55 protein-coding genes are annotated in these 54507 nt (G+C 71.7%); 7 read left to right on the forward strand and 48 right to left on the reverse strand.

Features of this window, described 5'->3' with window-relative positions:
* Positions 1 to 235 precede the first annotated feature (235 nt).
* From tyrS to infC, 20 genes are all read right to left on the reverse strand, one after another.
* On the reverse strand, positions 236 to 1546 hold the full coding sequence (gene tyrS, locus RWM17_RS01240; RefSeq protein ID WP_314100726.1) for a tyrosine--tRNA ligase: 1311 nt from the start codon (positions 1544 to 1546) through the stop codon (positions 236 to 238).
* A 12-nt stretch (positions 1547 to 1558) separates the two neighbouring features.
* On the reverse strand, positions 1559 to 2164 hold the full coding sequence (locus RWM17_RS01245; protein ID WP_314100727.1) for a DNA-3-methyladenine glycosylase: 606 nt from the start codon (positions 2162 to 2164) through the stop codon (positions 1559 to 1561).
* 5 nt (positions 2165 to 2169) lie between these two features.
* Entirely contained in the window at positions 2170 to 2295 is a 126-nt protein-coding gene (locus RWM17_RS01250; RefSeq protein ID WP_314100728.1) for a hypothetical protein, read from the reverse strand.
* Positions 2292 to 3743, reverse strand: a complete 1452-nt coding sequence (argH, locus tag RWM17_RS01255) for an argininosuccinate lyase (protein WP_314100729.1) — start codon at positions 3741 to 3743, stop codon at positions 2292 to 2294. The genes RWM17_RS01250 and argH overlap by 4 nt, the downstream gene beginning before the upstream one ends.
* A complete protein-coding gene (locus tag RWM17_RS01260) occupies positions 3743 to 4942 on the reverse strand; it encodes an argininosuccinate synthase (RefSeq protein WP_133738692.1) in 1200 nt (399 codons plus the stop codon). Before RWM17_RS01260 ends, argH begins: the two co-directional genes overlap by 1 nt.
* A 108-nt stretch (positions 4943 to 5050) precedes the next feature.
* Positions 5051 to 5971: an ornithine carbamoyltransferase gene (gene argF / locus RWM17_RS01265; RefSeq protein WP_314100730.1), complete on the reverse strand. Its 921-nt coding sequence runs from the start codon at positions 5969 to 5971 to the stop codon at positions 5051 to 5053.
* Positions 5968 to 7185, reverse strand: a complete 1218-nt coding sequence (locus tag RWM17_RS01270) for an acetylornithine transaminase (protein WP_314100731.1) — start codon at positions 7183 to 7185, stop codon at positions 5968 to 5970. Before RWM17_RS01270 ends, argF begins: the two co-directional genes overlap by 4 nt.
* A complete protein-coding gene (gene argB / locus RWM17_RS01275; protein WP_399539871.1) occupies positions 7182 to 8180 on the reverse strand; it encodes an acetylglutamate kinase in 999 nt (332 codons plus the stop codon). Before argB ends, RWM17_RS01270 begins: the two co-directional genes overlap by 4 nt.
* Positions 8180 to 9337 carry a bifunctional glutamate N-acetyltransferase/amino-acid acetyltransferase ArgJ gene (gene argJ, locus RWM17_RS01280; protein WP_314100733.1) on the reverse strand — a complete coding sequence of 386 codons (1158 nt, stop codon included), beginning with the start codon at positions 9335 to 9337 and terminating at the stop codon, positions 8180 to 8182. The genes argB and argJ overlap by 1 nt, the downstream gene beginning before the upstream one ends.
* The gene (gene argC / locus RWM17_RS01285; protein WP_314100734.1) at positions 9334 to 10383 is read right to left on the reverse strand and encodes an N-acetyl-gamma-glutamyl-phosphate reductase; all 1050 of its coding nucleotides are present in this window, start codon (positions 10381 to 10383) and stop codon (positions 9334 to 9336) included. The genes argJ and argC overlap by 4 nt, the downstream gene beginning before the upstream one ends.
* A 57-nt stretch (positions 10384 to 10440) precedes the next feature.
* Positions 10441 to 12945: a phenylalanine--tRNA ligase subunit beta gene (pheT, locus tag RWM17_RS01290; RefSeq protein ID WP_314100735.1), complete on the reverse strand. Its 2505-nt coding sequence runs from the start codon at positions 12943 to 12945 to the stop codon at positions 10441 to 10443.
* Entirely contained in the window at positions 12945 to 13985 is a 1041-nt protein-coding gene (gene pheS, locus RWM17_RS01295; protein ID WP_314100736.1) for a phenylalanine--tRNA ligase subunit alpha, read from the reverse strand. The genes pheT and pheS overlap by 1 nt, the downstream gene beginning before the upstream one ends.
* Positions 13986 to 14075: 90 nt before the next feature.
* Positions 14076 to 15035, reverse strand: coding sequence for an amino acid ABC transporter permease (locus RWM17_RS01300; RefSeq protein ID WP_314100737.1), 960 nt, complete (start codon positions 15033 to 15035; stop codon positions 14076 to 14078).
* Positions 15032 to 15700: an amino acid ABC transporter permease gene (locus RWM17_RS01305; protein WP_314100778.1), complete on the reverse strand. Its 669-nt coding sequence runs from the start codon at positions 15698 to 15700 to the stop codon at positions 15032 to 15034. The genes RWM17_RS01300 and RWM17_RS01305 overlap by 4 nt, the downstream gene beginning before the upstream one ends.
* A 108-nt stretch (positions 15701 to 15808) precedes the next feature.
* Positions 15809 to 16681 carry a glutamate ABC transporter substrate-binding protein gene (locus RWM17_RS01310; RefSeq protein ID WP_314100738.1) on the reverse strand — a complete coding sequence of 291 codons (873 nt, stop codon included), beginning with the start codon at positions 16679 to 16681 and terminating at the stop codon, positions 15809 to 15811.
* Between the two features lie 131 nt (positions 16682 to 16812).
* Positions 16813 to 17550, reverse strand: a complete 738-nt coding sequence (locus RWM17_RS01315; protein WP_314100739.1) for an amino acid ABC transporter ATP-binding protein — start codon at positions 17548 to 17550, stop codon at positions 16813 to 16815.
* 82 nt (positions 17551 to 17632) lie between these two features.
* Positions 17633 to 18445: an RNA methyltransferase gene (locus RWM17_RS01320; RefSeq protein WP_209562019.1), complete on the reverse strand. Its 813-nt coding sequence runs from the start codon at positions 18443 to 18445 to the stop codon at positions 17633 to 17635.
* Between the two features lie 117 nt (positions 18446 to 18562).
* Positions 18563 to 18955, reverse strand: a complete 393-nt coding sequence (gene rplT / locus RWM17_RS01325; protein ID WP_209561104.1) for a 50S ribosomal protein L20 — start codon at positions 18953 to 18955, stop codon at positions 18563 to 18565.
* A 30-nt stretch (positions 18956 to 18985) separates the two neighbouring features.
* Positions 18986 to 19180, reverse strand: coding sequence for a 50S ribosomal protein L35 (rpmI, locus tag RWM17_RS01330; RefSeq protein ID WP_314100740.1), 195 nt, complete (start codon positions 19178 to 19180; stop codon positions 18986 to 18988).
* A 3-nt stretch (positions 19181 to 19183) separates the two neighbouring features.
* Positions 19184 to 19831 (reverse strand): translation initiation factor IF-3, encoded by a 648-nt coding sequence (gene infC / locus RWM17_RS01335; RefSeq protein WP_314100741.1) that lies wholly within the window; start codon positions 19829 to 19831, stop codon positions 19184 to 19186.
* A gap of 330 nt (positions 19832 to 20161) precedes the next feature.
* On the opposite strand from infC, the gene RWM17_RS01340 reads away from it, so the two are divergent.
* Positions 20162 to 20500, forward strand: a complete 339-nt coding sequence (locus RWM17_RS01340; RefSeq protein WP_123548743.1) for a DUF1844 domain-containing protein — start codon at positions 20162 to 20164, stop codon at positions 20498 to 20500.
* Between the two features lie 52 nt (positions 20501 to 20552).
* Here the strand turns inward: RWM17_RS01340 and RWM17_RS01345 are convergent, their stop codons facing one another.
* From RWM17_RS01345 to RWM17_RS01370, 6 genes are all read right to left on the reverse strand, one after another.
* On the reverse strand, positions 20553 to 21332 hold the full coding sequence (locus RWM17_RS01345; RefSeq protein WP_314100742.1) for an SseB family protein: 780 nt from the start codon (positions 21330 to 21332) through the stop codon (positions 20553 to 20555).
* Positions 21329 to 22078 (reverse strand): bifunctional 1-(5-phosphoribosyl)-5-((5-phosphoribosylamino)methylideneamino)imidazole-4-carboxamide isomerase/phosphoribosylanthranilate isomerase PriA, encoded by a 750-nt coding sequence (priA, locus tag RWM17_RS01350; RefSeq protein WP_123548713.1) that lies wholly within the window; start codon positions 22076 to 22078, stop codon positions 21329 to 21331. The genes RWM17_RS01345 and priA overlap by 4 nt, the downstream gene beginning before the upstream one ends.
* Positions 22079 to 22152: 74 nt before the next feature.
* Complete coding sequence (gene hisH / locus RWM17_RS01355; protein WP_314100743.1) at positions 22153 to 22788, reverse strand: imidazole glycerol phosphate synthase subunit HisH; 636 nt, start codon at positions 22786 to 22788, stop codon at positions 22153 to 22155.
* Entirely contained in the window at positions 22785 to 23399 is a 615-nt protein-coding gene (gene hisB, locus RWM17_RS01360) for an imidazoleglycerol-phosphate dehydratase HisB (RefSeq protein ID WP_314100744.1), read from the reverse strand. Before hisB ends, hisH begins: the two co-directional genes overlap by 4 nt.
* The gene (locus RWM17_RS01365) at positions 23396 to 24481 is read right to left on the reverse strand and encodes a histidinol-phosphate transaminase (protein ID WP_314100745.1); all 1086 of its coding nucleotides are present in this window, start codon (positions 24479 to 24481) and stop codon (positions 23396 to 23398) included. Before RWM17_RS01365 ends, hisB begins: the two co-directional genes overlap by 4 nt.
* Before the next feature lie 97 nt (positions 24482 to 24578).
* Positions 24579 to 24950: a LysM peptidoglycan-binding domain-containing protein gene (locus RWM17_RS01370; protein ID WP_314100746.1), complete on the reverse strand. Its 372-nt coding sequence runs from the start codon at positions 24948 to 24950 to the stop codon at positions 24579 to 24581.
* A gap of 251 nt (positions 24951 to 25201) precedes the next feature.
* Between RWM17_RS01370 and lexA the strand changes: the two genes are divergently transcribed.
* Complete coding sequence (gene lexA / locus RWM17_RS01375; RefSeq protein ID WP_314100747.1) at positions 25202 to 25891, forward strand: transcriptional repressor LexA; 690 nt, start codon at positions 25202 to 25204, stop codon at positions 25889 to 25891.
* Positions 25892 to 25966: 75 nt separating this feature from the next.
* On the opposite strand, the gene hflX is transcribed toward lexA, so the two are convergent.
* On the reverse strand, positions 25967 to 27538 hold the full coding sequence (gene hflX, locus RWM17_RS01380) for a GTPase HflX (protein ID WP_314100748.1): 1572 nt from the start codon (positions 27536 to 27538) through the stop codon (positions 25967 to 25969).
* 81 nt (positions 27539 to 27619) lie between these two features.
* Here hflX and RWM17_RS01385 point away from each other — a divergent pair, with 81 nt between their 5' ends.
* Positions 27620 to 28243, forward strand: coding sequence for a methyltransferase (locus RWM17_RS01385; RefSeq protein ID WP_314100749.1), 624 nt, complete (start codon positions 27620 to 27622; stop codon positions 28241 to 28243).
* A 54-nt stretch (positions 28244 to 28297) separates the two neighbouring features.
* Here RWM17_RS01385 and dapF read toward each other — a convergent pair whose 3' ends face one another.
* The 15 genes from dapF to thyX all read right to left on the reverse strand — a co-directional run bounded on the left by dapF (position 28298) and on the right by thyX (position 43975).
* Positions 28298 to 29176 carry a diaminopimelate epimerase gene (gene dapF / locus RWM17_RS01390; RefSeq protein ID WP_314100750.1) on the reverse strand — a complete coding sequence of 293 codons (879 nt, stop codon included), beginning with the start codon at positions 29174 to 29176 and terminating at the stop codon, positions 28298 to 28300.
* Complete coding sequence (gene miaA / locus RWM17_RS01395; RefSeq protein WP_314100751.1) at positions 29173 to 30114, reverse strand: tRNA (adenosine(37)-N6)-dimethylallyltransferase MiaA; 942 nt, start codon at positions 30112 to 30114, stop codon at positions 29173 to 29175. The genes dapF and miaA overlap by 4 nt, the downstream gene beginning before the upstream one ends.
* A gap of 24 nt (positions 30115 to 30138) precedes the next feature.
* Positions 30139 to 30747, reverse strand: a complete 609-nt coding sequence (locus RWM17_RS01400; protein WP_314100752.1) for a regulatory protein RecX — start codon at positions 30745 to 30747, stop codon at positions 30139 to 30141.
* 182 nt (positions 30748 to 30929) lie between these two features.
* Positions 30930 to 31991, reverse strand: coding sequence for a recombinase RecA (gene recA, locus RWM17_RS01405; RefSeq protein WP_314100753.1), 1062 nt, complete (start codon positions 31989 to 31991; stop codon positions 30930 to 30932).
* Positions 31992 to 32298: 307 nt separating this feature from the next.
* Entirely contained in the window at positions 32299 to 32523 is a 225-nt protein-coding gene (locus RWM17_RS01410) for a DUF3046 domain-containing protein (RefSeq protein ID WP_314100754.1), read from the reverse strand.
* A gap of 91 nt (positions 32524 to 32614) precedes the next feature.
* The gene (locus tag RWM17_RS01415) at positions 32615 to 32923 is read right to left on the reverse strand and encodes a helix-turn-helix domain-containing protein (RefSeq protein ID WP_123548700.1); all 309 of its coding nucleotides are present in this window, start codon (positions 32921 to 32923) and stop codon (positions 32615 to 32617) included.
* A gap of 146 nt (positions 32924 to 33069) precedes the next feature.
* Complete coding sequence (locus RWM17_RS01420; RefSeq protein ID WP_314100755.1) at positions 33070 to 33561, reverse strand: nicotinamide-nucleotide amidohydrolase family protein; 492 nt, start codon at positions 33559 to 33561, stop codon at positions 33070 to 33072.
* Entirely contained in the window at positions 33558 to 34199 is a 642-nt protein-coding gene (pgsA, locus tag RWM17_RS01425) for a CDP-diacylglycerol--glycerol-3-phosphate 3-phosphatidyltransferase (protein WP_314100756.1), read from the reverse strand. The genes RWM17_RS01420 and pgsA overlap by 4 nt, the downstream gene beginning before the upstream one ends.
* Before the next feature lies 1 nt (position 34200).
* A complete protein-coding gene (locus tag RWM17_RS01430) occupies positions 34201 to 37152 on the reverse strand; it encodes a DNA translocase FtsK (protein ID WP_314100757.1) in 2952 nt (983 codons plus the stop codon).
* 76 nt (positions 37153 to 37228) lie between these two features.
* A complete protein-coding gene (locus RWM17_RS01435; RefSeq protein WP_314100758.1) occupies positions 37229 to 38458 on the reverse strand; it encodes an ABC transporter permease in 1230 nt (409 codons plus the stop codon).
* Entirely contained in the window at positions 38455 to 39240 is a 786-nt protein-coding gene (locus RWM17_RS01440) for an ABC transporter ATP-binding protein (protein ID WP_314100759.1), read from the reverse strand. Before RWM17_RS01440 ends, RWM17_RS01435 begins: the two co-directional genes overlap by 4 nt.
* On the reverse strand, positions 39240 to 40256 hold the full coding sequence (locus RWM17_RS01445; protein WP_314100760.1) for a biotin/lipoyl-binding protein: 1017 nt from the start codon (positions 40254 to 40256) through the stop codon (positions 39240 to 39242). Before RWM17_RS01445 ends, RWM17_RS01440 begins: the two co-directional genes overlap by 1 nt.
* A 120-nt stretch (positions 40257 to 40376) precedes the next feature.
* Complete coding sequence (locus tag RWM17_RS01450) at positions 40377 to 42053, reverse strand: ribonuclease J (RefSeq protein ID WP_314100781.1); 1677 nt, start codon at positions 42051 to 42053, stop codon at positions 40377 to 40379.
* Between the two features lie 99 nt (positions 42054 to 42152).
* Entirely contained in the window at positions 42153 to 43130 is a 978-nt protein-coding gene (gene dapA, locus RWM17_RS01455) for a 4-hydroxy-tetrahydrodipicolinate synthase (protein WP_192169887.1), read from the reverse strand.
* 62 nt (positions 43131 to 43192) lie between these two features.
* Entirely contained in the window at positions 43193 to 43975 is a 783-nt protein-coding gene (thyX, locus tag RWM17_RS01460; protein ID WP_243833450.1) for an FAD-dependent thymidylate synthase, read from the reverse strand.
* A gap of 160 nt (positions 43976 to 44135) precedes the next feature.
* Between thyX and RWM17_RS01465 the strand changes: the two genes are divergently transcribed.
* Positions 44136 to 45041: a TIGR01777 family oxidoreductase gene (locus RWM17_RS01465; RefSeq protein WP_314100762.1), complete on the forward strand. Its 906-nt coding sequence runs from the start codon at positions 44136 to 44138 to the stop codon at positions 45039 to 45041.
* Here RWM17_RS01465 and RWM17_RS01470 read toward each other — a convergent pair.
* Positions 45038 to 45478, reverse strand: coding sequence for a tetratricopeptide repeat protein (locus tag RWM17_RS01470; RefSeq protein ID WP_194613449.1), 441 nt, complete (start codon positions 45476 to 45478; stop codon positions 45038 to 45040). The two genes, RWM17_RS01465 and RWM17_RS01470, sit on opposite strands and share 4 nt — an antisense overlap.
* Entirely contained in the window at positions 45478 to 46209 is a 732-nt protein-coding gene (gene dapB / locus RWM17_RS01475; RefSeq protein WP_314100765.1) for a 4-hydroxy-tetrahydrodipicolinate reductase, read from the reverse strand. Before dapB ends, RWM17_RS01470 begins: the two co-directional genes overlap by 1 nt.
* Before the next feature lie 55 nt (positions 46210 to 46264).
* Here dapB and RWM17_RS01480 point away from each other — a divergent pair, with 55 nt between their 5' ends.
* Positions 46265 to 46804: a GNAT family N-acetyltransferase gene (locus RWM17_RS01480; RefSeq protein WP_314100767.1), complete on the forward strand. Its 540-nt coding sequence runs from the start codon at positions 46265 to 46267 to the stop codon at positions 46802 to 46804.
* On the opposite strand, the gene RWM17_RS01485 is transcribed toward RWM17_RS01480, so the two are convergent.
* Both RWM17_RS01485 and RWM17_RS01490 read right to left on the reverse strand, forming a co-directional pair.
* Positions 46801 to 47403 (reverse strand): histidine phosphatase family protein, encoded by a 603-nt coding sequence (locus tag RWM17_RS01485; RefSeq protein ID WP_123548739.1) that lies wholly within the window; start codon positions 47401 to 47403, stop codon positions 46801 to 46803. The two genes, RWM17_RS01480 and RWM17_RS01485, sit on opposite strands and share 4 nt — an antisense overlap.
* 14 nt (positions 47404 to 47417) lie before the next feature.
* Entirely contained in the window at positions 47418 to 48776 is a 1359-nt protein-coding gene (locus RWM17_RS01490; RefSeq protein WP_314100770.1) for a pitrilysin family protein, read from the reverse strand.
* 240 nt (positions 48777 to 49016) lie between these two features.
* Here RWM17_RS01490 and RWM17_RS01495 point away from each other — a divergent pair, with 240 nt between their 5' ends.
* Complete coding sequence (locus tag RWM17_RS01495; protein ID WP_314100772.1) at positions 49017 to 49631, forward strand: TetR/AcrR family transcriptional regulator; 615 nt, start codon at positions 49017 to 49019, stop codon at positions 49629 to 49631.
* 120 nt (positions 49632 to 49751) lie between these two features.
* On the opposite strand, the gene RWM17_RS01500 is transcribed toward RWM17_RS01495, so the two are convergent.
* Both RWM17_RS01500 and RWM17_RS01505 read right to left on the reverse strand, forming a co-directional pair.
* Positions 49752 to 50795, reverse strand: a complete 1044-nt coding sequence (locus RWM17_RS01500; RefSeq protein ID WP_314100774.1) for an aldo/keto reductase — start codon at positions 50793 to 50795, stop codon at positions 49752 to 49754.
* Between the two features lie 308 nt (positions 50796 to 51103).
* Positions 51104 to 53377, reverse strand: a complete 2274-nt coding sequence (locus tag RWM17_RS01505; protein WP_314100776.1) for a polyribonucleotide nucleotidyltransferase — start codon at positions 53375 to 53377, stop codon at positions 51104 to 51106.
* Positions 53378 to 53714: 337 nt separating this feature from the next.
* On the opposite strand from RWM17_RS01505, the gene RWM17_RS01510 reads away from it, so the two are divergent.
* A partial coding sequence (locus RWM17_RS01510) for a coiled-coil domain-containing protein (RefSeq protein ID WP_399539885.1) occupies positions 53715 to 54507 on the forward strand: 793 nt, incomplete at its 3' end.

Here is a 54507-nt window from a genome sequence, read left to right on the forward strand (position 1 = left end):
TACAGGCACACCAGCCACATCGTCCAAACCCTGCCGCATCCCGGGCGTGTCGCAACGTCGAACCCCGGAAAATCAAGGGTCGAGACCGCGTTCGGCCGCCAGATGGCCGCACACGGCCTCCAGGGGCACGATCAGCGACGCGACTGGACTCGCGAAACGCGCCTCTCGATCACCGCATGCACGAAGGCCCGCCCCCTGAGAGGGGCGGGCCTTCGTCGTCACGGAACAGGGAAGGTCAGCGGACCGTCACGCCGGCCAGGGTCTTCTTCCCCCGACGGAGCACCACGGTGCCGCCGGCCAGGGTGGACTCCCCCACCGGAGCATCGGCGTCGACCACGCGGACGTTGTTCAGGTAGACCCCGCCTTCGCCCGTGCTCCGGCGGGCGGCACCCAGAGATGTCGACAACCCGGTGGCCACCAGTGCCTGCGCCACCGTGGTGGTCGAGTCCGCCTCCGCGGACGGGAGCTCGGCGACCGCGCTGCGGAGGGTGTCCTCGTCCAGGACACCGAGGTCGCCCTGCCCGAAGAGGGCGGCGGCCGCGTCGATCGCCGACTGCGTGGCGGCCTCGCCGTGGACCAGGCGCGTGACCTCCCACGCGAGCGTGCGCTGCGCCTCCCGCCGGAACGGCTCGTCGGCCACGGCGCGCTCGAGCGACTCGATCGCGGCGCGGTCGAGGAACGTGAAGACCCGCAGTCGCGAGACGACGTCGGAGTCGTCGGTGTTGAGCCAGAACTGGTACATCGCGTAGGGGCTCGTCAGCTCGGGATCGAGCCAGACGGCGTTGCCCTCGCTCTTGCCGAACTTGGTGCCGTCGCTGTTGGTGATCAGGGGAGTCCCGATGGCGTGCACCGCGACTCCCTCGGTGCGACGGATCAGCTCGGTGCCGCTCGTCAGGTTGCCCCACTGGTCGCTGCCCCCCGTCTGCAGCACGCACTCGTGCTGGCGGTAGAGCTCACGGAAGTCGAGGCCCTGCAGGATCTGGTAGCTGAACTCGGTGTAGCTGATTCCGGCGTCCGAGTTGAGGCGCGCGCTCACCGCGTCCTTCTTGAGCATGGTGCCCACCCGGAAGTTCTTGCCGATGTCGCGGAGGAACTCGATTGCCGACAGGGGCGCCGTCCAGTCGAGGTTGTTCACGACCCGGAGGCCGTTCTCGCCCTCGGCGGCGAGAAACTTCTCGACGTGCACGCGGATCCGCGTCACCCACTCGGCGGTCTGCTCGGGTGTCTTCAGGGTGCGCTCGGCCGTCGGACGCGGGTCGCCGATCAGACCGGTGGAACCGCCGACGAGCCCGAGCGGCCGGTGTCCGGCCAGCTGGAGCCGGCGCATCAGCAGCAGCTGCACGAGGTTGCCGAGGTGCAGGCTCGGCGCGGTCGGGTCGAAGCCGCAGTAGTACGTGATCGGCGGGCCGGCGAGCACGGACTTCAGCGCCTCGGCGTCCGTCGAGACGTGGACCAGGCCGCGCCACTGCAGCTCGTCCCAGACGTCGTCGAACGTGGGGTCGTTGTGCTGGCCGGCGAGGACGTCGGCCGTGGTTTCACTGCTCACCCGAGAACGGTATCAGCGTGCGGACGTGCCGCCGCCGCGCCTGACCGCGGGCCGCCAGGCCGAGACCGACGGCTCACCCGCGAGCGTGAACCGCCACGGGAACTCGTCGGTCCCGGCCCGGCCGGACACCCCGACGCGGGGACCGGCGACGACCTCGCCGACGGGCCCGGTCGGCAGCTCGAGGGAGAACCGCCCGGTGCCCAGGGTGCTGCCGTCGTCGTCGAGACCGATGGCGAGTGCCGACCCGAGCCTGCCCGGTCCCTTCGCCAGCTCGGCGTCGTTGCGGGCGCTCGCCCGACGCGACCGGACGACGTCGAGCCCGTCGACGACCTCGCCCGCGCGGAGCAGCAGACCGGACGCGTACCCCTCGGGACCGCAGACGATGTTGACGCAGCGGTGGATCCCGTACGACAAGTACACGTAGAGGGTCCCGCCCTCGCGGAACATGCTCGCGTTCCTGGGGGTCGGCCCGCGGTGCGCGTGCGACCCCGGGTCTTGTCCCTGGCCGTGGTAGGCCTCGACCTCGGTGAGCCTGACCGCCACCTCCCCGACCCGGAACACCGAGCCGAGGAGGAGCGGGCCCACCTCGAGGGCCGGTCGCGTGAGCAGCCGGGTCACCTCGTTCAGAAGAACCGCTGGCCCGAGGCGGTCGCGATCACGACGACCGCGACGAGGACGACGACGCACACCGCGACGACCCCGGGCAGCAGCCAGGCACGCGGGGCACGCGGTCGACGCGGCTCGGTCACGCCGAGACCGGATCGAGGTCGCGGACCAGGCGGGCGACGCGCTGGGTCAGCTCGGCCAGCTGCTCGGCGACGCGCTCGGGAGCCGTCCCGCCGACGCCCTGCCTGCTGCCGATCGAGCCGCGCACGGTCAGGACCGCACGGATCTCGGGGGTGAGGTGGGACGACACCTCGGCGTACTGCGCGTCGGTCGGCTCGCCGAGCTCCAGCCCGTGCTTCTCGCAGAACCGCACCAGCTCGCCGCTGATCTCGTGGGCGTCACGGAACGTCACTCCCTGGCGGACGAGCCACTCGGCCACGTCCGTGGCGAGCGAGAAGCCCTGCGGCGCCAGCTCGGCCATCCGCGCCTCGTCGAACTCGAGCGTGGCGATCATGCCCGTGAAGGCGGGCAGCAGCACCTCGAGCTGGGTCACTGAGTCGAAGATCGGCTCCTTGTCCTCCTGCAGGTCGCGGTTGTACGCGAGCGGGAGGCCTTTCAGCGTCGCCAGCAGGCCGGTGAGGTTGCCGATCAGTCGCCCCGACTTGCCCCGGGCGAGCTCGGCGATGTCCGGGTTCTTCTTCTGGGGCATGATCGACGACCCGGTCGAGAACGAGTCGTGCAGCTTCACGAAGCCGAACTCCCGCGTCGACCAGAGGATCACCTCTTCGGCGAGGCGCGAGAGGTCGATGCCGATCGAGGCCGCCACGAACGCGAACTCGGCCACGACGTCACGGCTGGCCGTCGCGTCGATGCTGTTCTCGGTGGTGCGGTCGAAACCGAGCTCGGTCGCGACCAGCATCGGGTCGAGGCCGAGCGAGCTGCCGGCGAGGGCACCGGCGCCGTAGGGCGACGCCGACGCACGACGCGACCAGTCGCGCAGACGCTCGAGGTCGCGGACCAGCGGCCAGGCGTGAGCGAGGAGGTGGTGCGCGAGCAGGACGGGCTGAGCGTGCTGCAGGTGCGTGCGCCCGGGCATCACGGCGTCGGGGTGCGCCGAGGCCTGAGAAGCGATCGCGTCGACGAGCCCGATCACCAGACGGCCGATCGCCGCACCGTGGTCACGCAGGTAGAGACGCACGAGCGTGGCGATCTGGTCGTTGCGGCTGCGGCCCGCGCGGAGCTTGCCGCCGAGCTCGGCGCCGGCGATGCCGATCAGGCCCCGCTCGAGTGCCGAGTGCACGTCCTCGTCGGACTCCGCCGCCACGAACGAGCCGTCGGCGACGTCGGCCTCGAGCTGGTCGAGGGCGGCGACCATGCCGTCGAGCTCAGCGCCGTCGAGGTATCCCGCCGCCGCGAGGGCACGGGCGTGCGCCCGTGACCCCGCGATGTCGTACGGCGCGAGCTGCCAGTCGAACTGCGTCGACTTGCTCAGGGCGGCGAGCTCGGGAGCGGGGCCGGAGGCGAAGCGGCCTCCCCACAGGGCGCCCGCCTCCCCCGCCCGCTGGTTCTGGCCCGGGGTCGCGTCGACCACTACTGCTGCGCCAGGTCGCGACGCGCCGAGATCTTGCTCGGCAGCGACCAGATCTCGATGAAGCCCTTGGACAGCGACTGGTCGAACGTGTCGCCCGTGTCGTAGGTCGCGAGGTCGAAGTCGTACAGGCTCTGGTCGCTCCGCTGGCCGGTGACGACCGCGCGGCCGCCCTGCAGCTTCAGGCGGATCTCGCCGGAGACGTACTTCTGCGTGTCGTCGATGAAGACGTCGAGCGAGCGCTTCAGGCCCGAGAACCACAGGCCGTCGTAGACCAGGTTCGACCACTCGGCCTCGACGCCGCGCTTGTAGCGGCCGAGGTCGCGCTCGATCGTGAGCGCCTCGAGCGCCTCGTGCGCCTGGATCAGCGCGACGGCGCCCGGAGCCTCGTAGACTTCGCGGCTCTTGATGCCGACGAGCCTGTCCTCGACGACGTCGATGCGGCCGACGCCGTGCGCGCCCGCGAGCTCGTTCATCTTCTGCACGATGCCGAGCGGCGTGTACGAGACGCCGTCGATCGCGGTGGGCACGCCGGCCTGGAAGGTGATGACGACCTCGTCGGCGTCCTTGATGACGGACGGGTCTTGCGTGTACTCGTACAGATCTTCGATCGGCGGGTTCCACGGGTCCTCGAGGAAGCCCGTCTCGACCGCGCGGCCCCAGACGTTCTTGTCGATCGAGTACGGGTTCGCCGCGCTCTGACGGATCGGCAGCGAGTGCTGCTCGGCGTAGATGATCGCCTTGTCGCGGGTGAGGGCGAGGTCGCGGACGGGCGCGATGCTGGTCAGGTCGGGCGCGAGCGCGGCCACGGCCGCCTCGAAGCGGACCTGGTCGTTGCCCTTGCCGGTGCAGCCGTGCGCGACGCTGTCGGCGCCGAGCTCCTTCGCGACACGGGCGAGGTGGCGCGCGATCAGCGGGCGGCTGAGGGCCGAGACCAGCGGGTAGGTCTTCTGGTACATCGCGTTCGCCTTGAGGGCGGGCATCAGGTAGTCGCGCCCGAACTCCTCCTTGGCGTCGACGACGACCGACTCGACGGCACCGCAGTCGAGGGCACGCTGACGGATGTCGTCCATGTCCTCGCCGCCCTGTCCGACGTCGACGGCGAGGGCGACCACCTCCTTGCCGGTCGCGTCAGCGAGCCAGCCGATGCCGACGGAGGTGTCGAGACCTCCGGAGTATGCGAGGACGACGCGTTCCGCCATGGTTCTCCTTGAGTGTGGTGTGTGGGTGATCTTATCGGGAGGCCGCCCGGCCTCGTGGCCGGGCGGCCGGTGCTCCGAGCTCGGTGCTGCTGGCTCGGTGCTGCTGCCTCAGTGCGAGAGCAGCCAGGTGAGGAGCGCCTTCTGGGCGTGGACGCGGTTCTCCGCCTCGTCCCAGATGACGCTGGTCGGGCCGTCGATGACGTCGGCGTCGACCTCGTACCCGCGGTCGGCGGGGAGGCAGTGCAGGAAGATCGCGTCGTCGGCGGCCCGTGCCATGAGCGCCTGGTCGACCTTGAAGCCGCCGAAGACGGCGACACGCTCGTCCTTCTCGTCCTCCTTGCCCATGGAGACCCAGGTGTCGGTGACGACGACGTCGACTCCCGCGACCGCAGCCGCGGCGTCGTCGACGACCTGGACGGATCCGCCGGTCGTCGCGGCGATCGCGGCCGCGTCGTCGACGACATGCTGCTCCGGCTGGAAGCCCGCCGGCGAGCCGATGCGCACGTGCATGCCGGCGGTGGCGCCGGCCAGCAGGTACGACTGGCCCATGTTGCTCCGGCCGTCGCCGACGAAGGCGACGGAGAGGCCGGCGAGCGTGCCCTTCGCCTCCCGGATGGTCTGCAGGTCGGCCAGCAGCTGGCAGGGGTGGAAGTCGTCGCTGAGGGCGTTGACGACCGGGACGGTCGTGCCGGCCGCCATCTCTTCCAGGCCGGACTGCGCGTAGGTGCGCCAGACGATGGCCGCGACCATGCGCTCGAGGACGCGTGCGGTGTCGGACGGCGTCTCCTTGCCGCCCAGCTGGCTGTTCGCGGTCGCGATGACGAGCGGGCTGCCGCCGAGGTCGGCGATGCCGACCGCGAACGAGACCCTGGTGCGGGTCGACGACTTGTCGAAGATCACGGCGACCGTCTGCGGGCCCTCGAGGGGGCGCTGCGACCAGCGGTCTCGCTTGAGGGCGTCTGCGAGGTCGAGGACCTCGAGCTGCTCAGCGCGGCTGAGATCGTCGTCGCGGAGGAAGTGGCGGGTCATTCGAGACCTTTCAGGACGCGGGAGAAGAGGGTGGAGAACTCGGCGATCTCGGCGTCGCCCACGATGAGCGGCGGGGCGAGGCGAACGCTGGAGTCGTTGGGGGCGTTCACGATCAGGCCTGCTTCGAGGCACCGGGCCGAGATCTCGGCGGCGATCGGCTGGGTCAGGCCGATGCCGATCAGCAGGCCCTGCCCGCGGGCGCCGGCGACGAGCGGCGAGTCCATCGCCTCGACGGCAGCCCGGATCTGGGCGCCCCGGACGACGGCGGCCTCGACGAGGCCGGCACGCTCGATCTCGCCGAGGACCGCGTCCGCGGCAGCCGTGGCCAGCGGGTTGCCACCGAACGTGCTGCCGTGCTGTCCGGCCTCGAACAGGTCGGAGGCGGCGCCGAAGGTGACGAGCGCGCCGATGGGGACTCCCCCGGCGATCCCCTTGGCGACCGTGATGGCGTCGGGCACGACGTCGAACTGCTGGAAGGCGAACCAGGAGCCGGTGCGGCCGATGCCCGTCTGGATCTCGTCCAGGACGAGGAGCGCTCCGTGCTCGCGGGTCAGCTCACGGGCCCGCTCGAGGAACCCGACGGGGAGGTCGAGCACGCCGGCCTCGCCCTTGATCGGCTCGACGAAGAGAGCCGCGACGTCGTCACCCATCGCGGCCTCGAGCGCCTCGAGCGTCGTGTCGATGTGCTCGACGCCCGCCACCATCGGCTCGAAGGGCCCGCGGAGGGCGGGCTTGCCGGTGAGGGCGAGTGCGCCCATGGTGCGGCCGTGGAACGAGTTCTGCAGGGCGAGGATCCGCGTGCGGCGTCCGTCGCCGCGGTTGAGCCGCGCGAGCTTGAACGCGGCCTCGTTGGCCTCGGCCCCGCTGTTCGCGAAGTAGACGCGACCCTGGTCGCCCGCGCCGCTGATGCGGAGGAGTCGCTCGGCCAGGGCCAGCTGCGGCTCGGTCGCGAAGTAGTTGGAGACGTGGACGAGCGCGCCGGCCTGCCGGGCGATCGCCTCGACGAGCACGGGGTGCGCGTGGCCGAGGGCGTTGACGGCGATGCCGGCGAGGAAGTCGAGGTAGCGCTTGCCGTCGACGTCCCACACGGCGCAGCCCTCGCCGCGCTCGAGCATCACCTTCGGGGTGGCCAGCGAGCGCATGAACGCGTCGCCGAACCGGCTCTGCCAGTCGCGGCGCTCGTCGTGTCCGGCTGGGGTCTGGGTGGTGGTCACGACTGTCCTTCCTGCGGGGTGCTGACGTCGCCGAACGGGGTGATCGGGAACGAGTCGACGACGGGTGCGCCGTAGGCGGCGGCCCTGTCGTCGGGGACGACCTCGGTGCCCGACCCGCGCTGGGTGAAGACCTCGAGGAGGATGGAGTGCGGGATGCGGCCGTCGATGATGGTCGCTCCCCCGACGCCGCCGACGACCGCGTCGAGGCAGGCCGTCATCTTGGGGATCATGCCCGACTCGAGCGTCGGGAGCATGTCGGTGAGCGCCGACACGGTGATGGCGGCGACCAGCGAGTCGCGGTTCGGCCAGTCGGAGTAGAGGCCCGAGACGTCGGTGAGCACGACGAGCTTGGTCGCCCGGAGCGCCACGGCGAGCGCGGCGGCCGCGGCGTCGGCGTTCACGTTCAGCAGCGACCCCTCGTCGCCCTCGTCGACGGCGAGCGACGACACGACCGGGATGCGTCCTGCCTCGATCTCGGCGAGCACCGACGACGGGTCGACGTCGACGACGTCACCCACGTGCCCGAGGTCGACGGCCTCGCCGTCGACGACGGTGCCGCGGCGACGACCGCGGAACAGCGTCGAGCCCTCGCCGGACACGCTGCGGGCGAGGTCGCCGTGCTCGTTGACGAGCCCGACGATCTGCTGCGCGACGTCCCCGGCGAGGACGTCGCGGACCACGGCGATGGCCTCGGTGCTCGTGTAGCGGTACCCGCCGCGGAAGTCGCTCGGGATGCCCGCGGTCGCGAGGGCCGCGGAGATCTGCGGACCGCCTCCGTGGACGACCACCGGGTACAGGCCGGCCAGCCGCAGGTAGACCATGTCCTCGGCGAAGGCACGGCCGAGGGCCTCGTCGACCATCGCGTTGCCGCCGAACTTCACGACCACGACCTTGCCGGAGAAGCGCTTGAGCCAGGGCAGCGACTCGATCAGGGTCGCGGCCTTGACGGCTGCCAGTTCTTGCTCGGCGCTGTGGGTCACCTCGTGTGCGCCCATCAGCTGGAGTACGCGCTGTTCTCGTGCACGTAGTCGTGCGTGAGGTCGTTCGTGAGGATCGTCGCCTCGGCGTCGCCGGCGCGCAGGTCGACCAGCACGTGGACGGCCCGCGGGGTGAGGTCGACGGTCTCGCTCGGGACGTCGGGCGCCCCCGCGTGGCAGACCCGGACGCCGTTCATCGACACGTCGACGTCGTAGGGGTCGAAGGCGGCCGACGTGGTGCCGATGGCGGCGAGCACGCGGCCCCAGTTGGGGTCGTTGCCGAACACGGCGGCCTTGAAGAGGCTGTTCCGGGCGACGGAGCGGCCCACCTCGACCGCGTCGTCCTCGTCGACGGCACCGACCACCTCGATGCGGATGTCGTGGGAGGCGCCCTCGGCGTCCGCCTGCAGCTGGCGAGCCAGGTCGGCGCAGAGCTCCGTGACCGCCGTCGTGAAGTCGTCGGCCGACGGGGCGACACCGGACTCGGCGCTCGAGAGGAGCACGACCGTGTCGTTGGTCGACATGCAGCCGTCGGAGTCGAGGCGGTCGAAGGTGACCCTCGTGGCAGCGCGCAGCGCGGCGTCGAGCGTCTCGGCCGGGAGGTCGGCGTCGGTCGTCAGGACGACGAGCATGGTCGCCAGGCCCGGCGCGAGCATGCCCGCGCCCTTGGCCATGCCGCCGACCACCCAGCCGTCACCGGCGACGACGGCCTGCTTGGGCACGCTGTCGGTCGTCATGATCGCGAGGGCGGCGTCCTCGCCGCCCTCGGCGCTCAGCTGGGTCGCCGCAGCGCGGGACCCGGAGAGCACCTTGTCGCGGAAGACCTGGTCGCCGACGCCGATCAGGCCGGTGGAGCACACGACGACGTCGCCCGCCGAGACGCCGAGCGACTCGGCGACGGCCTCGGCCGTGGCGTGGGTGGTCTGGAAGCCGAACGGGCCGGTAAAGCAGTTGGCGCCTCCCGAGTTCAGGACGACCGCCTCCGCGACGCCGTCGCCCAGCACCTGCTGGGACCACAGGACGGGGTGCGCCTTGGCGCGGTTGCTCGTGAAGACGGCCGCGGCGGCCTTGCTGCGACCGGTGTTGACGACCAGGGCGACGTCGCGCGCGCCGGTGCTCTTGAGGCCGGCGACGACGCCGGCGGCGGTGAAGCCCTGTGCTGCGGTGACGCTCACGGTGCCACTCCGTCCGTGCTGAGGCCCGCGGTCTCGGAGAGGCCGAGGGCGATGTTGGCGGACTGGACGGCCGCGCCGGCCGTGCCCTTGACGAGGTTGTCGATGGCGCTGACGACGACGACGCGCTCGGCGGCCTCGTCGACGGCGAGGCCGATGAGGGCCGTGTTCGCCCCGACCGTGTCGGCCGTCCGGGGGAACACGCCCTCGGGCAGGACGTGGACGAAGGGCTCGTCGGCGTAGGCCTGCTCCCAGGCGGTGCGCACGTCGTGGGCGCCGACACCGGGGGCGAGCGTCGCCGACGTGGTCGCGAGGATGCCCCGCGACATCGGGACCAGCACGGGGGTGAACGAGATCCGCACGTCTCGTGCGCCGGCGAGCCGGAGGTTCTGCTGGATCTCGGGCACGTGGCGGTGCGTGCCGCCGACCCCGTAGGCCGAGGCGGACCCCATCAGCTCGCTGGCGAGGAGGTGCGGTGCCAGCGCCTTGCCGGCTCCCGACGGGCCGACCGCCAGGACCGACACGATGTCGGTCGCCTCCACCAGCCCGGCACGGACGCCCGGGGCGAGGCCGAGGGTCACCGCCGTCACGTTGCAGCCGGGCACCGCGATGCGGCGTGCGCCGCGCAGGGCGTCGCGCTGACGCCCGCCGGACGCACCGAGCAGGAGCTCGGGCAGCCCGTACGCCCACGCGCCGTGGTACTCGGTGCCGTAGAACTGGGCCCAGGCGGCTTCGTCGGTGAGACGGTGGTCGGCACCACAGTCGACGACGAGGACGTCGTCGGGCAGCTGCGCCGCGATCGCACCCGACTTGCCGTGCGGGAGGGCGAGGAAGACGACGTCGTGCCCGGCGAGGGTCTCGGCGGTCGTCTCGACGAGCGTGAGGTGCGCGAGGGAGCGCAGGTGGGGCTGCAGGGCGACGAGGGGCTGACCGGCGTTCTGGAACGCCGTGACGGTCGTGACCTCGAAGTCGGGGTGCGCGGCGAGGAGCCGGAGGAGCTCACCGCCGGCGTACCCGCTGGCGCCCGCTACTGCTACGGAGTGAGGCATGTGTCCATCCTGATGGTCGAGTCGGTCGAGGATCGAGGGCGGCGGCGCCTCGCGAGGTCACTCGCGGAGCGTCGCCCCTGATCGCTCGCCGGCGAGGCGGACGGCCCCCTGCTTGGCCTCGGTCGCCTCGGCGGCCGTCAGCGTGCGGTCGTCGGCACGGAACCGCAGCGCGAAGGTCAACGACTTGCTCGCCCCCGGCAGTCCGGTGCCCCGGTAGTCGTCGACGAGCCGCACGGACTCGAGCAGGTCGCCGGCGCCCTCGCGGACGGTCTCGAGCAGGTCGCCCGCGGCGACGTCGACGCCGACGACGAGCGACAGATCCTGCGTCGCGGCCGGGTAGGACGAGATCGCCGTCGGCTGGACGGGGAGGTCGGACAGGGCCAGGACGCGGTCGAGGTCGATCTCGCCGACCGCGACGACGCGCGGCAGGTCGAGCTCGGCCGACACCGTGGGCAGCAGCTCGCCGGCCACGCCGACGAGCTCTCCCGCGACCAGCACCTCGGCCGTGCGGCCGGGGTGCAGGGAAAGGTGCTGACCCGTGCGGAACTCGACCTCGGCCCCGGCGGCGCGGACGGCGACCCTGAGGTCGTCGAGCACGTCAGCCAGGCCTGCGGCGACGGCAGGCTGCCCCGGCTGACGATCGACGGCGTCGCCCACGACGGCCACGGCGAGGTGCCGGGGCTGCGCAGGGAGGCTCGCGGCCAGGGAGGCGAGGAGCTCGTCACCGGGGCGCTCGGCACCGGCGGGCACCTCGGCGGTGCCGTAGGTCGTGCCCTCGACCGGCAGGAAGACCGTGCCGCTCTCGAAGACCGAGACGTCGACGAGACCGCGGGAGGTGTTCCGGCGGACGACGTCGAGCAGGCCGGGCAGCAGCGAGCGACGCAGCTGGGGGGCCGCGGAGTCGAGCGGATTCGCGAGCGTGACGGCAGGGACCGTCGAACGGGTGTCCGAGCCGTCGATCGAGCCGAAGGCGGCGTTCTGGTCGGGACGGACGAAGGGGTAGGCCTGGACCTCGACCGATCCTGCGGCGGCCAGCGACGCCGCGACCCGGCGGCGGAGCTTCTGCTCACGGGACAGGCCACGCCCGGGAGGCGCCACGGGCAGCACCGACGGGATGCGGTCGTACCCGGTGATGCGGGCCACTTCTTCGACGAGGTCGGCCGACGTGCGGAGGTCGCTCCGCCAGGTCGGCGGGGTCACCTGCCAGCCCTCGCCCGACTGGACGACGACGGAGCCGACGGCGCGCAGGGCGCCCACGACCTCGTCGGTCGTGTAGTCGACGCCCATGAGGCGGGCGGCGCGGTCGCGCGGCAGCTCGATCGAGCCGGGCGCGACGGACTGGTCGAGGGAGGAGCCGAGCGGGTCGGCCGTGCCGCCCGCGAGCTCGACGAGCAGGTCGACGACCCGCTGTGCCGCAGGGGCGGACACGGCAGGGTCGACGCCGCGCTCGAAGCGACGGGACGCCTCGCTCGGCAGCTTGTGCCGACGAGCGGTCCGTGCGACCGAGACGGGGTCGAACGTGGCGGCCTCGACGAGAACGTCTGTGGTGCCTGCGCCCATCTCGGTGCGCGAACCGCCCATGACGCCGGCCAGGCCCACGGCACCCTGCTCGTCCGCGATGACCAGGTCCTCGACGTGGAGGGCACGCACGGTGCCGTCGAGGGTCTCGAGCTTCTCGCCCGCGGCGGCGCGGCGGACCGTCAGCCCGCCCTGGACGGCGGCGAGGTCGTAGCCGTGGATCGGCTGGCCGAGCTCGAGCATCACGTAGTTCGTGACGTCGACCGGCAGCGAGATCGAGCGGACGCCGGCGAGGCGCAGCCGCGACGACATCCAGGTCGGCGTGGGCCGCGAGGAGTCGATGCCGCGGACGACCCGGGTGACGAAGGTAGCCACGGCGTGGCGGCCGCGCACCGGGGCGTCGTCGACGACGCTCACGGCGAAGCCGTCCGCCGCCGCGGGCTCGACCGTTCCGGCCGGGTCGGTGAAGGAGGCTCCAGTCGCGTGGGAGTACTCGCGAGCCACGCCGCGCATGCTGAGGGCGTAGCCGCGGTCGGGCGTGACGTTGATCTCGACGGCGGCCTCGTCGAGGCCGAGGAGCGCGATCGCGTCCGTGCCGACCTCGGGGTCGAGGCCGAGCGAGCTGAGCAGGAGGATGCCGTCGTGCTCGTCGCCGAGGCCGAGCTCACGGGTCGACGCGATCATGCCGTCGGACACGTGGCCGTAGGTCTTGCGCGCGGCGATCGGGAACGGGCCGGGCAGCACGGCGCCCGGCAGCGACACGACGACCTTGTCGCCGACGACGAAGTTGTGGGCACCGCAGACGATGCCACGGACGTCGTCGGGACCGACGGCGACCTGGCACCAGTTGATGGTCTTGCCGTTCTTCTGCGGCTCGGGCTGCAGCTCGAGCACCTGGCCCACGACGAGGGGGCCCGTCACGTCGCCGACGTGGACGTCTTCTTCTTCGAAGCCGACCGACACCAGCGCGGCGTGCACGTGCTCGAGGGAGACGTCGACCGGGAGGTCGACGTGCTCGCCGAGCCAACTCAGCGGAACCCGCATCAGACCACCATCCCGAACTGCTCGCTGAACCTGACGTCGCCCTCGACCATGTCGCGCATGTCGTTGAGGTCGTTGCGGAACTGGAGGGTCCGCTCGATGCCCATGCCGAAGGCGAAGCCCTGGTGCACCTCGGGGTCGATGCCCGCCGCCCGGAGGACGTTCGGGTTGACCATGCCGCAGCCGCCCCACTCGACCCAGCGCGCCCCGCCCTTGGCGTTCGGCTGCCAGACGTCCATCTCGGCACTCGGCTCGGTGAAGGGGAAGTAGTTGGGCCGGAGCCGGATCTGTGCGCCCTGCCCGAACATCGAGCGCGCGAGGTGCTCGAGCGTGCCGCGCAGGTGCGCCATCGTGAGGCCGCGGTCGATGGCGATGCCCTCGATCTGCGTGAAGACCGGGGTGTGCGTCGCGTCGAGCTCGTCGGTGCGGAAGACGCGACCGGTCGCGACGTTGTAGACGGGCAGCTCTTTCGCGAGGAGCGTGCGGATCTGCACCGGGGACGTGTGGGTGCGCAGCACGAGGTGCGCGTCGACCGGATCGACGAAGAACGTGTCTTGCATGGCGCGCGCCGGGTGGTCGGCGTCGAAGTTCAGTGCGTCGAAGTTGAACCACTCGTGCTCGAGCTCGGGACCCTCGCTGACCTCCCAGCCCATGCCCACGAACAGGTCGAGCATCTCTTCCTGCAGGAGGGCGAGCGGGTGCCGCGCACCGACCCGGTGCCGCGTGGGCAAGGCCGTGACGTCGACGGCCTCGTCGACGAGGCGCTGTGATTCTTCGAGCTCGGCGAGCTGGCCCTCACGGGCGGCCACCGCCTGGCCGACACGGCCGCGGGCGCCGCCGACGAGCTTGCCTGCCGCGGCCTTCTGGTCGTTCGGCAGGTCGCGCAGACCGGCGTTCATGCGTGCCAGGACCGACGACTCGCCGGCGTGCTGGGCACGTGCCGCCTTGAGCTCGGCGACGGAGGCGGCGGTCGCGACGGCGGCGAGGGCCGCGTCGACCGCGGCCGAGACGGCCTCTTCGGAGATGGGGACGGAGTCTGACACGAGAACCAAGCTTAGCGATCGTTGGGGAGACGACCCGCGCCTCCTCGTGCCCTGGGGACGAGGAGGCGCAGATCACGGACCTGGGAGGGCTCAGTGGTCGCCGGCGGCCCCGCCGGCACCGGCTCCGACGCCCGCTCCCCCGGCCTCGCCGGTCGTCACGGGGACGTTCGGTCGCCCGGCGCGGGCCAGGAGGCCCGTGCCGCCGAGCCCGCCCTTGGTGCGAACGACGCCCCGACGGCCCGTGCGGCGGTCGACGACACGCACGACGTAGGAGAGCACGAGGTTGGTCGCGAGGTACACGACGAGCACCACGGCGAAGAGCGTGAACGTGTAGCGGCTGCCGTAGTAGGTGCCGAGACGGTTCAGGCCCTCGCGGGTCAGCTCGACGTAGCCGACGATGTAGCCGAGCGAGGTGTCCTTCAGGAGGACGACGAGCTGCGCCAGGATGATCGGCAGCATCTGTCGGAACGCCTGCGGGAACTCGATCAGGAAGCGCGTGCTCGTCGGCGTCAGCCCGATCGCCAGGCCGGCCTCGCGCTGGCCCTTCGGGAGCGACGCGATCCCGGCGCGGAGGGCCTCGCCGATGAGGGCGCCGTTGTACACGGCGAGGGCCGCCACGACGGCCCAGAAGGCCCCGGTCGAGAAGACGAGCAGGATGAACAGCATCATCAGCAGGACGGGCATGCCGCGGAAGAACTCGAGGACGACCGTCGTCGGCACGCGCACCCACCTCGACCTCGCGGTGCGGAGGAACGAGAAGAGGACACCGATGACCACGGCGAGGACGGACGCGATGGCCGCGGCCTGGAGGGTCGCGACCCAACCTCGACCGATGGCACGCCAGAGGGCGAGGTCGCCGAGGATGTCCCACCGGGAGCCGTCGAGGACGCCCGGCGTGACGGCGCCGTTCGCGCTGACGCGCGGACGGCCGAGCAGGTAGGCGACGTAGCCCAGCAGGGCGAGGACGAGGACGACGCCGACCACCGAGATGATCCGCGACCTGCGGCGCGCGACGGGCCCTGGGGCGTCGTAGAGGACGTTGGTGCTCATCGGAGGGCTGCGACTCTCTGCTCGACGACGGCGGCGACCCGGCCGAGCGTGACGGTGACGACGAGGTAGAAGACGGCCACGGCGAGCAGCGTCGTGATGACCGCGTCGCCCCGGTCGTTGGCGATGTAGCGACCGGCGGCGAACAGCTCCGCCACGAAGAAGGCTCCCGCCACGGAGGTGTTCTTCGTGAGGGCGATGAAGACGTTGATGAGCGGCGGCACGACCATGCGGACCGCCTGCGGCAGGATCACGTGCCCGAGGGTCTGGCCGAACCCGAGGCCGATGCTGCGTGCGGCCTCGGCCTGGCCGACCGGCACGCCGTTGATGCCCGACCGGATGGCCTCGGCGACGAACGGCGACGTGTAGGCCGTCAGGCCGATCACCGCGAGCGGGAAGTAGCTGCCGAAGTCGACCCCGAGGTAGGGCAGCACGAAGGCGCAGAAGAAGAGGACCAAGGTGAGCGGCGTGTTGCGGAGCGCCTCCGTGTAGACGGTCGCGAAGGCGCGGAAGGAGGCGACGGGCGAGATGCGCATCGCCGCGACCACGAAGCCGATCACGAGGGCGCCGACGCCCGACAACAGCATCAGCTGCAGCGTCGTGACGAAGCCGCCCCAGAATCGGGGCCAGTTGTCGGTCACGGCGTCGAGGCCGGGGATGACGTCCAGGGGGTTCACGGATTGGTCCTCAGGTCGGGGCGGCGGGCCCGCCGAGCGGGGCCGGCGGGGAGGCGACGGACACCGTGCGCAGGCCGCGCACGGTGTCCGTCGATGTCGCTAGTAGCGGTCGATCGCCGGGGGCTCGGGGGTCTCGAGGACCTTGCCGGCCGTCTTCTCCCACAGCTCGTCCCAGGTGCCGTCGTCCTCGGCGTCCTGCAGCGTGTCGTTGACGAACATGCGGAAGTCGGTGTCGTCCAGCGCGAGGCCGATGCCGTAGGGCTCTGCCGTGAAGGGCTCGCCGACGACCTCGAACTCGCCCTCGTTCTGGTCGGCGAGGCCGGCCAGGATGACGTTGTCGGTCGTCACGGCCTGGACCGCGCCCGTGCGCAGCGGCTCGAGGCAGTTCGAGTACGTGTCGGTCGCGATGATGTCGGTCGGCGCGCTGACGTACTCGGCGATGTTGGCCTCGCTGGTCGAGCCGCTGACCGTGCAGACCTGCTTGCCCGCGAGGTCGTCGACGCTCTCGATGCCCTCGGGGTTGCCCTCGAGCACGAGGAGGTCCTGACCGGCCTCGTAGTACGGGCCGGCGAACGAGACCACCTCTTTGCGGGCGTCGTTGATCGTGTACGTCGCGATGACGAGGTCGACCTGGCCGTTCTGGATGAACGGCTCGCGGTTGGCCGACACGGTCTCGACCCAGTTGATGGAGTCGGGCTCGATGCCGAGCTTCGCGGCGATCAGCTTGCCGATCTCGGCGTCGAAGCCCTCCGGCACGCCGTCCGGGTTCGCCAGGCCGAAGAGCGGCTGGTCGAACTTGGTTCCGATCGTGATCTCGCCCGCGTCGGCGAGCTCGGCCATCGTGCTGCCGGCCGCGAAGTCGGCGGGCGTCTCGACGTCGACGGCGGGTGCCGACGAGTCGGTGCAGGCCGTCAGGCCGAGCACCGTCACGGCGGCTGCGGCTGCGGCGACGAATCCCTTGCTGAGTCGCATGTCGTTCTCCTTGCTGGGTGACCCGGTCGACGGTCGACGTCCGGGAGTCTGGTGGGGCGCCTCCTCGACGCCGGGGGCGCAGGAGGTGCGGAGGGGTGGCCGAGGACGCCCCGTGACGGGGCGTGCCGGGCTCAGTGCGTGAGGATCTTCGAGAGGAAGTCGCGGGCCCGGTCCGACTTCGGGGCAGTGAAGAACTCCTCGGGCGTCGCTTCTTCGACGATCTCGCCCTCGGCCATGAACACGACACGGTCGGCCGCCTTGCGGGCGAAGCCCATCTCGTGGGTGACGACGATCATCGTCATGCCGTCCTTCGCGAGCTGCACCATGACGTCGAGGACCTCGGTGATCATCTCGGGGTCGAGCGCGCTGGTCGGCTCGTCGAGGAGCATCACCTTGGGGTCCATCGCCAGGGCGCGGGCGATGGCCACGCGCTGCTGCTGCCCACCGGAGAGCTGAGCAGGCATCTTGGACGCCTGGTTGCCCACCCCGACGCGGTCCAGCAGCTCCATCGCGCGCTTCTCGGCCTCAGCCTTGGACCGGCCGCGCACCTTGATCTGCCCGAGCGTGACGTTCTCGAGGACCGTCTTGTGGGCGAAGAGGTTGAAGCTCTGGAACACCATGCCCACGTCGGCACGGAGCTTCGCGAGGGCCGAGCCCTCTTCGGGCAGACGCGTGCCGTCGATCGTGATGACGCCGTCGTCGATCGTCTCGAGGCGGTTGATCGCCCGGCAGAGCGTCGACTTGCCCGAGCCGCTCGGACCGATCACCACGACGACCTCGCCCCGCCCGACGGTGGTCGTGACGTCTTTCAGGACGTGCAGCTGACCGAAGTGCTTGTTGACGTGGTCGACCACGACGAGGGGTTCCATGGGTCCACACAAACAGACGCCCGGTAGGGGGTCAAACTCACAGCTGATTCGTAACGCAACCGAAACGAGCCGTCCGGTCCGCCTAGGAGCGCTGGGCGAACGCGCTCTCGTAGAGGCAGACGGAGGCGGCGGTCGCCAGGTTCATCGACTCGGCGTGCCCGTAGATGGGCACCACGACCGCTCGGTCGGCCCGCGCGAGGTCGTCGTCGGTGAGCCCGCGCGCCTCGTTGCCGAAGAGCCAGGCGGTCGGGGCGTCGAGGACGCCGTCCTGCCGCGCCTGCAGCAGGTCGTCGCCCTTGACGTCGGCGGCGATGACCTGGATGCCCGCCTCGGCGCACCGCGCCACGACGCTGGCCAGGTCGATGCCGACCGCGACGGGGACGTGGAAGAGTGAGCCGGTCGTCGCGCGGACGACCTTCGGGTTGTAGAGGTCGACGCTTCGACCGGTCATCACGACGGCGTCGGCACCGGCGGCGTCGGCGGCGCGGATGATCGTCCCGGCGTTGCCCGGGTCACGCACCTCCTCGAGGATGGCGATGAGCTTCGGGCCGCCGTCGTCGCCCTCGGCGAAGATGTCCTTGACCGACGTGGGGAACTGACGGCAGACGGCCACCACGCCCTGCGGGGTCACGGTGTCGGCCATGGCGTCGAGCACGGCCTCGGTGACGAACTCCGCCTCGAGGCCCGCCTCGCCGGCCGCGTCCGCCAGCCCCGGGTGCCGCTCGAGGGCGGTGGGAGTGACGTAGAGCTCGAGCACCAGCTCGGGACGGAACGCGAGCGCCTCGGACACCGCCTGCGGCCCCTCCAGCAGGAACAGCCCCGTCTCGGTGCGGGCGTCCCGCTTGGAGAGCTTCGCCACCGCCCGGACTCGCGGCGAACGGGGGTTGTCGATCAGAGGGGTGCGCACGCGACAACTATGCCGCACCCGACCCCGGGAACGACGGAGGGCCCGGACAGCAAGTGCTGTCCGGGCCCTCCGGAGGTGGTGCTGGTGATGCTGACGCAGTGCGTGCTACGCGGCGACCGTGGCCTTGGGGGCCGAGGTGTCGGCGGGCAGCGCAGCCTTGGCCGTCGCGACGATCGACGCGAAGGTGGCGGGCTCGTGCACGGCCAGCTCGGCCAGGATGCGACGGTCGACCTCGATGCCGGCCAGGGACAGGCCCTGGATGAGGCGGTTGTAGGTCAGGCCGTTCTGACGCGACGCGGCGTTGATGCGCTGGATCCACAGGCGGCGGAACTCGCCCTTGCGCGCACGGCGGTCACGGTACGAGTAGACGAGCGAGTGGGTGACCTGCTCCTTGGCCTTGCGGTACAGGCGCGAACGCTGACCGCGGTAGCCCTCGGCGCGCTCGAGGATGACGCGACGCTTCTTGGCGGCGTTGACCGCTCTCTTGACTCTTGCCATTTTCTTGTTCCTCTACGTTCGTGTCAGCGGTCAGTGACCGAGAAGCTTCCGGGCGACCTTGGCGTCGGCCGGGGCCAACAGCTGGTCCTGGTTGAGGCGCGCCTTGCGGCTGGCGCTCTTCACCTCGAGGTTGTGTCGCATGCCGGCCTGCTGCTTCATGATCTTGCCGGAACCGGTGACCTTGAAACGCTTCTTGGCACCGGAGTGGGTCTTCTGCTTGGGCATGTGCTACTTGCTCTCTTCTGTCGGCTCGGCCGGTGCATCGGCCGCCGCCTTGTCGGACGTGGGGTGCTTCGGGGGCTTGTTCGCCGCCTTGCGAGCTTCGGCCTCGGCCTTCGCCTCGGACTTGTTCTTGTGGGGCCCGATCACCATGACCATGTTGCGGCCGTCGATGGTGGGGGTGGACTCGACACTGCCCAGCTCGGACACGTCCTCAGCGAAGCGCTGGAGCAGACGCACGCCCTGGTCGGGACGCGACTGCTCGCGACCGCGGAACAGGATCATGGCCTTGACCTTGTCGCCGCCCTCGAGGAAGCCCTCGGCGCGCTTGCGCTTGGTCTCGTAGTCGTGCTTGTCGATCTTCAGACGGAACCGGACCTCTTTGAGGATGGTGTTCGCCTGGTTGCGTCGGGCCTCTTTCGCCTTCTGCGCAGCCTCGTACTTGAACTTCCCGTGATCCATGATCTTGGCCACGGGAGGCTTCGAGTTGGGGGCCACCTCGACCAGGTCGAGTTCGGCCTCTGCGGCGAGACGCAGCGCCATGGCGATGGGAACGACGCCGATCTGCTCACCTGCAGGCCCCACGAGGCGGACCTCGGGGACGCGGATACGGTCGTTCGTACGGGGATCGCTGATGCGGAACTCCTCTGTCGTCACTTCGTCACCTGCCGACCCGGAGGGGCGGAAGGGAAAGAGGAGGTTCGCGCACCGGTCGCTCTCGCGGCCCGTGCCGTCTCTCGACGGCCGTGCACTGCACCCTGGCTGCCCGGCCCGCTCCGCCTCGAGGATCGCTCTTCGGGGTGGTGCAGATCGAACGGGGTGCCAACAACCCGGTAACCTCGTGTGACGGTCAAGCGCGGGTGGGAGAATCTCCACTTTCGCACGCAGCAGACGCTGCGAGCCTGGAGAAGCCTAGCAGAGGATCAGCACGTGAGCCACACCCCGCACACCCACCCCGCCGACGGCCACGACGACGCTCCCGTCGGCATCCCGGTCGAGCACCCGTCCGACGCCGTCCGCGACATCGCCGACGTCAACGCGGTCGAGGTCATCAACACCGTCGCGGTGCACCTGATGAGCGCGGCGGCCGTCAAGGTCGGCCTGGCCGACGATCCCGCGGCGCAGACCGACCTCGACGAGGCACGCAAGCTCATCTCTTCGCTCGCCGGCCTCGTCGTGGCCAGCGCGCCCGAGATCGGCGACCAGCACGCCCGCGCCCTGCGCGACGGCCTCCGTTCGCTGCAGCTCGCCTTCCGCGAGGCCAGCTCGATCCCCGACGCCGTCGGCAAGGGCCCCGGCGAGAAGCTCACCGGCCCGGTCACCTGACTCGCGACCAGGTGGGCTGACCCGATCATCCGACGCGTCGATCTGACCCGCCTCAGGCGGGGACGACGCTGACGGACATGCTGTCGACGCGGTCCACGATCACCGGGTCGGCCTGCCACGACGCCTGGAGGCGCTGCAGCAGCTCCCCCAGCTGCACCTGGTCGAGCCCGGCACGCACCGCGAGCCGGACGACGATCTCGGGCGTGCCCAGACGGGCGCCTCGGTAGCCGGGCGAGATCGCCAGCCCGACCAGCGCCTCCTCGTCGCTCGACGCGGCGAGGAACGCCTGCAGGACCGCCTCGTCCGTGTGGGCGGGCACCCAGGGCAGGTCCTGAGCGACGGCCCAGAGCGCCGGTCGCCGGACCCCGAACTCGGTGGGCGAACCCGGGTCGAGCACGAGGTGCTCGGTCGACTCGGCGACGGCCGCCAGGGCGACCCGTCGCGCGTCGACCGGGACCGGACGCGCCACGGCGTCCCAGCGGCTGAGGGCCTCGACACTGGTGAACGCCGGCAGCACGGCGCGGCCGTCCGGGCCGGCCACCGTCACGATGGACAACTCCTGCGTCTTGTCGACGCGGCGACCGTGGTCGTCGAGCCCCTCCTCCCCCGCGACCGCGACCAGCGGGATCAGCAGACGCGCGGGACGCAGGGCGTCGACGACCTCGTGCTCGGGCAGCCCGCCCGCGCCGAAACGGACCAGGGCCTCGAGGAGGCGCGGGTCGGCCGAGCCGTCGTCACCCGCGTGGGCCGTGTCGTGGTGGTCGAAGGTGCGGCCCGCGAAGGGCCGCCCGGCGCTGTCGGCCGCGGGCGTGGGCTCGTGGCCGCGGCTCACGACACCGATGCGACGTCGAGCGCGGCGGCGAGGGTGAAGGCACCCGAGTAGAGGGCCTTGCCGACGATGGCCCCTTCGAGGCCGAGGGGGACGAGCTCGCGGAGAGCCGCGATGTCGTCGAGGCTCGAGATGCCCCCCGAGGCGATGACCGGACGGTCGGTGCGCTCCATGACCTGCCGGAGGAGATCCGTGTTCGGTCCGGTCAGGGTGCCGTCCTTCGTCACGTCGGTCACGACGTAGCGCGCGCACCCTGCGTCCTCGAGCCGGGCGAGGACCGTCCAGAGGTCGCCGCCGTCCTCCGTCCAGCCGCGCGCGGCGAGCGTCGTGCCCCGCACGTCGAGCCCGACCGCGACGGCCTCGCCGTACTCGGCGATGACGTGGGCGGCCCACTCGGGGTTCTCGAGCGCGGCGGTGCCCAGGTTGATGCGCTTGACGCCCGTGCTCAGGGCGTCGTCGAGCGAGCGGTCGTCGCGGATGCCGCCGCTGAGCTCGACGTCGATGCCCTTGACCTGCTTGATGACCTTCTTGATGATCGACCGGTTGTCACCCCGCCCGAACGCCGCGTCGAGGTCGACGAGGTGCAGCCACTCGGCGCCCTGCGACTTCCAGTCGTCGGCCGCCGCCACGGGGTCGCCGTAGCCGGTCTCGGTGCCGGCCTCGCCCTGCGTCAGGCGGACGGCCTGCCCGCCGGCGACGTCGACGGCGGGGAACAGGGTGAGGCCGGGGGTCGTGCAGAAGTCGCTCATGGTGTCTCTCTCGCGGACGTGCCGCGTGCTGTCGCCGACGGGAGCCGGGATCGCGGTCGGGTCAGGGGTGCGGGTCAGAGGGTGCGGAGCCAGTTCGAGAGCAGCGTGATGCCCGGCTGCCCCGACTTCTCGGGGTGGAACTGCGTCGCCCAGAGCGGTCCGTTCTCGACGGCCGCGACGAAGCGCCCGCCGTGGTCGGCCCACGTGACGTGGGGCTCGGGGAACGGACGGATCACGTCGAGGGTCCAGGCCTGCGCCGCGAACGAGTGCACGAAGTAGAAGCGCTCGTCGCGCACGCCCTCGAAGAGGACGCTGCCCTCGGGGGCGTCGACGAGGTTCCAGCCCATGTGCGGCAGCACCTCAGCCTTCAGTTCGTCGACGACGCCGGGCCACTCGCCGAGGCCGCCGGTCGTCGCACCGCGCTCGACCCCGCCCTCGAAGAAGACCTGCATGCCGACGCAGATGCCCATGACGGGACGGCCGCCCGCGAGTCGCCGGTCGATCATCTCGCCGCCGCGGACCGACTGCAGCTGGCTCATCACGGCGCCGAAAGCACCGACGCCCGGGACGAACAGCCCGTCAGCCGCCTGCACCCTGGCGCGGTCGCGCGTGAGCTCGACGTCGGCGCCCGCGAGCTCGAGGGCCTTGACCGCCGAGTGCACGTTGCCGCTGCCGTAGTCGAGGACGGCCACGGTGGGACGGACCGTCACAGGGCGCCCTTCGTGGACGGCACCCCGGTCACCCGGGCGTCGGGCTGGACGGCCTGGCGCAGGGCCCGCGCGAAGGCCTTGAACTCCGCCTCGGCGATGTGGTGCGGGTCACGGCCGCCGAGCACGCGCACGTGGACGGTGATGCCGGCGTGGAACGTGATCGCCTCGAAGACGTGGCGCACCATCGAGCCGGTGAAGTGGCCGCCGATGAGGTGGTACTCGAAGCCCTCGGGCTCGCCGGTGTGCACGAGGTACGGGCGGCCCGAGACGTCGACGACGGCCTGGACCAACGCCTCGTCGAGGGGCACGAGCGCGTCGCCGTAGCGGGAGATGCCGGCCTTGTCGCCCAGCGCCTCCCTGATCGCGCCGCCGAGCACGATGCCCACGTCCTCCACCGTGTGGTGGACGTCGATGTGGGTGTCGCCCGCCGCCGACACGTCGAGGTCGATGAGCGAGTGCTTCGACAGGGCCGTCAGGAGGTGGTCGAAGAACGGCACGGACGTGTCGATCGACGAGCGCCCCGTCCCGTCGAGGTCGAGGGACAGCTGGATGCGCGACTCGCTCGTCTCGCGGGACGAGGAGGCGGTGCGGGCGCGAGGCTGATCGGTCACGAGGAGAGCCTAATGTCGCGCAGCGCGTCGAGGAACGCGGTCGTCTCGGCCTCGGTGCCCGCGCTCACCCGGAGGTGCCCCTCGATGCCGAGGTCGCGGACGATCACGCCACGGGCGAGGAGGCGACGGAAGACGTCGGCCGGGTCGTCGACGCCCCCGAAGAGGACGAAGTTCGACCAGGTCGGCCACGGGCTGTAGCCGAGCTCGGTCAGGACACGCACGATGCGGTCGCGCTGGGCCTTGATGTCGTCGACCATCGCGAGCATCTCGTCGGCGTGCGCGAGGGCTGCGACGGCCGCCGCCTGCGTGAGGGACGAGAGGTGGTACGGCAGCCGCACCAGGCGGAGTGCGTCGACGACGGCAGGGTGTGCCGCCATGTAGCCGACCCGGGCACCGGCGAAGGCGAAGGCCTTGCTCATGGTGCGCGAGACGATGAGGCGCTCCCGGCCCTCGAGAAGGGTGAGCGCCGTGGGCTGGCCGGCCGGCATGAACTCGGCGTAGGCCTCGTCGACGAAGACCATGCCGTCGGTCGCGTCGTACGCGGCCCGGACCGTGTCGAGGTCGAGCGGGGTGCCCGTCGGGTTGTTCGGCCCGCAGAAGAAGACGACGTCGGGCCGGAGACGCTCGATCTCGGCGACCGCCGTCTCGGGCGTGATCGTGAAGCCCTCGTCGCGGGCGCCCTCGAGCCAGGTGCTGCCGGTGCCCGCCGCGATGATCGAGTGCATCGAGTACGTGGGCGGGAACCCCAGCACGGAGCGGCCCGGGCCGCCGAAGGCCTGCAGGATCTGCTGGATGACCTCGTTGGAGCCGTTCGCCGCCCAGATGTGCTCACGGCTGAGTCCGTGTCCGAGGTAGCCCGCCAGCGAATCGCGGAGGGTCGAGAACTCGCGATCGGGGTAGCGGTTCACGTCGACGAGTGCCGCGCCGACGGCCTCGAGGATGTCGGCGGCGACGTCGGCAGGAACGGGGTGCGTGTTCTCGTTGACGTTGAGGGCGACGGGCACGCGTTCTTGGGGAGCGCCGTACGGCGTCAGCCCCTTGAGGTCGTCTCGGATGGGCAGGTCGGCGAGGCTGAAGGACACGAGTCCATGGTAGGCGGCAGGCGGAGTGCCGACCTCACCGTGACCGGACCGGACCGGAACGGAACGGAACGGACCAGTCAACCCCGGCCACACCAGATCAGCGGCTGTACTTCTCGGGGACCGCCAGCGTCTGGCCCGCTGCCACCTCGGCGCTCGGCAGGTTGTTCAGGCGGACGAGGTCGCTGACGACGTCGCGCGGGTCTTTGGTGGGGGCGATCTCGCTCGCGACCTGCCAGAGCGACTCGCCGCCCTCGACCGTGACCTGGGCGAAGGACACGTCTGCGGCCTGGTCGGAGGCGACGGCACCGGGGCCGAGCAGCAAGCCCGCGGCCACGATGCCGGTGGCGCCGAGCGCGACCGCGGCGCCGACCACTCGCCTGCCCCGACGCGTGATGCGCAGGCGGGTGCGAGGGACGACCGAGCCGCCGGTGATGCCGACGATGTCGTTGCTGATGCTGGTGGCGCTCATGAGGTGGTTCCTTTCACCGCGAGAGTTGTCGTACGAGTTCGTGCCCGGCACTCGGCCGGGAATGCCGGACACGAAGACGTGTACCGAACATATCTTCGACTGAGCCCGACCGCAACCATTTCTCTCGAACATCGCCCGCAGACAAGCGCGACACACTCGAACATGTGTTTCGCCAAGTGGCCGTGATCCGATAGGTTCCAGTCGGTGGGACGAGTACACCAGCGACCACCGACATCGACGGCAGGAGAGAGATGACCGACCGGCACAGCGCGACGGCGACCGCCCCGGCGACGCCCCCGCGCAAGGCGCTCACCGCCAAGCAGGAGTCGATCCTGGCCGCGATCCAGGCGAGCATCGCCCAGAGCGGCTACCCGCCGAGCATGCGCGAGATCGGCGACGCCGTCGGCCTCAAGTCGCTGTCGAGCGTGACCCACCAGCTCAACCAGCTCGAGCTCGCCGGCCGGATCCGCCGCGATCCCAACCGCCCGCGCGCCCTCGAGGTGCTGGGCGACCCGACGCCAGCCGCCGCCCCCGTGACGAGCATCCTCTCGACGAGCGACGACGGCGACACCGCCCACGTCCCGATGGTCGGCCGCATCGCGGCCGGCATCCCCATCACCGCCGAGCAGCAGGTCGAGGACGTCATGCCGCTCCCCCGGCAGCTCGTCGGCAAGGGCGAGCTGTTCATGCTCCGCGTCGTCGGCGAGTCCATGATCGACGCCGCCATCTGCGACGGCGACTGGGTGGTCGTCCGGCAACAGCAGAACGCCGAGAACGGCGACATCGTCGCGGCCATGCTCGACGACGAGGCCACGGTCAAGGTCTTCCGGCAGCGAGACGGCCACACCTGGCTGCTGCCCCGCAACAGCGCCTTCGAGCCGATCGTGGGCGACCACGCGCAGATCCTCGGCAAGGTCGTGGCGGTGCTCCGCTCGGTCTGACGCGTCCCGAGAACGACGAAGCGCCTCCTGCCCTGGCCGGGTCGGAGGCGCTTCCTCGTGCAGGGAGCGAACAACTCAGGAGGCGGCTGCCTCCGTGGTCTCGACGGCGTCGGCAGTCTCCGTGCGCACGAACGGCGAGAGCGCCGCGACGTCGCTCGGGTAGACGCGGGCGTGCACCCGGGTGCCCTGCTCGTCGTAGTCGGTCGTCAGGACCCGGCCGGAGTCGTGCAGGTGCGACACCACGTCGCCGCGGTCGTAGGGCACGAGGAGGTCGAGCTCGACCTCGGGCTCGGGCAGCAGCCCGGCGAGCTTCGCCAGCAGCTCGTCGATGCCCTCGCCCGTGCGCGCCGACACGAAGACGGCCGTCGGCTCGAGCCCCTGCAGCACCAGCCGCTGGTCGTCGTCGACGAGGTCGCTCTTGTTGAAGACCACGACCTCGGGGATGTCCCGGCCGTCGACCTCGCCGATGACCTCGCGCACCGTCGCCAGCTGCGCGGCCGGGTCGGGGTGCGATCCGTCGACGACGTGCACGATGACGTCGGAGCCGGCGACCTCCTCGAGCGTCGAGCGGAAGGCCTCGACGAGCTGGTGCGGCAGGTTTCGCACGAAGCCCACCGTGTCGGCGTAGGTGAAGGGTCGACCGTCGGTGGTGGCGCTCTTGCGCACCGTCGCGTCGAGGGTGGCGAAGAGGGCGTTCTCGACCAGGACGCCAGCGCTCGTGAGCCGGTTCAGCAGGCTCGACTTTCCTGCGTTCGTGTAGCCGGCGATCGCCACGGAGGGCACCTCGTTGCGGTCGCGGTTCGCTCGCTTGGCGTCGCGAGCCGGCTTCATCTCCTTGATCTGGCGCCGGAGGCGGGCCATGCGCGTGTGGATCCGGCGACGGTCGAGCTCGATCTTCGTCTCACCGGGGCCCCTGCTGCCCATGCCGGCACCGGCACCGCCGACCTGGCCACCGGCCTGGCGGGACATCGAGTCTCCCCAGCCACGGAGTCGCGGGAGCAGGTACTCGAGCTGGGCGAGCTCGACCTGCGCCTTGCCCTCGCGGCTCTTCGCGTGCTGGCTGAAGATGTCGAGGATGACGGCCGTGCGGTCGATGACCTTGACCTTGACGACGTCCTCCAGCGCACGCCGCTGGCTCGGTGCGAGCTCGGTGTCGGCGATGACCGTGTCCGCGCCGAGGGCGGCGACGGTCTGTCGCAGTTCTTCTGCCTTGCCCTTGCCGAGGTAGGTGCTGGGGTCCGGGTTCGGCCGACGCTGCAGGAGGCCGTCGAGCACCGACGCGCCCGCGGTCTCGGCCAGCGCGGCGAGCTCGCGGAGCGAGTTCTCGGCGTCCGAGAGCGAACCCTGCGACCACACGCCGATCAGGACGACGTTCTCGAGGCGGAGCTGGCGGTACTCGACCTCGGTGACGTCCTCCAGCTCGGTCGAGAGGCCGGCCACGCGACGGAGCGCGGCCCGGTCCTCGCGGTCGTACTGGTCGCCGTCGCCCGAGCCGTCGAGCGAGCGGGTCTGGATCGCCTGGGCAGGCGAGAAGATCGTGTAGGCGGACGCCCGCGACGCCGCACGCTCGAGGACCCGCGACACGACGTCGTCGCCGGGCTGTCCGTCACGCTCGTCGTCGAGCGGGGTCGTGGGGGTGTCTGTCATCGAAGTGATACTAGCCCTCCGGAGGGGGTCGAGCCTGGGCCGTCACGGGCCAGGCAGCTGATGTTCGGTAAGTTGTCCCGCGTGACCAACGACCACTACTTCTCCCCGAAGCCGGAGAGCGAGCTGCGTCGGCGGACGATCACGGCGACCCTCGCAGGGCGAGAGCTGACGCTCACGACGGCGTCGGGCGTCTTCAGCCCCGAGCGGGTCGACCCGGGCACGGCCGTCCTGCTGGCCGGTGCACCGCAGCCGCCCGCGACGGGCGACCTGCTGGACGTCGGGTGCGGATGGGGCCCCATCACACTGAGCCTCGCGTTGTCGTCACCCGACGCGACGGTGTGGGCCGTCGACGTGAACGAGAGGGTCCTCGACCTCGTCCGTGAGAACGCACGGGCCGCGGGCCTCCACAACGTCAACGCCGTGACGCCCGACGGTGTTCCCGACGACGTCGTGTTCGCGTCGATCTGGTCGAATCCGCCCATCCGGGTCGGCAAGGAGGTGCTGCACGGCCTCCTGGAGACCTGGCTGCCACGCCTCGAGCCCGGCTCCGACGCCTGGCTCGTCGTGCAGAAGAACCTCGGCGCCGACTCGTTGCAGGCATGGATGAACACGACCATGGCGGACGTGGTGCAGGTGGAGCGGGCCTCGACGAGCAAGGGGTACCGGGTGCTGCGGGCCCGACGCGCCTCCTCGCCGCTCGCCTAGGCGAGCCGGTACGACAGGGTCGTCGCCCGAGGGCCCACGCCCGGGGAGGGACGGCTAGAGGGTCAGCGCGCCGCTGAACACGAGCTCGGCCGGGCCGCTGAGCGACACGTGCTCACCATCGGCTCCGGCCGCGACGTGGACCCCGAGGATGCCACCCGGCACCTCGACGGACCAGTCGTCGGGCGCGCCCGCGCCGGCCCAGTGCCGCACGGCGAGTGCCGCAGCCGCCGCGCCCGTGCCGCACGAGAGCGTCTCGCCGCTGCCGCGCTCGTGCACGCGCATGCGGATGTGGCCGATGCCGTCGACCACGAGCGGATCGGACGGGACCACGAACTCGACGTTGGCGCCCTCGGCAGGCGCGGGATCGAGCACCGGGACCCAGGAGAGGTCGAGCCCGTCGAGCTCGTCGTCGGAGGCGAGGGCGACGACCACGTGCGGGTTGCCGACCGAGAGGGACAGGCCCGGCCTCGCCGCGTGGAGTTCTCGGGCGCGGACCGTCGGCTCGTCGTCCCCGAGGGCCCAGACGCCGAGGTCGACCCGGAAGCCCGAGCCGTCTCGCCGCACCGTCCGCACGCCTGCACGCGTGCCGATCGTGAGGGCCTCGCCGACGGGCAGGTCGACCAGGCCGCGCTCTACCAGGTAGCGCACGAAGACGCGGACGCCGTTGCCGCACATCTCGGCGAGGCTGCCGTCGGCGTTGTGGTAGTCCATGAACCACTCGGCGGAGGGATCGCTCGCCAGCGCCGCGGCGCCGGCCGGGAACGCGGACGAGCGGACGGCACGGATGACCCCGTCGGCCCCCACGCCGAAACGACGGTCGGTCAGGGCGCGGATGGCGACCCCGTCGAGGTCGGTCTCGCCGTCGGCGTCGGTGAACAACACGAAGTCGTTCCCGGTGCCCTGTCCCTTGGTGAACTGGAGCGTCGTGGTCACCCGAGGAGTCTAGCGAGGGCCCGCTCGACGGCCGCCGGGTCGCCCGTGGTCGACCAGTCGACGTCCGGGTACCGCTTGAACCAGCTGACCTGGCGGCGGGCGTAGCGACGCGTGAGCGCCTGCGTCTCGCTGATCGCCGCCTCCTCGTCGGTGTCGCCTCGCAGCTGCGCCGCTGCCTGCGCGTAGCCGATCGCCCGGGAGGCGGTGATCCCGTCGGCGAGGCCGAGCGGCAACAGGCCTCGCACCTCGTCGACCAGGCCGTCGGCCCACATGCCGCGCACGCGTGCATCGAGACGCTCGACGAGCACCGGTCTCTCCTCGGCGATGCCGACGATCGAGGAGGGGCGCCACCGCTGCGCCTCGTCGGGCAGGGCCGCCGAGAAGGGCTCACCGGTGATCTCGCCGACCTCGAGGGCCCGGACGAGCCGCCGGGCGTTGTGCGGTCCGATCCGCTCGGCGGCGACCGGATCGGTCTGGATGAGCAGCTCGTGCAGCGCGCCGGGGCCGCCGCTCGCAGCCACCCGCTCGAAGCGCTGTCGCACGGCGGCGTCGGTGCCCGGGAACCGGAAGTCGAAGAGCACGCTCGAGACGTAGAGCCCGGACCCACCCACCAGGAGGGGCACGGCGCCGCGCGCGAGGACGTCGTCGATCACGGTCCGAGCACGGGACTGGTACCACTCGACGCTGGCCTCGGCCGTCACCTCGAGCTCGTCGAAGAGGTGGTGCGGCACACCTCGCCGCTCGGCCTCGGGCAGCTTGGCCGTGCCGATGTCCATCCCCCGGTAGAGCTGCATCGCGTCCGCGTTGACGATCTCGGCTGGACGCCCCGCATCGCGGAGCCGCTCGGCCAGGTCGAGCGAGAACGCCGACTTGCCGGTGCCGGTCGATCCGACGACGGCGACCAGGCCGCCGCCCACACCTTCACCGACCGTCGACATGGTGCCCCAGTGTAGGGCGGGGCGTCACTCGAAGCGGACGCCGCCCCGGCTGCTGCCACCGCGCGGCAGGGCCTTCTCCACGGCACGACGTACGGTGTCGGAGCGGTAGCCGCGGCGCATGAGATAGCCGTTGAGACGCCGCTCGGCAGTGGCCCTGTCCAGCCCGCGCAGCGAGCCTGCGCGCTTCTCGGCCCACTCGTCGGCCCTGGCCTGCTCGTCGGCGTCGTCGGTCTCGGCGAGGACCTCCTCGATCACGGACGCGTCGATGCCACGCGAGCGCAGCTCGGACGTCACGGCGCCCCGACCGAGGCCCTTGCGGCCCTGCTTCGTCTCGAGGAGGTTCTCGGCGAGTTCCCGGTCGTTGAGGAGGCCCACCCCTTCGAGGCGCGACACCTCGTCGGCCACGACCTCGGGATCGAGGTCGCGCGCCTCGAGCAGCGACGCCATCTCGGCCGACGAGACTCCCCGTCGACTGAGGGCGTGCAGGCTGACGTTCTCGGCCCTGGTCCGCTGTGCGTCCAGGTCCTCGCGCGGCTCCTCGGCTTCTGCCTCGTCGCCGTGCACAGGCGCCGCGGCGGACCCGTCCGACCAGTGCTCGGTCACGGCGGCCAGGGCGGCTGCCGCGTCACGCACCGGATCCCGCCTCGCGCCGTCGCCCGACGGCTCGACAGGCTCGTCGTCGCCCACGACAGTCGCCGGCCCCCTCGAGGGGTGACTCGACGCGTCAGCGCCTGCACGGCCGGACCTGGCTCCGCGGACCCCGAAGAGGGGGGTCACGGGAGCCAGGTCGTCGGCCGACTCGTCGTCGTGCGAGGTCATGCGCCCTTCCGGGCGGCGATCTTCGCCTCGATCGACTCGACGGGCGCCTCGACCGGCTTCGCCCCGCCGACGCCGAGCTTCGCGAGGATCTTCTGCTCGATCTCCTGTGCGACGGAGGCGTTCTTGAGGAGGAAGTTGCGCGAGTTCTCCTTGCCCTGGCCGAGCTGGTCGCCCTCGTAGGTGTACCAGGCACCGGACTTGCGGACGATGCCGTGCTCGACGCCGAAGTCGATCAGGCTGCCCTCACGGGAGATGCCGACGCCGTAGAGGATGTCGAACTCGGCCTGCTTGAAGGGCGGTGCCATCTTGTTCTTGACGACCTTGACGCGGGTGCGGTTGCCCACTGCGTCCGTTCCGTCTTTCAGGGTCTCGATGCGGCGGATGTCGAGTCGCACCGAGGCGTAGAACTTGAGCGCCTTGCCGCCGGCTGTGGTCTCGGGGCTGCCGAAGAACACGCCGATCTTCTCGCGCAGCTGGTTGATGAAGATCATGGTGGTGCCGGTCTGGTTGAGACCACCCGTCAGCTTGCGGAGGGCCTGCGACATGAGCCGCGCCTGGAGGCCGACGTGGGAGTCGCCCATCTCGCCCTCGATCTCGGCACGCGGCACGAGCGCCGCCACGGAGTCGATGACGACGAGGTCGATGGAGCCGGAGCGGACGAGCATGTCCGCGATCTCGAGCGCCTGCTCGCCCGTGTCGGGCTGCGAGACCAGGAGTGCGTCGATGTCGACGCCCAGCTTCTTCGCGTACTCGGGGTCGAGGGCGTGCTCGGCGTCGATGAAGGCCGCGATGCCGCCGTTGCGCTGTGCGTTGGCGATGGCGTGCAGCGTGAGCGTCGTCTTTCCCGACGACTCGGGGCCGTAGATCTCGACGATGCGGCCACGAGGAAGGCCCCCGATGCCCAGCGCGACGTCGAGGGCGATCGAGCCGGTGGGGATGACGGCGACCGGCGCGCGGTCGTCACTGCCCAGGCGCATGACGGCGCCCTTGCCGAACTGCCGGTCGATCTGGGCGAGCGCCGTCTCGAGGGCCTTCTCGCGGTTCTCTGCTGAGGGCATGGTGACTCCTTCAAGGTTGATGTCCGTGCGCCTGTAGGCTGTCGCGTCGCGCTCGGCCCGGAGGCGGCGGTCTCGACGACAAGGCTGGTGCCCCCGCGGATGCGAGAGCGGTGGAACGTCGATGAGGGAACGCTACGACCGGCCACCGACATCGCGGACGCGATCTCGGCTGGAAGTGGAGCACTCGGACATCGGCGCCCTTGTGGAGGAAGCTACCACTGCGCCGAACGCATGTTCGATCCAACGTGTCGGCGTGTCGAACACCTGATCGTCGCACGGCCCTGGCGACACGGCTCGGCGACGAAGGTCAGCGACGCGGCTCGGGCAGCCCGGCGCCGTGCCTGCGGGCCACGGGGACGCCCTCGGCCTCACACAGGGCCAGCCACACCTCGCGCGGCGGCACGCCTCCGCGGAGCGCCTCGTCGGCGGTCTCGTCGCCCAGCGACGAGAGGACGAGATCACGGGTGACGACTCGTCCGTACGCCTCGCCGAACTCGTCGTCGACCGCCCTGCGGAACTCGCTCTTGCGCATCAGTCGAGGGTACCCGGACGTCGAGACGCCCCCGACCTGGATCGGGGGCGTCTCGGCGCGAACTGCACGACGGACCGTGAGGTCAGGGACGTCAGCGCACGACCAGATCGGTGTCGAACTCGGCGACCATGTCGTCGGGCAGGGTGTCCGGGATCGGGTTGAGGCCCTCGATGACGGCCATCCGGTCGCCCACCTCGCGCATGATGACGGAGATCGGGGTCTCGAGCGCGTCGGCGACCGACGCGAGGATCTCGGAGCTCGCCTCTTTCTGCCCACGCTCGACCTCGCTGAGGTAGCCGAGTGCGACGCTCGCCTTGGAGGCGACCTGTCGCAGCGTGCGGCCCTTCTGGAGACGGAAGTCGCGGAGGACGTCGCCGATCTCTTGACGGACCAGAACCATGGGACCCCTCCTTGCGACATAGGACCCACCGTGACGGGATTCAGGGGTGGGTGAGGAACACTGCTGTCGAACTGGGTGCCACTGTAGCCAGCCAGCTCTGTGTGACGCTTGTGAACTCACGAGATGTAACGAGACCGAAACCCCGGCTATTCCCGAGGCCCCGTGAGCCAGTCGTGCAGCATCGAGAGTGATTCGGAGACGGTCGCCGATCGGATGGCCGCACGGTCGCCCTCGAGGGCGAGCCTCGTGACGCGAGCCTCGCCTCCTGCGCTCAGGGCGACGTACACCGTGCCGGGCGCCTGGCCGTCCTGGGGGTCAGGGCCAGCGACCCCCGTGGTCGCGATGCCGACGTCGGCGGCCTGGCCCTCGACGGCCAACGCTCGACGTGCCCCCGCCGCCATGGCGACGGCGACGTCGGGATCGACGGCGCCCCGGGCCGCGAGCAGCGCAGCCGGCACACCGAGCAGCGAGGCCTTGAGCGGCGTCTGGTAGGCCACGACTCCCCCGACGACGACCGTGGACGCACCGGGGACGGAGATCAACTCTGCGGCGAGCAGACCCCCCGTCAACGACTCGGCGACCGCGACGGTCAGCCCCTGGCGGTCGAGCTCGTGCACGACCTCCGCCGCGGTGGTCACGACGTGCGGGAGTGCTTCAGGGCGACCCGGACGTAGTCGGCACCCGACACGAGCGTGGCCACCACGGCGGCCGTCATCACGACGGTGTTGAGGCCGTGCACCCAGTCGCCCAGCGGCACCCACAGCGGGAAGAGCGCCAGCGTCACCGCGACGGCCTGCAGCACGGTCTTGAGCTTGCCGCCTCGTGACGCAGGGATGACGCGGTCGCGGATGACGACGAAGCGGTACACGGTGATCCCGATCTCGCGCACGAGGATGAGCGCGGTGACCCACCAGGGCAGCTCGCCGAGGATCGAGAGCCCGACCAGCGCGCCGCCGACCAGGACCTTGTCGGCGATCGGGTCGACGATCTTGCCGAAGTCGGTGACGAGGTCGAGGCCCCTCGCCAGCATGCCGTCGAGGCTGTCCGTGAGGATGGCGACGACGAACAGCACGGCGGCCGCGATGCGCAGCGGGCCGTCGGCGCCGTCGTCGATCAGCAGCCAGGCGATGAACAGCGGCGCCATCAGGATGCGGATGACCGTGATCACGTTGGCGATGTTCGCCGTGCTGGCCGGCCCCGCGCCGCGGCTCGCGAAGCGTCCCCGCCAGGGGAACGTCGCGGCCCGGGGTGCATCGGGGGTTCTCTCGTCGGTCACGTCAGTCCCTGCCGGTCAGGCCCCAGGCGTCTTCCGACTCCTCGTCGCCGTCGACCTCGTCGTAGCCTCGTGTCATCTCGGCGACGGGGTCGTCGCCGTAGTCGCCCGCGCCGACCGCCACGGGAGCCGAGGAGGCGGGGCCCGACCCCCGGAGCCCGTCGTCGCCCTGCCCGCGCAACTTGGCCAGCACGCCCGGCAGCTGCTCGTTGGTGACGAGCACGTCGCGCGCCTTCGAGCCCTCGGAGGGACCCACGATGTCGCGCGACTCCATGAGGTCCATCAGTCGCCCGGCCTTGGCGAAGCCGACGCGCAGCTTGCGCTGGAGCATCGACGTCGACCCGAACTGCGTGCTGACGACCAGTTCCGCCGCCGCGAGGAGCAGCTCGAGGTCGTCGCCGATGTCGCCGTCGATCTCTTTCTTCTCGACCACGGCCGCCACGTCGGGCCGGTAGTCGGGACGCGCCTGCCGCGTCACGTGCGCCACGACCTCGGCGATCTCCGCCTCCTGCACCCACGCACCCTGGACGCGCATGGCCTTCGAGGCGCCCATGGGCAGGAAGAGCCCGTCGCCCTGGCCGATCAGCTTGTCGGCGCCGGGCTGGTCGAGGATGACCCGCGAGTCGGTGACGCTCGACACGGCGAACGCGAACCGGGACGGCACGTTCGCCTTGATGAGGCCCGTCACCACGTCGACCGACGGACGCTGCGTCGCGAGCACCAGGTGGATGCCCGAGGCACGCGCCAGCTGGGTGATGCGGACGATGCTGTCCTCGACGTCGCGCGGGGCGACCATCATGAGGTCGGCCAGCTCGTCGACGACGACGAGCAGGTACGGGTAGGGCTTGAGCGACCGGGCGCTGCCGGCCGGCAGCACGATCTCGTTCGCGACGACGGCGCGGTTGAAGTCGTCGATGTGGCGGAACCCGAAGCTGGCGAGGTCGTCGTACCTCATGTCCATCTCCTTCACCACCCACTGCAGCGCCTCGGCCGCCTTCTTCGGGTTGGTGATGATGGGCGTGATCAGGTGCGGGACGCCGGCGTAGATGGAGAGCTCGACCCGCTTCGGGTCGATCAGGACCATGCGCACGTCGGTCGGCTTGGCCCGCATGAGGAGCGACGTGATCATCGAGTTGACGAAGCTCGACTTGCCGGAGCCGGTGGCGCCGGCGACCAGGAGGTGCGGCATCTTCGCGAGGTTCGCCACGACGTAGCCGCCCTCGACGTCCTTGCCGACGCCGATGGTCATCGGGTGCACGCTCTTGGCGGCGGCCCCGGAGCGCAGGACGTCGCCGAGCGACACGATCTCGCGGTCGGTGTTCGGGATCTCGACGCCGATGGCGCTCTTGCCCGGGATGGGCGAGAGGATCCGCACCTCGTTCGAGGCCACGGCGTAGGACAGGTTCTTGCTGAGGGCCGTCACCTTCTCTACCTTGACGCCCGGGCCCAGCTCGATCTCGTAGCGGGTGACGGTCGGGCCGCGGCTGAAGCCGACGACGCGGGCGTCGACGGAGAACTGGCGGAGCACCTCGGTGATCGAGCGCACGATCTCGTCGTTGGCCTCGCTGCGCGCCTTGGCGGGCGGGCCGACGCTCAGCGTGGAGGCGGCCGGCAGGCGGTAGGGCGCCACGGGCGAGTCGTCCTCGACGTCGAGCGACGGCGGGGCGGGCTCGTCGTCGTCGACGGCCAGGAAGTCGGCGGCGACGTCGCTCTCGCCGGGCGCGGCCGCGGACGTGGGGGCCGGCACGGCGGTGACGGGCAGGGACGGGAGGACGGTCGTGGCGGCCGTCGCCCCGGCAGGACCGCTGCCGGCGGCGCCCGCGGCGGACGTCGTGGGCGCCGGCTCGTCGTCGTGCAGCGGGACGTCGATGCCGAAGGACCGCACGGCGTCCTCCGCCGCGTCGAGGTCGTGCAGCAGGTCGGCCTGGTAGACGTCGGTCGGGGCGTCAGCTGCCGCGGCCCCTGCTGCCGGGGACCCTGTGGCGGGGACGTCGCCGCCGATGGTCGCGCCGTGGTCGACGAAGACCGGGCCGGCGGCGCCACGACGACGAGAGCCCCGCCCTCGGCGGTCCGCCGCGTCGTCGGCGCTGCTCTGGGTGACCACGGGCGTGTCGTAGGCCGGGTCTTCTTCGCGCCCGCTCTTGTTGCGTCGCCACCAGGGCAACGTGTCGGGCTCGCCCGCCTCGCCCTCGGCGGTGCCGTCGGCGCTGGCAGCGCTCGCGTCCGCCGTCGTCTCGCCGAAGAGCCAGCGGTACAGGTCGCCGAGACGGTGGCCGATGCGGTTCGGCGGCGTCTTGGTCATGATCAACAGGGACAGGGCGAGCAGGACGACGACGACCGGCACCGCGACCCACTCGGTCGCGAGCATGACCAGCCAGGAGGCGACGAGCCACCCGAGCACTCCCCCGCCCGTCGCCAGGGCGCGCATGCCCTCGACGGCCTGGGGCTGGCCGCCGTAGATGTGGCAGAGGGCGCTGATGGACACGATCATGAGGCCGAGCCCGATGCCGATGCGCGTGTTGTCGTGGACGGAGGCCGGGTGCCGGAACAGCCAGCCGGCGAAGAGCACCATGATGACCGGCAGCGCGTAGGCGACCCGCCCGAAGAACCCGCCGAACGTGTACGCGTCGAACGCGACGGCCAAGGGGCTGGTGGGGTTGAGCCACTCGACCACGGCCCCGGCGATCGCCAGCAGCACGAGGAGGAAGGGGACGCCGTCGCGGCGCTCGGACTTGTCGAGCGACTCGCTGCCGAAGAGCCGGAAGGCGCCTCCGGTCAGGTGGGCCAGGCCCATCCAGGCGGAGGCGACGACGCCGGGCCCCTCGTCGACGGGAGCGGGAGCCTTCGCGGCGGGGAGCTTCTTGGTGGCCGCGGTCGCGCCGCGGGCCGTCGAGGTGCCGGCGGACGCGCCGCGCCCCGAGCGCGAGCGCGCGGTCGACTTGATGGGCGTGGCCATGCCGTCGAGGTTACCGCCCGCCGCCGACGCCGACCGGAGGTGGTCGGCGCGCCGGGCCCCGCGCGGCCCGCCCGCCTCAGTAGCGGATGGCGTCGATGACCTTGACCCGGACGGCGACGAGAGCGGGCAGCACTCCCGCCACGGCGCCGATCAGCGTCGCGGACCCCAGGCCGATCAGGGCGGCGGTGATCGGGAACGGCGGCAGGTCGTCGACCGACCCCTGGGCGATGAAGCCCTGCACGGTCGGGTTCTGCACGACGAGCACGGCGACCATGACGCCGACGGCCCCCGCGACCACCGTGCCGGCGACGCTCTCGAGCATCACCGAGAAGAACACCCGGGGCGCCGTGGCGCCGAACGACCGCCGGACCCCGATCTCGCGGATGCGCTGCCGCACCGTGACCAGCGCGATGTTGACCAGTCCGAGCCCGCCGAGCAGCAGCACGAGCACGCCGACCCCCGTGATGATCAGCTTGATCGGCTTGAAGGGGTCGGAGTCGCCCGCGTACGCCGCGTAGTCGGACCGGTTCACGTCGACCTGCACGTCGTCGCCGAGGGCCGCCGCGAGGTTGCCCTGCACCATCGTGCTCAACTGGTCGCCGGACGACGTCGGCAGCCACATCTCGTACTGCGGCGTCTCTGCGTACCCGCCCTGCGAGAGCGGCACCAGGTCGTGCTCGTCCGAGGGCAGGAGGAACAGCCCGGGCGCCTCCTCGGCGTACTGCGCCGCCGTGACGCCCACGACGACGCCGGTCACCGAGTCCGTGCCGCTCAGCAGGAGGGTGGGGTGCGAGTCGACCGGAGGGCGGCCGAGCGTGTCCCAGAGCGCCTCGTTCACGACGACCGCCGGGGCCATCCGCTGGTCGTCGCCCTCGACGAACCAGGATCCCTCGGCCATCGACACCCGGTGCATCTCGCCGTACTCGGGGTCGACGACCTGTGCCGAGACGTCGGTGAGGCCGCCGGGCAGCTGGACGGACCTCGTCGTCCAGAGGTTCTCGGACGCCCACGAGATCTTGTAGCGCGACATCGTCGAGCGGAACTCGTCGTCGAGGAGGGCGGGGTCGAGCAGGGTCGCCCCCTGGCTGTAGGCCGAGACCGTGTAGGTGGCAGGTCGCCCGCCGGACTTCTCGGACGACTCGCGCGTGGACTGCTCGGCGAGGCTGCCGAGCCCGACGACGGCGGTCAGCGCGGCGACGGCCACCGCGACCCCGATGAGGCTGAGCAGCACCCGCAGCTTGTTGACCCTCAGCTCGGACCAGGCCTCGACGAACGCTCCCACGACCCCCGACAACAGACCGCTCACGACACGACCTCGACGGGTGCCGGGAAGGAGGAGGCGGGAGCCCCCGACGCGGAGGCGCCCGCCGGCACGAGGGCCGACGCCCCGGCCAGCCCGCTGCCCAGTCGGGCGGCCGAGAGCACGCCCGCGTCGAGCGAGTAGTGCCGCGCGGCGAGGCCCGCCACGGCCAGGTCGTGCGTGATGGTGACGAGGGCGGCGCCGGTGTCGGACGAGATGTCGTCGAGGAGGCGCATGACCGTCGCCCCCGTCTCGATGTCGAGCGCTCCCGTCGGCTCGTCGGCCAGGATGACGCGCGGGTCGCGCACCAGCGAGCGCGCGATCGCCACCCGCTGCTGCTCGCCGCCCGAGAGGCGGTGCGGCATCGAGTCGACGCGGTGCCCGAGCCCGACCTTCTCGAGCATCTCGGCCGCGATCGCCCGCCGGCGCCAGAAGCGCCGACCGCGGGCGTAGAGCAACGGCGTCATGACGTTCTCGAGCGCCGTGCGCCCCTGCAGCAGGTTGAACTGCTGGAAGATGAAGCCCACCTGCTCGCCGCGGAGCCGGTCGCGGGCCCCCGAGCGCATGCCGCTGACGTCGACGTCGTCGAACCAGTGCGCGCCCGTCGTCGGCGCGTCGATGAGCCCCAGGATGTTGAGCAGGGTCGACTTGCCCGAGCCGGAACGGCCGACGATGCTCACGTGCTCGCCCGCCTCGACCACGAGGTCGACGCCGCGGAGGATGTCGAGCGTCGCGTCGTCGGCGAGGGGGACCGTCTTCGTGACTCCCTCGAGCCGGATCAACGACATCAGCAGTAGACCTCTCCGGTCGTCGGGTCGACGCAGCCCTCCTGCGGGGCGACGGCGCCGGGCACGAACTCGAGGACCATGTCGCCCTCGACGAGGCCCCCGGTCACCTCGACGGTCGTGCCGTCGTTGATGCCGAGCGTGATCTCCCGCTCCTCCTCGGTGCCGTCGGCGCCGACCACGGTCACGACGCCCTTGCCCGCGGCGCCCTCGACCGCGGTGAGCGGCACCGTGAGGACGTCGGTCGCGACGCCGGCGGGGATCGTCAGCTTCGTGGCGAGGCCCGCGAAGACCGTGACGTCGCCGGGGACGGCGCACGTCACCGACTGCCCCGAGACGCCCGTGCCCGACGAGTCGCCGGTGTCGCCGGCGGTCGTGGTGCCCGCGCCGGCGCCGGCACCGCCGACCGAGAGACCGGTGCAGACGAACGGCGCCGGGCCGCCCTGGATGGACGCGGTGCCCTCGGCCGGCCGGCTGACCAGGCGGTAGAGCTGGTCGGCGGCCAGCGCCCCCGTGACGTGGAACGTCGGAGGCGCCACCTTCGCGACCGCGTCGCCCACGGCCACCTCCTGGTCCTTGATGACGGAGAGCTCGGTCACGGTGCCCGCGACGGGCGACGTCACCACCGCGGTCTTGACGATCGGGGCACGCTCGGTGACGGTGCCGTCGGCCGAGACCAGCGCCTCCTGCGGGGTCTCGGAGCGCAGCGTCGCGATCTTGTCGCCCGCGGCGACGGCCTGGCCCTTCTCGACGACGACGGTCACGACGGTGCCGGCCAGGGTCGCGGGCACGGTCGAGGCGACGTCGGCCTCGACCGTGGCGTCGACCGTCACGTCGTTCGTGACGGTGCCGACGGCCACGGCGACCTGGGGCTCGACGGCCTCGCCGGTCGGGACCGCCACGGAGCCGGTCGCCGCGTCGGGCGCCGCGAAGAACGCGAGCTTGACGAGGGCCACCGCGATCGCGACGAAGATCAGGATGCGGAGGATCGGGAAGATCCAGGTCTTGGCGACGCGCACGGGCGACTCCCCCTTCGGAGCAACGGACGGAACGTGCTCACCATAGGAGGAGGGGGACGACGGAGGCCTCAGCCGTCGGGATGACTTCCCGAGCGAGCTGAGGCCTCGTGCCGAGCCGGGTCAGGCGCTGATGACCACCGGCACGATCATGGGACGACGACGGTGCTGCGTGTTCACCCAGCGGCCCACCGTGCGGCGGACGACCTGGCTGAACTGGTGCGTGTCACGGGTGCCGTTCTCGGCTGCCTCGGCGAGCGCGGCGAGGATCTTGGGCATGACGTCGTCGAAGACCCGCTCGTCCTCGGCGAAGCCGCGCGACTGGATCTCGGGGCCGACGACGACACGGCCCGTCGTGGCGTCGATCGCGAGGAAGACGGAGATGAAGCCCTCCTCGCTGAGGATCCGCCGGTCTTTGAGGTCGGCGTCGGTGATCTCGCCGACGGTCGAGCCGTCGACGTACACGTAGCCGAGGTCGAGCTGGCCGACCACCTCGGCGACGCCGTCGCGGAGGTCGACGACGACGCCGTCCTCGCCGAGGATCGTGTTCTCGCGCGGCACGCCGGTGCGCTGGGCCAGGGCGGCGTTCGCGTAGAGGTGCCGGTGCTCGCCGTGGACCGGCATGACGTTCTTCGGGCGGAGCACGTTGTAGCAGTAGAGGAGCTCGCCGGCCGAGGCGTGGCCCGACACGTGCACCTTCGCGTTGCCCTTGTGCACCACCGTCGCGCCGAGCTTGGTGAGCCCGTCTATGACCCGGTAGACGGCGTTCTCGTTGCCGGGGATGAGGCTCGAGGCGAGGATGACCGTGTCGTCCTGCCCGATCTCGATCTGGTGCTCGAGGTTCGCCATCCGGGCGAGGACGGCCATCGGCTCGCCCTGCGAGCCCGTGCTCATGTAGACGATGCGGTCGTCGGGGAGGTCCTTGGCCTTCTTCGCGTCGATGAGGACGCCCTCGGGCACGACGAGGTAGCCCAGGTCGGCGGCGATGCCCATGTTGCGGATCATCGACCTGCCCATGAACGCGACCCGGCGCCCGTTGGCGTGGGCGGCGTCGAGCACCTGCTGCACGCGGTGCACGTGGCTCGAGAAGCTCGCCACGACGACCCGGCGCGGCGCCCGGCGGATGACGTCGTCGAGGACCGGTCCGATGTCGCGCTCGAGGGCGGTGAAGCCCGGCACGTCGGCGTTCGTCGAGTCGGGGAGGAACAGGTCGACCCCCTCCTCGCCGAGGCGGGCGAAGGCACGCAGGTCGGTGATGCGGTCGTCGAGCGGCAGCTGGTCCATCTTGAAGTCGCCGGTGTGCAGGACGAGGCCGGCGGAGGTGCGGATCGCGACGGCGAGGGCGTCCGGGATCGAGTGGTTCACCGCGACGAACTCGAGGTCGAACGGGCCGAGCGTCTCGCGCCCGCCCTCCTTGACCGTCAGCGTGTAGGGCTTGATGCGGTGCTCCTTGAGCTTCGCCTCGATCAGGGCGAGCGTCAGCTGCGAGCCGATCAGCGGGATGTCCGCGCGGAGGCGGAGGAGATAGGGCACCGCGCCGATGTGGTCCTCGTGGCCGTGGGTCAGCACGACCGCGAGGACGTCGTCCAGCCGGTCGCGGAGGGGCGAGAAGTCCGGGAGGATCAGGTCGACGCCCGGCTGGTGCTCCTCGGGGAACAGCACCCCGCAGTCGACGACGAGCAGCTTGCCGTCGATCTCGTAGACGGTCATGTTGCGCCCGATCTCGCCGAGGCCGCCGACCGGGATGACCCGGAGCGTGCCGTCCTCGAGCTTGCGCGGGGTCTTGACGGTCGTGGGCATCATGTCCTTCGGGTCGAGGTCGGGGCTCGTGCCCCGGGGATCGAGGTCTCAGTCGGCCCGCGCGCCGCACCGTCACGCGGCCGGCGGCGTGCCGCGTGGTCAGCGCGTGGTGCCGTGCACCTTGGGCAGGGCGCCGCCGGCCGCGGCGTTGCGGTCGGGGCGGAAGCGGCTGAGGTCGAGCCCGGGGATGTCGCCCACGTGCGAGAGCTCGTCCTCGATGAGCGCCGCCTCGCTGTCCTCCGGGCCGACGAGCGGCAGGCGGACGCGGGGGCTGGAGATGCGGCCGAGGCCGTGCAGGATGTACTTCGCCGCGACCGTGCCGGGCACGTGCGTCATGACGGCGCGCACCAGCGGCTCGAGCATCTTGTGGGCTGCCGTGGCCGTGTGCAGGTCGCCTGCGTTCACGGCGTCGATCATGGTGCGGTACGGCGCCGAGACGATGTTCGCCGTCACGCCGATGAGGCCGGAGGCGCCGATCGCCAGGTGCGGGAGCACGTTCGCGTCGTCGCCCGAGAAGTAGAGCAGGTCGGTCTGGTTGATGACGCGGCTGACCTCGGCGAAGTCGCCCTTCGCGTCCTTGACCGCCACGATGTTCGGGTGCTTCGCGGCACGCAGCAGCGTCTCGTACTTGATCGGGATGCCGGTGCGGCCGGGGATGTCGTAGAGGATGACCGGCAGGTCGGTCGCGTCGGCGATCATGCGGAAGTGCGTGAGGACGCCGGCCTGCGTGGGCTTGTTGTAGTACGGCGTGACGATCATGACGCCGTCGGCGCCGGCCTTCTCGCTGGCCTTGTACAGCTGGATGGCGTGCGCGGTCTCGTTCGAGCCGCCGCCCGTGATGATCTTGGCGCGCCCCGCCGCGACCGACTTGCCGACCTCGACGAGCTTGAGCTTCTCGGGGTCGGTCAGGGTGCTGGTCTCGCCCGTCGTGCCGGTGACGACGATGCCGTCGGCACCCGCCGAGACGCAGTCGTCGATGTGCTTCTCGACCGCCGGCCAGTCGACCTCGCCGTCGGCGGTGAAGGGGGTGACGAGAGCGACGAGGACCTGCCCGAAGGGGTTGCTGATGTTCGACACGTCGACCAGCGTACTGTCTCGCCCCGCGCGGATCGCCCCTCGGACGGCCAGGATCGGCCCGGTCAGGGGGCGACGCGGCCGTTCGTGCCGAAGGCGGCGTAGGTGAGCGGCATGAGCTCGGCCCAGATGTCCTCCATCTTCTCGGCGCACATCTCGATCTCGCGCTGCGGGAACGACGGGAAGTGCGTGCCCTCGCGCTTCGTGCGGAGGCTGAGGAAGTTCATCAGCGACCGCGCGTTCACGGTGACGTACATGGACGAGTAGATGTTCAGCGGCAGGACGATGCGGGCGACCTCGCGGGCGATGCCCTCGTCGAGCATGCGCTTGTAGGCCGCGTAGGCCTCGCGCGAGGTGCGCTCGGTCTCGGACCGGACGAGCTCGCTCTGCTCGGGCGTGCCGGGCAGGAAGTCGTAGGCGCCGGGCTTGCCCACCTGCTGCAGGTTGCGGGTCGCGGCGGGGACGTAGAAGACGGGGTTGAGCTCGCGGTAGCGACCGCTCTCTTCGTTGTAGCTCGCCATGCGGTGCCTCATGAACTCGCGGAACACGAAGATCGGCGCCTGCACGTAGAAGGTCATCGAGTTGTGCTCGAACGGCGAGCCGTGGCGGTCGCGCATGAGGTAGTTGATCAGGCCGGCGCCCTTGGTCGCCTGGGCCCCGTCGGCCGAGGCCTGGGCGCCCTCGAGCGTCTGCTCGCCCATCGTCGAGACACGCGCCGCGAAGAGGACGTCGGAGTCGTGCGCGCTCGAGCGGACCAGCTCGACCGTGACGTCGCTGCGGAACTCGACGGGGTCGGCGGCGGTCTCGGGAGACGAGGAGGCGGGGGTCACGGCGTCGGCATCAGTCACGGCCACGACTCTACCTCCGACCACCGACGAGCCTCGATCGGCGGCAGGCTCGGCCCACCGGCCCTCGGGCCGGTGCCCGGGCGACCGGCAGGAGGCGCGGCTACGCTCCCGGGGAGGCGCAGCTCCCCTGCGCCGCACCTCCTCGAGAAAGACCGGGCCCATGACCGCCGACTCCCTCACCGTCCTCGTCTCCGGCGCCTCCGGCCTCGTCGGCACCGAGCTCCGACGCCAGCTGGTGGCCGCCGGCCACACGGTCGTCGCGCTCGTCCGGCGCGAGGCCCGCGACGAGGGCGAGGCGACGTGGGTGCCCGCGGCCGGCATCGTCGACCGCACCCTGCTCGACCGGGCGGACGCCGTCGTGAACCTGAGCGGCGCCTCCCTCGGTCGGCTGCCCTGGACCGCCGGCTACAAGCGCGAGATCCGTGACTCCCGCGTGACGGCCACCGCCACGCTCGCGCACGGCATGGCCGGCGCCGAGCGACCGCCCGCCGTGTTCCTGAGCGGCTCGGCCGTGGGCATCTACGGCGACCGCCCGGGCGAGCGCCTGACCGAGCAGAGCCCCCGCGGCAGCGGCTTCCTCAGCGACGTCGTCGCCGACTGGGAGGCCGCGACCGCCCCGACGCCCGATGCCACCCGTGTCGTCCACCTGCGCACCGGCGTCGTCGTGGGCCCCGGCGGCGCCATGGCCCCGCTGCTGCCCCTCACGAAGCTCGGCCTCGGCTCGCGCCTCGGCACGGGCGACCAGTTCTGGCCCTGGATCAGCCTGCACGACGAGGCCGCGGCCATCGTGCACCTGCTGACGTCGAGCCTCAGGGGCCCCGTCAACCTCGCCGGCCCCACGCCCGCGACCAGCGACGCCCTGACGAGACGGCTCGCCAAGGACCTGGGACGCCCCTACGCGCTCACGGTGCCCGAGGTCGTCATCAGCACGGCGATGCAGGAGGCAGGTCGCGAGATGCTGTTGCCCAGCCAGCAGGTCGTGCCGGAGGCGCTGCTCGCGGACGGCTTCGCCTTCCGTCACCGCACGGTCGACCAGGCGGTCGACGCGCTGGTCGGCGGCCGCTAGGCCGCGGACCGCATCCGCGAGGCCTTGCGGACTGCCTGTCGGGCTCGCCTGCGGTCACCGCACGCGTCGTAGGCCAGGCCGAGCCGGAACCAGGCCCGCCAGTCGTCGGGGGCGTCCTCGACCGCCTGCGCCCAGCGCGGGAAGGCGGCGTCGGCCGCGGCGCGTTCGTACCGACCCGAGGCACGGCGCGGGACCTCGTCCACCGGCAGCTCGCCAGCCTCCTCGAGCTCGCGCACCATCTGCTGCGTGTGCACCCCGAAGCGCAGCTCGGCGACCAGGGCGAAGATCCCGAGGACCGGCAGGACGAGCAGGGCCACGCCGAGCACGACGGCCACGGGCTCGCCGGTCATGACGAAGAGGTACGCGCGCTGGGCGACGAGGACGACGTACAGGAGGAGGAACAGCGCCATGACGAGCGCCGCGGTGCGGCCCTTCATCAGTCGAGCGGCAGCACGCTGTCGAGCCCCACGACGACACCCACGACCCGCGGAGCCTCGGCCATGGCGACGAGCAGCCCCTGCTCGTAGGCGCGCTGCGAGATCGTGTCGTGCGTCAGGGTGAGCGTCTCGCCCTCGCCGCCGAAGACGACCTCCTGCTTCGCGACGACGCCGCGGAGGCGCATGCTGTGCACCGGGACGCTGGCGACCTGCTGGCCGCGGGCGCGCTGGTCGGAGAAGGGCGCGGAGACCGGGCCGAGCTCGCGACGCGCCTCGGCGATCAGCTCCGCCGTGCGGACGGCCGTGCCGGAGGGCGAGTCGACCTTGCCCTGGTGGTGCGCCTCCACGATCTCGACGCTCTCGTAGAAGCGCGCCGCCATCGTGGCGAACCGCGTCGCGAGGACGGACCCGAGGGAGAAGTTCGGGACGACCAGGACGCCGGGGCCGCCGACGTCCGCGACGACCGTCCGGAGCTTCGCCACCCGCTCGGCGTTCCAGCCCGAGGTGCCCACGAGGACGGGGAGGCCCGCCCGGACGACGTGCTCGACGATGCCGGGGCTGACGGCCGGGTGGGTCACGTCGACCACGAGGTCGGCGCCGCGCACGTCGTCGAGGTCGTCACGGGACGAGAGGCCGGCGTGCAGCTCGAGGCCGGGCGTGCGCCGGACGAGGTCGACGACGAACGAGCCGAGGGTGCCCGTGGCTCCGACGACGGCGATCTGGGAGGTCATGGGCTCCAACCTACCCGGCAGCGCCCGGGGGCCCGCCCGACCTAGCATGGTGCGCATGCCCCGGTTCCGTGCCGTCCCCGTGTCGTCCCCCGCCGCCGCCGAGCTGCTCGAGGCGTACTTCGCCGAGCGCCGGGAGACCTTCCCGTCGGGGAAGGGCAGCTACCGCACCGCGTCGCCGTCGGACGCGACCTTCACTCCCCCGGCCGGGTCGTTCCTCGTCGTCGAGAGCGAGGACGTCGATGCCGGATCCGTCGCGACCGGCGCCGTGCCCGGCGTCGTGCCTGCCCTGGCCTGCGGCGGGGTCCGCCGCATCGACCCGACCGAGGAGGGCCTGGTGCGGTACGAGGTCAAGCACGTCTACGTGCGCCCGGAGGCCCGCGGGCGAGGTCTCGGTCGCCTGCTGATGGCCGAGCTCGAGGAGGTGGCCGCCGGCCTGGGCGCCGACCTGGTCGTCCTCGACACGAACGAGAGCCTCCTGGCGGCCGGGGCCCTCTACCGGGCCACCGGCTACCGCGAGGTCGAGCCGTACAACGACAACCCGAACGCGACGACCTGGTTCGCCAAGCCGGTGGCGCCCCGGGAGCCCGTCAGCTAGATCGGCTGCTCGACCGGGAGGCCGGTCCGGAGCTCGACGGGGAGATGGCCCAGGTCGTTGTGCGTCACGAGCTCCGGCGGCTTCGCCGAGCGGACGCGGATGATGGTCAGGCCCGCGTTGGCCTGGTTCACGCCCATCCAGCGCCAGTCGGGAGCCCCGAAGACCTCGCGCACGAACCATCCGATGACGAAGTTGTGCGTGATGAGCAGGTCGTGGCGATCCTCGCGGGAGGGCGTCAGCCACTCGGACACCGCGTCGGCCATCTGTGCCTGGCCCGCCTCGATCTCGTCCTCGGTGACGCCGCCGAAGAACGGCTTGTAGGCGGACGGCATGTCGGCCGTCGGGCCCGAGGGCACGCAGTCGAAGAGCAGCGTCGACGGCTGCGACTCGAGGGCGGGCAGCCGCTCGGTCATGATGCGCGCCGTCTCGGCCGCCCGCTCGAGCGGGGAGTGCCAGGCTGCGGAGAACGGGACTCCCCCGAGCCGTTCGGCGAGGAGCCGCGCCTGTCGCTTGCCGCGCTCGGACAGCGGGCCGTCGGGGAGCCCGTGCTCGGCGTCCTGTTGCTCGCCGTGCCGGACCAGGTAGAGGTAGTGGGACACCGTCGTCTCCTGACTCATGGGGTGACCGCCGCCGACGTCGTCGTCGGGGGCGTGAAGGAGGATCCGTCGACGTCGCCCACGACCACGGTCGAGAGGGGGCCGGACCGGAGCTCGCGGGCGAGGTCGCGCACGTCGTCGAGGCCGACGCGCCCGAGCCGGGTGAGCGAGGCGTCGAGGTCGACGAACTCGCCGGTCGACAGCTCGGCCCGGCCGAGGCGGTTCATCCGGGTGTCGCTGTCCTCGAGCGCGAGGGCGGCGGCGCCGCCGAGCTGGCCGAGCGCCCGCTCCCGCTCGAGCTCGGTGATGCCCGACTCGGCGACGCGGTCGAGCTCGTCGAGCATGAGCTGCCCGACCATCTCGACGTTGCCCGGCGTGCAGCCGGCGTAGAGCCCGAACAGCCCGGCGTCGGAGTAGCTCGGGGCGAACGAGTAGACCGAGTAGGCCAGGCCGCGCCGTTCTCGGACCTCCTGGAACAGGCGGGACGACATGCCGCCCCCCAGGACCGAGTTGAGGACGGCGAGGGCGGGGCGACGGTCGTCGGAGGCGGAGATGCCCGGCATGCCCAGCAGGACCGTGGCCTGCTCGAGGGGGCGGCGCACGACGAGGGTCGGCTCGCTGGGCGTCGGCACGACGAGCTCGGTCGAGCGTCGGGGCACGGGAGCGGCTGCCTCGGTCGACCAGGACGACCTCGCGAGTGCCTGCTCGAGCCGCTCGACGACGTGGTCGTGGTCGACGGCTCCGGCGATCGTGACCACGAGGTCGCGGGGCCGGTAGTTCGCGAGGTAGTGCGCGTGCACGTCGTCGCGCCGCGCCTCCTTGATGCTCTCGGACGATCCCCCGATCGGGCGCCCCAGCGGGTGCTCGCCGAAGACGGACTCGAACAGGCGCTCGCCGGCCACGTCCGCGGGGTCGTCGTCGGCCATCGCGAGCTCCTCGAGGATCACGCCCCGCTCGGTCTCGAACTCGCCGGGCTCGAGGGCCGAGGACGTCAGCATGTCGGCGAGGACGTCGACGGCGTCGTCCAGGTCGACGTCGCGCACCCGGGCGTAGTAGCAGGTGTACTCCTTCGCGGTGGCGGCGTTGTGCTCGCCGCCGACCGATTCGAAGGCGACCGCGATGTCGAGCGCCGAACGCGTCGCCGTCCCCTTGAAGAGGAGGTGCTCGAGGAAGTGCGTGGAGCCGCGCTCTCCGGGCTGCTCGTCGCGGGAGCCCACGGCGACCCAGAAGCCGACGGTGGCGCTGCGGGCCCCGGGCATCTGCTCGGTGAGGACGCGGACGCCCGTCGGGAGGAGGGTGCGCCGCACGAGTGCGTCGCCCGTCGCGCGGAAGGAGAGCTCGACCGAGTCGAGTGGGAGGGAGACCGGGCCGTTCATCGCGTCGAGCCTACGGGACCGCACCTCGGCACGACCCGACCGTCGGGGCTGGCACCCGAACTGGGGACGGCCCTGCGGACAAACAGACGGTTCAGTCTGTCCTCCGCGGTGATAGAGTCGGGGAACCGTCGACGGGACACCCCCTGCCTCGTCGTCGGCGGCTGGTCGGAGGTCATCCGGCGGTCCGGAGCAGACGTCCCCCGCGCTGCTCCAAGCCGATATGCCTCGAGGAGCCACGCTGTGACGGTCGATTCCCCCCCTCCGGCCGTCCAGCGTCTCCCGGGGCGGCCCCGTGCCGACCAGGTGACGCCCGGCGCCCGGGACCGCGTGCTGACGACGGCCGACCGGCTCTTCTACGACGAGGGCGTCCGCGTCGTCGGCGTCGACCGCCTCATCGCCGAGGCGTCCGTGACGAAGGCCACGTTCTACAAGCACTTCGGCGCGAAGGACACCCTCGTGCTCGAGTACCTGCGCGTGAGGCACGAGCGTGCCGTCGCCGGGCTCGAGGCCGTCGTCGCCGCGTCCCCGGGCGGGGCCGCGACCGTCCTCGCCGTCGTCGACGAGGTCGTCGCCTCGCTGCAGTCGCCCCGATTCCGTGGCTCGGCCTTCGCGAACGCCGCCGCCGAGTTCAGCGACCCGACCCACCCCGTCCGCGCCGCCGTGGCCGAGCACCAGGAATGGCTCACCGACGCTCTCGTCGAGCTGTTCAAGGAAGCCGACCACCCGATGCCCGGGGACGCGGCCGACGACTTCCTGCTGGCGCTCGACGGTGCGCTCGTGGGCGCGTACTGCGGCGACGCCATCGCAGCGTCCGCGGCGCTCCGCCGGACGGCCGAGCGCCTCCTGCCGGCCTAGCCCGCCGACGGCACCGGGCCCGCCCCCGCGATCGGGCCCGTCGTGCCGATCAGGCCCGTCGGGCTGACGAGACCGATCAGGCCGGTCCGGCCCGTGACAGAGGGCGGACTGGGCGTTCCGCTACGCGGAGACGCGGTCGAGCTCGAGCACCTGGGTGCGCGTGAGCTTGACCGTGGCCGCCTGCGCGAGCTCGACGACCTGCTTGGCGTTCGTGGCGCTCGCCACGGGCGCCACGACGTGCGGCTTGGCCAGGAGCCAGGCCAGGGCCACGGCCGCTGTCGAGACCTCGTGCGCCGACGCGACGCTGTCGAGCTCGTGCAGCACCCGCAGCCCCTTCTTCGTCAGGTAACCGGAGACGCCGCGGCCGCGCTTCGTGCCGGCGAAGTCGGAGCGCGAGCGGTACTTGCCGGTGAGGAACCCGCCGGCCAGGGCGAACCGGGGCATGACCCCGAGGCGCAGCTGCGCGGCGACGCGCGCCAGGCCCTTCTCGTACTCGGTGCGGTGCATGAGGCTGTACTGGTTCTGCAGGGCCACCATCGGGGCCACACCGAGCATGCCGGCGGCGATGCGCGCCTCGTAGAGCCGGTTGCCCGAGTGGTGCGACCCGCCGAACCAGCGGACCTTGCCCGCGCGGATGAGGTGGTCGACCGCGAGCAGGGTGCGCTCGAAGGCGACCTCGGTGTCGTCGACGTGCAGGTACAACAAGTCGATGTGGTCGGTGCCCAGGCGCTCGAGGGACGCCTCCACGGCGCGCTCGATCGAGCGCGGCGAGAGCCCGGGAGCGTCCGCGCCCTTGCCGACCTTGGTCGAGACGACCATGTCGTCGCGCGATCGGCGCGAGCGCATCCACGAGCCGATCATGACCTCGCTGCGGCCGCCGGCGTAGCTGTCCGCCGTGTCGACGAAGTTGCCGCCGTGGTCGTAGTAGGCGTCGAGGACGGACATGGTGTCGGTCTGGTCGGCGGTCCAGCCGAAGACGTTGCCGCCGAGCGCGACGGGGAAGACCCGGAGGTCGGAGACCCCGAGTCGACGTCGAGGTTGGATGATGCCGAGGTCGACGGGCACGGTGGCGTCGCCGACGGTCTCGGGGAGGCGCGCAGGGAGGTCGACGGGAGGCGCGGAAGGCGTGGTGGGACCGGGGATGCCCGCCGACGTGTTCGTCACTCCGTGCCCTTCGTGGTCGTGGCGTCGTGCGGTCGAGGTGCCGGCCCCGCGGGACGCTGCCCCGAGGGGCAGCCAGGCGGGTACGCCGGACGACCACCTCGATGTGCCGCCTGAGATGGCCCGGGAGCACCGTGCTCGCTCCTGCGACAAGCGTACGTGCTGAGGCCGCCGTCCGCCTGACGCCGCACCCGATCGTTACGAGATCCGGCACCCCGAGTTCGGGGGCGGCCACGGGGGGCTGCACCGACGACGCAGCGCCCGCCCCGACGTGGTCGGGACGGGCGCTGCGGTCTACTGCTCGTCGGGGACTAGACCTCGACGGACTCGTCGTTCGACTGCTCGGCGGCACCGCTCGAGTCGGTGTCGGCCTCGTCGGCGACGACGGGCGCGAGCGACAGCTTGCCGCGGTCGTCGATCTTGGTGATCTCGACCAGGATCTTCTGTCCGACGCCGAGGACGTCCTCGACGGCCTCGACGCGCTTGCCGCCGGCCAGCTTGCGGACCTCGCTGATGTGCAGCAGGCCGTCCTTGCCGGGGAGGAGCGAGACGAAGGCCCCGAACGACGCGATCTTGACGACCGTTCCGAGGAACTGCTCGCCGATCTCGGGGTTCGTCGGGTTCGCGATCGCGTTCACCTGGGCGCGAGCTGCCTCGGCCGAGGGACCGTCGACGGCGCCGATGTAGACCGTGCCGTCCTCCTCGATCGAGATGTCGGCACCCGTGGTGTCCTGGATCGAGTTGATCGTCTTGCCCTTCGGGCCGATCAGCTCGCCGATCTTGTCCTGCGGGATCTGGACCGAGATCACGCGGGGCGCGGTCGGGGCCATCTCGTCGGGTGCGTCGATGGCCGAGTTGAGCACGCTCAGGATGGCGGTGCGCGCCTCCTTGGCCTGCTTCAGGGCGGCGTCGAGGACGGCGGTCGGCAGACCGTCGAGCTTCGTGTCGAGCTGGATGGCCGTGACGAACTCGGACGTGCCGGCGACCTTGAAGTCCATGTCGCCGAGGGCGTCCTCCGCACCGAGGATGTCGGTCAGCGCGGCGTAGCGCGTCTGGCCGTCGACCTCGTCGGACACGAGGCCCATCGCGATGCCCGCGACCGGGGCGCGCAGGGGCACACCGGCGTTGAGCAGCGACAGGGTCGAGGCGCAGACGGAGCCCATCGACGTCGAGCCGTTGGAGCCGAGGGCCTCGGACACCTGACGGATGGCGTACGGGAACTCCTCGCGCGACGGCAGCACCGGCACGAGGGCGCGCTCGGCGAGGAAGCCGTGCCCGATCTCGCGACGCTTCGGCGAACCGACGCGACCGGTCTCGCCGGTCGAGTAGGGCGGGAAGTTGTAGTGGTGCAGGTAGCGCTTCTTGGTGACCGGGCTCAGCGAGTCGATCTGCTGCTCCATCTTGAGCATGTTCAGCGTGGTGACGCCCATGATCTGGGTCTCGCCGCGCTGGAAGATGGCGGAGCCGTGCACGCGCGGGATGACCTGGACCTCGGCGTCGAGCGGACGGATGTCGGCGAGGCCGCGACCGTCCATGCGGACCTGCTCGGTGAGGATGCGGTCGCGGACGACCTTCTTCGTCGCCGACTTGTAGGCGGCGGAGACCTGGCCGTTGGCCTCGGCGGGCAGCTCGCCCGCGTCGACCTTGGCCGAGATCGCGTCCTTGACCTTGCCCTTGAGCACGTCGTCGGCGTCCTGGCGCTCGGTCTTGCCCGCGATCTTGTAGACCTCGGCGAGCTCGGTGCCGGCGGCCTCGGTGACGGCCGCGAGGACCTCGTCCGTGTAGGGCAGGAAGACCGGGTAGTCGGCGATCTCCTTGAACGCCTGCGCGGCCATGGCCGACTGCGCGTCGACGAGCTGCTTGAGGAAGGGCTTGGCCGCCTCGAGTCCCTGGGCCACGACGGCCTCGTCGGGCTTGGTGGCGCCGCCCTGGATGAGGCCCCAGGCGTGCTCGGTGGCCTCGGCCTCGACCATCATGATGGCGACGTCCTCGTTGCCCGCGGCGTCGGTGACGACACGGCCGGCGACGGTGAGGTCGAAGACGGCCTCCTCGAGCTGCGAGGCCTTGGGGAACGCGACCCACTGGTCGCCGATGAGCGCGAGGCGCACGCCGGCGATCGGGCCCGAGAAGGGCAGGCCGGAGATCTGGGTCGAGGCGCTGGCGGCGTTGATGGCCAGGGCGTCGTAGAACTCGTCGGGCGCGATGCTCAGGACGGTGATGACGACCTGCACCTCGTTGCGGAGGCCCTCGACGAACGAGGGACGCAGGGGCCGGTCGATGAGACGGCAGACGAGGATGGCCTCGGTGGAGGGACGACCCTCACGACGGAAGAACGAGCCGGGGATCTTGCCCGCGGCGTACGAGCGCTCCTCGACGTCGATGGTGAGCGGGAAGAAGTCGAAGTTGTCCTTCGGCTTCTTGCTCGCGCTCGTGGCCGAGAGGAGCATCGTGTCCTCGTCGAGGTACGCAGCGACGGCTCCCTGAGCCTGCTGTGCGAGACGGCCGGTCTCGAATCGGATGGTGCGCTTGCCGAACTTGCCGTTGTCGAGGACGGCTTCGCCGAACTTGATCTCTGGACCCTCCATGTGGGGGCTACTCCTCTTTGTTTTGCATCGAGGCCCCGTGTGGGCATCGATGTGCAGCGGGAGCGGGCGGCGGGGACGGCGTGAGGACACGCACGTACAGCAACGCGACGGAGGCGGCGGCACGTCTGGTCAGCGGAAGAAACGGTCGGACCCACCTCGCGACCCCGTGCGATCTGCTTCGTGCACGTGTCGGGGCGTTCCGCCTGTCACCACCGGCGACCAGCAGCCAGACCGGCCTGCTCCGAGGGCGATGGTAGCACCCGGCCCCTCGGGGACCAGGGAGGCGACCCCCTCTCGGGGCGGCGCGAGCGTGGCGGCTCCCGGATAGCATCGGTCCATGCTCGCCGCCCGCCGCCCCCGTCGTGCCGCGAGACCCGGACTGCGCGCGACCTGCGTCGGCACGGTCGCCCTCGCCGCCTCCCTGGCTCTGGTCCTCGGCGCCGGCGTCCCGGCCTCGGCCGTGGGCGTCGACTCCGGGACGGCGGCGACCCAGCAGCAGATCGACGCCGTGCTGGCGTCCCTGGACGCGCTCGAGGCGACGGCAGCCGAGCGGAGCGACCAGGCGGTGTCCGCCTCGGCGGCACGTGCCGACGCCGACTCGGCCCTCGTCGAGGCCGACGCGCTCGCCGACCAGCTGTCGGGTCGTGCCGCGGAGGCCGAGCTCGCCGAGGAGGCGGCCCATCAGCAGGCAGGCCAGCTCGCGGCACACCTCGCCCGGGCCGGGCGGGGCGCCTCCACGACGAGCGTCCTGCTGGGCTCCGACCACCCGGACGACGTGCTCCAGCAGCTGGGCACGCTCACGCAGCTCGGCGAGCGCTGGCAGGGGGTCATGTCCGACGCGACGCTCGCCAGCAACACGCTCGTCTCGCTCCGTGACCAGAGGGAGGCGGCCCGCCAGGAGCGCGAGCGACTGGCGGACGAGGCGGCCGCGCGAGCGGCCGACGCGAGGTCCGCGCAGGCGACAGCCGACGACGAGGTCGCCGCGGCCACGACCCGCGCCGCCGAGCTGTACGCGCAGCTCGCCGCACTGCGGCAGACGACCCCCGACGTCGAGCGCGAGACACGTCGCGCCGCTGCGGTGACCAAGAGCGTCGAGGCGGCCGGGGCCGCTGCCGCGAACGATCGAGGTC

This window comes from uncultured Frigoribacterium sp. (assembly GCF_963515265.1).
GTDB lineage: Bacteria > Actinomycetota > Actinomycetes > Actinomycetales > Microbacteriaceae > Frigoribacterium.

What these genes read in the sequence shown, in the direction of transcription:
- priA (WP_123548713.1), bottom strand. Translation starts at nt 22,078, where the DNA reads ATGAGCGACTTCTGCACGACCCCCGGCCTCACCCTGTTCCCCGCCGTC.
- RWM17_RS01415 (WP_123548700.1), bottom strand. Translation starts at nt 32,923, where the DNA reads ATGGTTCTGGTCCGTCAAGAGATCGGCGACGTCCTCCGCGACTTCCGT.
- argC (WP_314100734.1), bottom strand. Translation starts at nt 10,383, where the DNA reads ATGCCTCACTCCGTAGCAGTAGCGGGCGCCAGCGGGTACGCCGGCGGT.
- dapB (WP_314100765.1), bottom strand. Translation starts at nt 46,209, where the DNA reads ATGACCTCCCAGATCGCCGTCGTCGGAGCCACGGGCACCCTCGGCTCG.
- RWM17_RS01450 (WP_314100781.1), bottom strand. Translation starts at nt 42,053, where the DNA reads ATGCCCACGACCGTCAAGACCCCGCGCAAGCTCGAGGACGGCACGCTC.
- rpmI (WP_314100740.1), bottom strand. Translation starts at nt 19,180, where the DNA reads ATGCCCAAGCAGAAGACCCACTCCGGTGCCAAGAAGCGTTTCAAGGTC.
- lexA (WP_314100747.1), top strand. Translation starts at nt 25,202, where the DNA reads ATGACCGACCGGCACAGCGCGACGGCGACCGCCCCGGCGACGCCCCCG.
- RWM17_RS01430 (WP_314100757.1), bottom strand. Translation starts at nt 37,152, where the DNA reads ATGGCCACGCCCATCAAGTCGACCGCGCGCTCGCGCTCGGGGCGCGGC.
- RWM17_RS01470 (WP_194613449.1), bottom strand. Translation starts at nt 45,478, where the DNA reads ATGAAGGGCCGCACCGCGGCGCTCGTCATGGCGCTGTTCCTCCTCCTG.
- rplT (WP_209561104.1), bottom strand. Translation starts at nt 18,955, where the DNA reads ATGGCAAGAGTCAAGAGAGCGGTCAACGCCGCCAAGAAGCGTCGCGTC.
- RWM17_RS01410 (WP_314100754.1), bottom strand. Translation starts at nt 32,523, where the DNA reads ATGCGCAAGAGCGAGTTCCGCAGGGCGGTCGACGACGAGTTCGGCGAG.
- RWM17_RS01310 (WP_314100738.1), bottom strand. Translation starts at nt 16,681, where the DNA reads ATGCGACTCAGCAAGGGATTCGTCGCCGCAGCCGCAGCCGCCGTGACG.
- RWM17_RS01300 (WP_314100737.1), bottom strand. Translation starts at nt 15,035, where the DNA reads ATGAGCACCAACGTCCTCTACGACGCCCCAGGGCCCGTCGCGCGCCGC.
- miaA (WP_314100751.1), bottom strand. Translation starts at nt 30,114, where the DNA reads ATGTCGACGGTCGGTGAAGGTGTGGGCGGCGGCCTGGTCGCCGTCGTC.
- RWM17_RS01260 (WP_133738692.1), bottom strand. Translation starts at nt 4,942, where the DNA reads ATGGCGGAACGCGTCGTCCTCGCATACTCCGGAGGTCTCGACACCTCC.
- RWM17_RS01370 (WP_314100746.1), bottom strand. Translation starts at nt 24,950, where the DNA reads ATGAGCGCCACCAGCATCAGCAACGACATCGTCGGCATCACCGGCGGC.
- RWM17_RS01440 (WP_314100759.1), bottom strand. Translation starts at nt 39,240, where the DNA reads ATGTCGTTGATCCGGCTCGAGGGAGTCACGAAGACGGTCCCCCTCGCC.
- RWM17_RS01505 (WP_314100776.1), bottom strand. Translation starts at nt 53,377, where the DNA reads ATGGAGGGTCCAGAGATCAAGTTCGGCGAAGCCGTCCTCGACAACGGC.
- RWM17_RS01315 (WP_314100739.1), bottom strand. Translation starts at nt 17,550, where the DNA reads ATGGAACCCCTCGTCGTGGTCGACCACGTCAACAAGCACTTCGGTCAG.
- RWM17_RS01490 (WP_314100770.1), bottom strand. Translation starts at nt 48,776, where the DNA reads ATGAACGGCCCGGTCTCCCTCCCACTCGACTCGGTCGAGCTCTCCTTC.
- argF (WP_314100730.1), bottom strand. Translation starts at nt 5,971, where the DNA reads ATGACCCGCCACTTCCTCCGCGACGACGATCTCAGCCGCGCTGAGCAG.
- RWM17_RS01465 (WP_314100762.1), top strand. Translation starts at nt 44,136, where the DNA reads ATGACCGCCGACTCCCTCACCGTCCTCGTCTCCGGCGCCTCCGGCCTC.
- argB (WP_399539871.1), bottom strand. Translation starts at nt 8,180, where the DNA reads ATGGGCGCACACGAGGTGACCCACAGCGCCGAGCAAGAACTGGCAGCC.
- pheT (WP_314100735.1), bottom strand. Translation starts at nt 12,945, where the DNA reads ATGCGGGTTCCGCTGAGTTGGCTCGGCGAGCACGTCGACCTCCCGGTC.
- hflX (WP_314100748.1), bottom strand. Translation starts at nt 27,538, where the DNA reads ATGACAGACACCCCCACGACCCCGCTCGACGACGAGCGTGACGGACAG.
- recA (WP_314100753.1), bottom strand. Translation starts at nt 31,991, where the DNA reads ATGCCCTCAGCAGAGAACCGCGAGAAGGCCCTCGAGACGGCGCTCGCC.
- RWM17_RS01480 (WP_314100767.1), top strand. Translation starts at nt 46,265, where the DNA reads ATGCCCCGGTTCCGTGCCGTCCCCGTGTCGTCCCCCGCCGCCGCCGAG.